This is a genomic window from Streptomyces shenzhenensis (assembly GCF_021462265.1).
Classification (GTDB): Bacteria; Actinomycetota; Actinomycetes; order Streptomycetales; family Streptomycetaceae; genus Streptomyces; species Streptomyces shenzhenensis.
Genome location: NZ_JAJONF010000005.1, coordinates 286,412 through 344,082, shown reverse-complemented (window position 1 = coordinate 344,082; position 57,671 = coordinate 286,412). Strand labels below are relative to the sequence as shown.

The window sequence follows — 57,671 nt, the reverse complement described above, 5'->3', positions numbered from 1 at the left end:
GTTGCAGTCCAGGAGCGGGGTGAACGCACGCCAGGTCGGGCTGTGGGGGTTCAGTGAGGGGGGCTGGGTGACGCCGCTGGCCGCGTCGCGCTCGAGCGACGTCGCGTTCATCCTCACCATCGGCGCATCCGGCTACGACCCGCTGCGCACCCAGGCCTGGAATCTCACCACGCATCTGCAACACCAAGGGGTGAGCCGGCCGTTCCGTCGCACCATGGCCGGCCCCGCCGCCCAATTCGTGGCCTCGACCGGTCTGTTCCCCGCGGCCGGCTACGACCCCTTGCCGGTGCTGGAGCAGCTCCACCGAACGCCGGTACTGGCGCTGTGGGGCGATCACGACACACAGGTGCCGCCCCAGGAGAGCGCACGGATCTTCCGCGAGGTCCTGGCCCGTGCGGGCAACCGACACGCCGTCATCGGCTTTGTCGACGGCGGCGCGCACAACGGGCACCGCACGTCGGACGGGTTCGACCGGATCGGCGGCCCGCTCTTCCACGGCAAGAAGCTAGGGGAGCTGTCCCCGCGCTATACACAGACCATGACCTCCTGGGTGCAGGCAGTGGCCGCCGGCCACCCACCGGCGTCGAGCGCTGCCCCCGTACCCGGGCAGGCACTCGCCTCCACCCCCGTGCCGGGACACGCCTGGTACGCCTGGCTCGCCCCAGTGCTGCTGCTCCTCGGCTTCGCCGCCTATCCGGTGAGTGCCGTCCTGCGCCGGGGCCCGGTATTGCGCCCAGTGCGGTGGTTGGCCGGGCTCGGTCTGCTGGCGGTCATGGCGACGGTGACCTGCCCGCTCGCCGTCTTCGTGGCGGGCAACGGTGCAGTGGCGCCGGTTGTAGGGGGCCGTCCGGCTTTGTGGCTGGTGGTGCAGGGGCTCGCCTTCGCCGTAGTAGTGTCCGCCTGCGCCTCGGCAGCCGCACTCCGGCGCCGACGGCTGACACCGAACGGGGCGGTCTGGCTGCGCCTGGCCCCGGTCGGACTGGCCGCTGTCGGGTTCGTGCCGTGGGCAGTGTGGTGGGGTGTTGCTACGTGACGGCCATCGTCCCTCTACGACCCAGCGCCTCCTGAACGGCCATTGATCACGACTGAAGACAGCCCCTGGACACCCCCTGGATGGCCGGGTGTGCGCCGGCCCCACGCCGGCCGGTGCACACCCGGCTGCGCTGTAGCGGCTGCAGTCGTTCGCCACCGTGCCCGCAGTGCGACAGGTGCTCATCCGACAAGGCCCCGCTGCTCGGTACCAGCGGCTGAGCAAGATCACAGTCAGGCAACACAGCCCCGCTCTTTCGCGTGTAGATGCCATGCCATCCTGTTCCTGCACTTCGCACGGCCGAGAAAGAGGGGGCCGTGCGCCGAACCACCCTTCCCATCGCCGCCGTCCTGCTGACCTCCGCATGCGGATCCGGGACCACGGACAACGCGTCGAACCCGGCGCATACGCCCACTCCACGAGCCACACACAGCGGCCGTTCCACGTCCCCGCCCAGCCACAGCGCATCCCGCACGGCCAAGCCGAAGCCGTCCCACTCGTCGAAGACATGCTCTCCCACACGGGAAGTCATCGTCTGGTACAAGACGTCCGGGGTGGCCGACGTTCAAGGCCCCCTGTGCGCTACGCCCGCCACACCCGGTGAGCGGCCGTTTCCCCTCATGGCCTGATCACCGCCCTCCGGCGCGGGTCAGGCCGGCTCGTCCGGACCCCGCCCCGGTTCGCGCACCTCGGCCGAGCCGTACACCTGGTGGAAGGGCCTGACGTGGTCGGTGGCGAGACCGTTCTCGCTCACGCTCACGGGCCCCCGGTGGTCCGCCAGGTGTCCCCGATCGCCTCTCCGACTGCCTGCGGGTAGAACTCGTGGCCGGTGGGGGCGAGTTCGCCTCCGTCCTCGGAAGGCAGCGGGCCGTCGGGGCCGATCCGGGTGCGGGTGCGGGACTGTACGCCGTCGGCGGACCGAGAGCTGGGTGCGGGCGAGCCCCTACAGGGCGATGATCTGCCACTGCTCCTGGGCAGCGCCGTTGTACGTCCACTGGTCGACATTGGCGCCGTCTGCGGTGGAGCCGCCGTCGACGTTGAGGGACAGGCCGCTGAGGCGGTTGGTGAGGTAGAAGTAGCCGTCGCCGGTGGGGGTCACGGCCCAGTGCTGCTGCGGCACGCTGTCGTCCGACCAGAGCCCGACGTTCCCGCCGTCCACGCGGGACAGCCCCGCCACCTCCATCAGTTTGCCGCTGCCGACGCCCTTGACCTTGTAGTAGCCGTCCCCCGCGTCGACGAAGGTCCACTTCTGGTTCGCCTGACCGTTCCAGGGCCACTGGAGGATGTTGGTGCCGTCGGCCGTCCCCGCGTCGCTGACGTCGACGACCTTGCCGCTGTTGCGGTTCACAAGGCGATAGACCGTGCCGTCGGCGGGCAGGATCCGGGAGACGAGGACCGGAACAGCGCTTCGGCCGCCGATGCGGACACCCCCGATGTTGGAGTAGCCGCCGGTCCCGGAGTCGATCCGGATGCGCACGAACCCGGCGCCGCGGGCCGGCCACTCGGCGACCTTGGTGGTGCGGTCTCCGGTCCAGGTGCCCGCGGCGACCTGGGTGAACGTGGTCCCGTCGGTGCTGGTGGAGATGGTGTACGCGGTGATGTCGCCGTCCGTGGAGTCGGTGCGGTTCCACTGCTTGGGGAGGTATTCGAGTGTGGAGATGTTGCTCCACACCCCGCCCAGGTCGATGGTGACGGAGTGCGGCAGAGTCAGGCCCCAGGTCGACCAGCAGGTCTCGAAGTTCTTGTCGCTCAGCCCGTCGATCGCGTTCATCGGGCCCTCGCCCGTGTGGAATCCGGTGGCGTACGCGCTGACCGGGGTCACCGGATGCTCGGCACGCGGCATTTGGGCGGGCAGGGCGGGCCGTGAGGTGTCCGGGCTCCAGGCCGCGCCGACCTCGGCGAGGCGGGTGACGATGTTGTCGTCCAGGCGGCCGCCCCGGTTGGGCGGGCAGTTGAGGATGAACGACGTGTACTTCGGTTCCAGGTCGGCGAGATGGGACAGGATCGAGGCCTTGCTCATCGGGTCGGTGGTGGGTGTGGAGGGATGCCAGAACCAGCCGTTGCTGATGGTCTGCCCCTGAAGCGAGGCATAGGTGTTGCCCGTCGGCGAGGTGACGCCGAGCGGCTCCTCGAAGTAGATCGCGTCCCCGAGGAACGGCACGGACAGACCGCCGTGGTCGATCATGACGATGTCCGGCTGCAACGACTTCACGTGCTCGCGCACGCGCTGGTAGGAGATCGACTGCTGGCCCATCTGCCAGGCGTAGCCGTCGGTGACGAACATGTCGATCGTGCCGTAGTTCGTGAGCAGTTCGGTGATCTGGTTCAGGATGTAGGTGAGGTCGCCGGGCTGGATCACCTGGTCGGCGGCGACGCCGTGCCGGGTGTCGTAGGCCTGGACGGTGTAGGTGCGGTCCCAGATCGAGAAGTAGAGACCCACCCGCAGACCCCTCGCGCGGAAGGCGTCGACGTACTGGGCGACGATGTCGTGCGGGTAGGAACTGGTGGCGACGTTGTAGTCGTTGTACGCGGTCGGCCACAGGCAGAAGCCGTCGTGGTGCTTGGTCGTCAGTACGCCGTAGCTCATCTTCGCCGCCGCGGCGGCGGCCGCCCACTGGGCACAGTCGACGGCGGTGGGTGCGAACAGCGCCGGGTCCTGGCCGGGGGTCGCCCACTCCTCGTCGGTGAAGGTGCCCATGTTGAAGTGGTTGAACATGCCGAAGCGCAGGTCGGCCAGGGCGGCGAGGCTGGACTGGCTGTCGGCTACGGCCTCGGGGACGAGCGACGACAAGGCGGGAAGCACGGGCAGAGCCGTGACCGCTGCCGCGCCGGCGGCGCCGAGGAGGGTGCGGCGGGACAGGTTTCCTGAAGGCATGATCGCACTCCCAGTTCCGTGTCGTGACGGTGCGTGTGACCTTTCCGCCGGCACCCGGCCCTCGGGTACGGCGGGGTGACGCCCGGTAGGGGCGTACGAGATGCCTGGTGCGGCGGGTGCCTTGGGCGCCGGATGTTACGCACGAAGTTCGACCATGACGCACAGGCGTGTCAACACGCGTGCAGGGATGAAAATCCACTCCCGTAAGGGGTTTTGTCCCTTGGGGCACGTTATGGGGATGCCCGATGGGTGCCAGACATGGCATGTCTGGCACCCATCGCGCATGTCTTGGCGTCTACGTCACACAACTCGGCACATCCGCCAACATTAATGGGATGAATCCAGCGGGCAAAGATCCAGCAGCGAAGCCCAGCCTACCCATCAAGCAGGTTCTTCCTCTGATTTCTGCCGCACACCTAGACAGCGCACCCCGCGATGCCTATAAATACATCCCATCTCTCCGACGACATGTCCCACTCACACTGCCCCCACCCGTCGTCCACGGCCCGGCACGAGGAAGAACCCATGAGACTCAGGACCGCTCTCTGTTCCGCCGGCTCAGCCCTGTGCGCACTCGTACTCGTCAGCGCCTGCGCGGGCGGCTCCGGTACGGCCGCCTCTTCGAGCGGCAAGCCGCTGGTCGGGGTCGACTACCCGCGCTCCGACACCGACTTCTGGAACTCCTACATCAAGTACACCCCGGAGTACGCCAAGAAGCTCGGCCTCTCCCTCAAGACCACCAACTCGCAGAACGACGTCGCCAAACTGACCGCCAACGCCCAGACGTTCATCAGTCAGGGCGTCAAGGGCATCGCCATGGCCCCGCAGGACACCGCCGCGATCGCGCCGACGCTGGCGCAGCTGGCGGCGAAGAAGATCCCGGTCGTCACCGTGGACACCCGCCCCGACACCGGTGACGTCTACATGGTGGTGCGCGCCGACAACCGCGCCTACGGCGAGAAGGCCTGCCAGTACCTCGGCACCAAACTCGGCGGCAAGGGCGCGGTGGTGATGCTGGAGGGCGGCCTGGACTCCATCAACGGCCGTGACCGCACCGAGGCGTTCAACGACTGCATGAAGAAGACCTACCCCGGGATCACGGTGTTCGGCGAGGCCACCAACTGGGACGGCGCGGTCGCCGCCCAGAAGCTGCAGACCGACCTCACCGCCCATCCGGACATCAAGGGCGTCTACATGGAGTCCAGCTTCGCCCTCTCCGGCACGCTCCAGGTGCTCAAGCAGAAGGGCCTGCTGGTCGGCCCCGAGGACAAGAAGCACGTCTTCGTCGTCTCCAACGACGGCATCCCCGAAGAACTCAAGGACATCGCGGCGGGCAAGATCGACGCCACCGTCTCCCAGCCCGCCGACCTCTACGCCAAGTACGCCCTCTACTACCTGAAGGCCGCCATCGACGGCAAGACCTTCAAGCCCGGCAAGACCGACCACGACAGCACCATCGTCAAGGTCCGTGACGGCGTGCTGGAGGACCAGCTCTCCGCACCGCTGGTCACCGCCGACGGCGGCACCTACGGCGGCATTCCCAGCCTGAAGAGCGACGACTCGTCGCTGTGGGGCAACAACCTCGGCTGACCCGCACCGGACAACCCCAACGGGACTCTAGATCAAGGCGGTTGACATGAGCGACGGGGAACGGACGACACCCCCCGCACCCGCCCCGCAGCACGGCGGGCGGTCCCCCGAGGACCCGCCCGTCGTGGAGGCGACGGGCATCGTCAAGCGGTTCGGTTCCACCGTGGCTCTGAACGGCGCGCGGATCACCGTCCGGGCCGGCGAGACCCACGCCCTCGTCGGTCGCAACGGCGCGGGCAAGTCGACCCTGGTGTCCGTGCTGACGGGTCTGCTCACCCCGGACGAGGGAACCGTGGCCTTCGGCGGCGCTCCGGCGCCGCGGCCCGCGGACCGGGACGCCTGGCGGCGGCGGGTGGCCTGCGTGTACCAGAAGTCGACGGTCATCCCGACACTCACCGTCGCCGAGAACCTCTTCCTGAACCGCTACGGTCACGCACCCGGTCGGCTGATCAGCTGGCGGGGCGTGCGCCGACGCGCGCGGGAACTGCTGGCCGCCTGGTCCGTGGAGGTCGATCCGCAGACCCCGGCCGGTGATCTCACCGTGGAGCAGCGGCAGTTCGTCGAGATCGCCCGCGCCCTGTCCTTCGGGGCCCGGTTCATCATCCTCGACGAACCGACCGCCCAGCTCGACGGCGCCGCCATCAGCCGGCTGTTCCAGCGGATCGGGGACCTCCAGCGGCAGGGCGTGACCTTCCTCTTCATCAGTCACCACCTCCAGGAGGTCTACGACCTGTGCGACACGGTGACGGTGTTCCGGGACGCCCGGCACATCGTCACCGCGCCGGTCGCCGAACTGCCCCGCGCCGACCTGGTCGCCGCCATGACCGGTGAGGCCGCCTCGGCCGGGAGCGCCGCACGCCCGAGCACGCTGGACAGGGACGCGCCGGCCGCGCTGCGAGTGGACGCGCTGGACAGTGCGGGCGCCTACCGGGACGTGTCCTTCGAGGTGGGCGCGGGAGAGATCGTCGGCCTGGCCGGGGCCGCGGCCAGCGGCCGTACCGAGGTGGCCGAGACGGTCGTGGGACTGCGCGCCGCCGACGGCGGAGAGGTCCTGATCGCCGGCCGCCGGCCGCGTCCGGGCAGCGTGCCTGCGGCTTTGGCCGCGGGCGCCGGGTTCGTCCCGCAGGACCGGCACCACCAGGGCTTCGTGCCCGACATGTCGATCGCGGACAACGCCACGCTGTCCGTGCCCCGCCGGCTCGGCGGCCACGGCTTCATCAGCGCGGGCCGCCGCGACAGGCTGGCCGAGAACATGATCGAGAACCTGGAGATCAAGACGCCCGGCCCGGAGCTGCCGGTCTCCGCGCTGTCCGGCGGCAACCAGCAGAAGGTCGTCATGGCCCGCGCCCTGGCCGACGACCCGCGGCTGCTGGTGCTGATCAACCCGACCGCGGGCGTCGACGTGCGCTCCAAGGAATTCCTGCTCGACAAGGTCGAGGAGACCGCCGCCTCGGGCACCGGCGTGCTCATCGCCTCCGACGAACTCGACGACCTGCGGATGTGCGATCGGGTCCTGGTGATGTTCCAGGGCCGGGTGACCCGTGAGATACCCCGCGGCTGGCACGACCACGATCTCGTGGCCGCGATGGAAGGAGTGGACATCCATGCCTGAAAAGACCCTCGCGGACGCGCCCGCCCTGGACGCGGCGCAGCCCGGCCGCGGCCCGCGCGTCCTGCTCGGTGGCCGGATACCGCTGGCGCGGCTGCGCGACCTGGCCCTGGTACCGGCGATCGTGATCATCGCGATCGTCGGCCAGATCGTGAACCCGGTCTTCCTGCAGCCGGACAACCTCATAAACGTCCTGCAGACCATGTCCGAGATGGCCCTGCTGGTCCTCGCCCAGACGATGATCCTGATCGTCAAGAAGATGGACCTGTCGCTGGAGTCGACGATGGGCCTCGCGCCCGGTGTCGCGGCCTGGCTGGTCGTCCCGGCGGGCGCGGGGCACGGCCTGGGTCTCCTGCCGGGGGCCTGGGCGATCCCCGTCACGCTCGCGGTCGGCGTGCTCGTCGGTCTCCTGAACTCCCTGTTGATCATCCGCTTCGGGCTGAACGGGTTCATCGTCACCCTCGGCATGCTGATCGTGCTTCGCGGTGTGCTCACCGGTATCTCCGGCGGCCAGACGTTCTTCCAGCTGCCGCCGTCGATGCTGTACCTGGGGACCGCGGAGTGGCTGGGGATGCCGGCGTCCATCTGGATCTGCCTGGCGTTGTTCGCGGTGGCCGTCGTCGTCCTCGGCTGGACCAGCTTCGGCCGTTCCCTGTACGCCGTCGGCGGCAACGTCGATGCCGCCAAGGCCGCCGGTGTCCGTACCGACCGGGTGCTCGGGATCGTCATCGTCACCGGCAGCCTGCTCGCCGCGCTGGCCGGTCTGCTGCTGTCCGGACGGCTGGCCTCGGTCGCGTCCGCCCAGGGCAACGGCTACATCTTCACCGTCTTCGCCGCCGCAGTGATCGGGGGGATCAGCCTCAACGGCGGCAAGGGCACCGTGTTCGGCGCCTTCACCGGCGTCCTGCTGCTCTTCATGATCCAGAACGTGCTCACCCTGGCGGGCGTGCCCGCCCAGTGGATCGGAGCCCTGAACGGCCTGATCATCCTCGTCGCCCTCACGATCTCCCGGATCACCGGCGGCAAGGCCCAGGACTGACACACCGGCCGCCCGGCCGTCGTTCCCACCCCGTACCAGCGGGCTCCGCTCCCGCCCGCCTCCAACAGGAGTCGCCGTCATGTCCTCCCTTGTCCCCGCGACCGCCCGCATCACCGCCCTGGACGTCCTGGATGTGCGGTTCCCGACCTCCGAGGAGCTGGACGGGTCGGACGCGATGAATCCCGAACCCGACTACTCGGCCGCCTACGTGATCCTGCGCACTGACGCCGGGGACGGACTGGAGGGCCATGCCCTCGCGTTCACCACCGGCCGTGGCAACGACGCGCAGGCCGCCGCCATCGCCACCCTCGCCCCGCACGTGGTCGGCCTGTCCGTCGCCGAGGTCTGCGCCGACCTCGGCGCCTTCGCCCGGACCCTGATCCACGATCCGCAACTGCGCTGGCTCGGACCGGAGAAGGGCGCCATCCACATGGCGACGGGCGCCGTCGTCAACGCTGCCTGGGACCTGGCGGCCAAGCGCGCCGGCAAGCCCGTGTGGCGTCTCCTCTCCGAGATGACCCCCGAGGAACTGGTCGCCCAGGTCGACTTCCGCTGGCTGAGCGACGCCCTCACTCCCGAAGAGGCCCTGGAGATCCTGCGCCGGGCAGAGCCGGGGCGCGAGGAGCGTACGGCCCGGCTGCTGGAGCGCGGATACCCCGCCTACACCACGAGCCCCGGCTGGCTCGGTTACTCCGACGAGAAGCTGGCACGCCTGGCGCGGGAGGCGGTCGCGGACGGCTTCACCCAGATCAAACTGAAGGTCGGCGCCTCGCTGGAGGACGACGTCCGCCGGCTGCGCACCGCGCGCGAGACCGTCGGCGACGGCATCCGGATCGCGGTCGACGCCAACCAGCGCTGGGACGTCCAGCCGGCCATCGACTGGATGCGCGCCCTGGCCCCCTACGACCCCTACTGGATCGAGGAGCCCACCTCCCCCGACGACATCCTCGGCCACCTGGCCGTCCGCAGGGCGCTGAGCCCCATCAAGGTCGCCACCGGGGAACACGTCGCCAACCGGGTCGTCTTCAAGCAGTTCCTCCAGGCGGGCGCGGTCGACATCGTGCAGATCGACTCCGCGCGGGTGGGCGGGGTCAACGAGAACATCGCGATCCTGCTGCTGGCCGCGAAGTTCGGTGTTCCGGTGTGCCCGCACGCGGGCGGTGTCGGCCTGTGCGAGATGGTCCAGCACCTGTCGATGTTCGACTACGTCGCCGTCTCCGGCACCCTGGAGGACCGGGTCATCGAGTACGTCGACCACCTGCACGAGCACTTCGTGGACCCCGTGCGCATCGTCGAGGGCCACTACCTCGCCCCCACCCGGCCCGGACTGGGCGCGCAGATGCACCAGGCGACCCTCAAGGAGTACGCCTACCCCGACGGCCCGGTCTGGACCGCCCGTGTCTGACGATCGGGCACTGATCGACGCCCACCACCACGTGTGGGATCTCGCCCGCCGCGCCCAGCCGTGGCTGGACGTCCCGGCCCACACGCCCATCAACCGGTCCTTCCGGCCCGGGGACCTGCGATCGGCCGCGACCCGGCCGATCGCGGGCCGCAGTCTGGCGGCGACCGTGGTCGTGCAGTGCGTGGCGTCCGTGGACGAGACCCGTGAACTCCTCGCCCTGGCGGACGGGGACCCGCTCCTCGCGGCCGTCGTCGGCTGGGCCGACCTGACCTCGCCCGCGCTCGGGGACGTCCTGGACGAACTGCGCGAAGGCGCGGGCGGCGGGCGGCTTCGCGCCCTGCGGCACCTGGTCCAGGACGAGACCGATCCCGACTGGCTCCAGCGCCCCGCCGTCGAACGCGGCCTGCGCACGCTCCAGGCACGCGGTCTCGGCTACGACATCCTGATCCGCTCCCACCAGTTCCCCGAGGCGATCCGGCTGGCCAGGCGCTTCCCGGAACTGCCGGTGGTCCTGGACCACGCGGGCAAACCGCCCCTCGCCGACGGCGAACTCTCCGACTGGGAACGGAACGTCCGCGTCCTCGCCGGCTTCCCGCACGTCCGCTGCAAGGTGTCCGGGCTGGTCACCGAGGCCGACCACGAGAAGTGGTCGGCGGCCGGCCTGCGTCCGGTGTGGGAGGTGCTGGCCGACGCCTTCGGCGCGGACCGGCTGATGTTCGGCTCGGACTGGCCGGTGTGTGTCCTGGCGGGCGGCTGGAACCGGTGGGCGTCGGCGATGGACGAATTCCTGACCGGCGCCTCGCCGGGCGAGACGGACGCGGTGCTGCGCCGTACCGCCGCCCGCTTCTACGGTCTTTCCGACACCGAGCCCCGAGAAGGGACCACCTGAGCATGCTGCTGACCGAACTGCTGCACCCCGGCGTCCTCGGGGCCCTGGCCGGCGCCGGGCACGGTGCCCGTGTGCTGCTGGCCGACGGGCACTATCCCGCCAGTACGGCCGTCGGCCCCCGGGCACAGACCGTCCACCTCAACCTCTCCCCCGGCGTGCTCGACGTCTCCACCGTGCTCGACGTACTGCTGCGGGCCGTGCCCGTGGAGGCGGCGCACGTGATGGTGCCGCCGGAGGGCGAACCGGAACCCGCCGCCGTCGCCGCACACCGCGCCCGGCTGGCGCCCGTGCCGGTGACGGCGCTCGACCGCTTCGCCTTCTACGAGGCCGCCCGCTCCCCCGACCTGGCGCTGGCCGTCGTCACCGCCGACGTCCGCACCTACGCGAACCTGCTCCTCACCATTGGCGTCCGCGCCGAAGGGACCCTGAACCCGCGATGACTCTAGCCGTCCGTTACACGGCCGCCCGCACCCTGGACACCGCGCGCGTGGAGAATCCGCCGCCGGGCCCCGGCGAGGTGGAACTGGCCCCCGCCTACGTCGGTATCTGCGGCACCGATCTGCACATCTTCCACGGTGACATGGACGCCCGGGTGACCACCCCGGCGGTCCTCGGGCACGAGATGTCCGGGCGTGTGGTCCGGGTGGGACCGGACGTCGAGGGCTGGCGGCCCGGGGACGCGGTCACCGTGATGCCGCTGCGCTGGGACGGCGACTGCCCGGCCTGCCGGGCCGGCCACCGGCATGTCTGCCAGCATCTCGACTTCATCGGCATCGACTCCCCCGGCGCGATGCAGCAGCGCTGGACCGTTCCCGCGGCGACGTTGGTACGGGTGCCCGACGGGGTTTCCCTGGACCGGGCCGCGCTGGTGGAGCCCACGGCGGTCGCGGTGCACGACGTCGCCCGTGCCGGGGTCGGCTCGGGCGAACGGGTCGTGGTGGTCGGCGGCGGCCCGGTCGGTGTCCTCATCGCGCTCGTGGCACGCGGCGCCGGTGCGCAGGTGCGCGTGGTGGAGCTGAGCCCGCACCGCAGGAAGCTGGCCGCGGAGCTGGGCCTGGACGTCTGGGATCCGGCGGCCGACGACGTGCTCGCGCTGGTGCGCGAGTGGACCGGGGACGCGGGCGCGGACGTGGCCTTCGAGGTGTCCGGTGCGGCGGCGGGTGTGGAGACGGCCGTGGAGGTGCTGGGCGTGCGGGGCCGGCTGTGCCTGGTCGCGATCCACGCGCAGCCCAGGGAGGTGAACCTGCACCGCTTCTTCTGGCGTGAACTCACCCTGGTGGGCGCCCGGTTGTACGAGCGGGCCGACTTCGAGCGGGCGGTCGCCCTGGTGGCGGACCCGGACTTCCCGGCCGGGGCTCTCATCAGCGGGGTGGTGCCGCTGACCGAGGCGCCCTCGGCGTTCGAGGCGCTGGAGGCCGGTGGCAACGTGATGAAGATCCTTGTCGACTGCGGCGCGGACACCGCGGGAGCCGCCGTATGAGCGCGGTGAACGCCTTCGACCTGAGCGGCAGGCTGGCCGTCGTCACCGGGGCGCGGCGCGGGATCGGCCGGGCCGTGGCCCGTGCCCTCGCGGAGGCGGGCGCCGACGTGATCGGCGTCAGCGCCGGCCTGGAGGAGTCCGGCAGCGACGTCGCCAAGGACGTGGCCGCCGCCGGGCGTTCCTTCGAGGCGATCCGGACGGACTTCGGCGACCCCGAGGCGGTCCGCGCTCTCGGCGAGGACCTCGCCGGACGCGAACGGCCGGTGGACATCCTGGTGAATAACGCGGGCACCATCCGGCGCGCGCCGGCCGCCGAGCACCCGGACACCGACTGGGACCTGGTCCTCCAGGTGAACCTCACCGCCCAGTTCAAGCTGACCCGGGCGGTCGGTGCGGCGATGGTCGCCCGCGGCCGGGGAAAGATCATCTTCACGGCGTCGCTGCTCAGCTTCCAGGGCGGGATCAACGTGCCCGGCTACACCGCGACCAAGCACGGCATCTCCGGTCTGACCAAGGCCCTGGCCAACGAGTGGGCCCCGCACGGCGTGAACGTCAACGCCATCGCGCCTGGCTACATCGCGACCGACAACACCGCGGCCCTGCGTGCGGACCAGGCCCGGAACGCGGCGATCCTGGACCGTATCCCGGCGGGCCGCTGGGGCGAGGCCGATGATCTCGCGGGGGCCGCCGTCTTCCTGGCCTCGGACGCCGCCGCCTACGTGCACGGCACGATCCTGCCCGTCGACGGCGGATGGCTGGGCCGGTGAGCTGCCTCGCCACCGCCCTCGCCGGTACCCGGGACATGCCGGTGCCGACGGGCGGGATCGGCCCGCGCTCCGCGGCCGGCCGCCTCGCCTGCCCGTCGGTCGCCGCCGTGGGCGGTGGCCGGCCGGCCACCGCGGACCACCTGGAGCGCGGCGGCCTCGCCCGCATCCGGTCACTGATCGCGGCAGCCGGGGGCGGGGGCGGGCGATGACTGCTCCGGGACCCGGACCGGAGGTGATCGCCCCCGGCGAGGTGACGCCGCGCTTCCGCCTCACCCACCCGTGCGCCGTCGACGTCGCCCTCGGCACGCGTGACGCGCGGCAGGCCTGCTGTGACGTCGCACTTCACCGGGAACCGGTACCGGCCGGACTCTGGGAGGATCAGAGGAACCGCGGTCTCACCAGGACGGACGTTCCGGTCGTCGCCCCCGCGGCCGGTGCCCCCCGACACGGGCCCCGACGACCGGCGCTGACGAGGGAGGGGTCCCCGTGTCTCTGACGGACAGAGCGATCGAGCAGATCCGTGAGCTCATCAGGACCGGCGCGCTCCCGCCGGGCTCGAAACTCCCGCCGGAACAGGATCTCGCCGCGCAGCTGGGTCTGTCCCGCAACCTGGCACGGGAGGCGGTGAAGTCCCTGGCCGTGGCGCGGATCCTGGAGGTCAGGCGCGGTGACGGGACGTACGTCACCAGCCTGCAGCCGAGCCTGCTGCTGGAGAGCCTCGGCGGCGCGGTGGAGTTGCTGCAGGGGGACGCCGGCGCGCTCATCGACCTGGTGGAAGTACGCAGGTTGCTCGAACCGGTGGCCACCGCACTCGCCGCGACCCGTATCTCGGCGGAGGGCCTCGCCGAGGTGAAGCGCCATCTGGACGCCATGCGGGAGGCCCGTGAGGACGTCGAACTGCTCAACGTGCACGACGCGGCGTTCCACCGGGCCGTGGTCGCCGCCACCGGCAACGAGACGCTCCTGACGATTCTGGAGGGCATCTCGGGGCGGACCCTGCGGGCCCGTGTCTGGCACGGCCTGGTGGACGCCCAGGCGGCCGGCCGCACCCTGGCCGAGCACGAGGCGATCTTCTCCGCGCTCGCGAGCCGCGACTCCGCCCGCAGCCAGGCCGCGGCACTGTTGCACGTCCACAGCACGGAGCAGTGGCTGCGCGATCACCTGGACGCGGCGACGGACCGGTTCGGCGACTGACGGGCCGGTGCCTGCTGGACCCGCCCGGGGAGGGGTGACGGCGCGCACCCCGACGAGGCGCGTGCCTGCCCGCGTCGGCCACCCGTGGGGCGCACCGGCCGGCGGGCGCCAGGCCGCGAACGTCGTCGGTGGGCAACCGGAGTTCGGTCAGGGCTTCGCTCGCGGTGGTGCGCGCTCCGGGTGCGGCCCGCGTGACCGCCGTCTCGCTGCGTGCCGGCGCTACCCTACTGACATGCCCACGCGCGGATCGTGACGGAGACCGGGAAGCCGATTCCGGAAGTGGCTGAGGATCTGGGCGTCCAGCCGGGGAGGTTGGGCCGGATGTCCCGGGGCAGCCATGGAGCACGGCCGCCCGGCCCCGGCAATTCGATCCGACCGCACCCTTCCCATCACCTGAAGGAGACACGTTCCGTGGCCAGCCCGACCGAGACGCTGGAATTCCAGGCAGAGACCCGCCAGCTGCTGCAGCTGGTGATCCACTCGATCTACTCGAACAAGGACATCTTCCTGCGCGAGCTGATCTCCAACGCCTCCGACGCCCTCGACAAGCTCCGCCTGGAATCGCTCACCCACACCGGCCTCGATGCCTCAGACCTGCACATCACCCTGGAGGTCGACAAGGACGCCCGCACCCTGACCGTGCGGGACAACGGCATCGGCATGACCCGCGACGACGTCGTCGACCTGATCGGCACCATCGCCAAGTCCGGCACCGCGAGCCTGCTCGCCAAGATCAAGGAAGCCAAGGACGCCGACGCGGCGCAGCACCTGATCGGGCAGTTCGGCGTCGGCTTCTACTCGGCTTTCATGGTCGCCGACAAGGTCACCCTGCGCACCCGTCGTGCCGGCACCGAGCAGGGCACGCTGTGGGAGTCCGACGGCGAGGGCACGTACACGATCCAGGGAGTCGACGGTCTGCCGGTGGGCACCTCGGTCACGCTGCACCTCAAGGCCGAGGACGACGAGGACGGTCTCGGCGACTACCTGGCCCGGTGGAAGATCCGCCAGATCGTCAAGCAGTACTCGGACTTCATCCGCTGGCCCATCCGCATGGCCGCCGAACCCACCGACACCGCCGACACCGCCGACGCGGACACCGGCGCCGAGGGTGAGACCGCGGGCGAGCCGGAGACGCTGAACTCGATGAAGGCGCTGTGGGCCCGTCCGCGCAGCGAGGTGTCCGAGGCCGAGTACAGCGAGTTCTACCAGCAGATCAGCCACGACTGGCAGCCCCCGGCCGAGACCGTCCACATGCGCGCCGAGGGCACCTTCGAGTACGAGGCGCTGCTGTTCCTCCCCGCCCGCGCCCCGTTCGACCTGTTCTCCCGCGACACCAAGCCCGGTGTGCAGCTGTACGTCAAGCGCGTGTTCATCATGGACGACTGCGACGCGCTGATGCCGAACTACCTGCGCTTCGTCAAGGGCGTCGTCGACGCCCACGACCTGTCCCTCAACGTCTCCCGCGAGATCCTCCAGCACGACCGCCAGATCACCGCCGTGCGCCGACGCCTCGTCAAGAAGGTCCTCGCCGCGATCAAGGACATGCAGGCCACCAGGACGGACGCCTACACCAAGCTGTGGGAGCAGTTCGGGCGAGTGATCAAGGAAGGCCTGCTCGAGGACCGCGACAACACCGACGCGATCCTCGAACTGGTCTCCACCGCCTCGACCAACGATCCGGAGAAGGCGACCACGCTGCGCGAGTACGTCACGCGGATGAAGGACGGCCAGAACGCCATCTACTACCTGACCGGCGAGAACCGCGCCATGGTGGAGAACTCCCCGCACATGGAGGCCTTCACCGCCAGGGGCTACGAGGTCCTCATCCTCACCGACCCCGTCGACGAGGTCTGGACCGACCAGGTCCCCGCGTTCGACGGCCACCGTTTCCAGTCCATCGCCAAGGGCCAGGTGGACCTCGACGACGACACCGGAACCGACGGCAGCGACGAGGCCAAGGCGGAGCGGGCGCAGCGCGAACAGGACTACGCGAGCCTCCTCACGTGGCTGCAGACCACCCTCGCCGAGCAGGTCAAGCAGGTCCGTCTCTCCACCCGGCTCACCACCTCCGCCGCGTGCCTCGTCGGCGACGCCCACGACCTCACCCCCACCCTGGAGAAGATGTACCGGGCCATGGGCCAGGACCTGCCCAGCGTGAAGCGGATCCTGGAGCTCAACCCCACCCATCCCCTCATCACCGCCCTGCGCCAGGCCCACCAGGCGAACGCGGACGATCCGGCCCTCGCGGAGATCGCCGAACTGGTCCACGGCGGCGCGCTGCTCGCCGAAGGCGGGGACCTGCCCGACCCCGCCCGCTTCACCCGGCTCCTCACCGAGCGCCTCACCAAGGCGCTGTGACCGCTGCGGGGGTGCGGCCCGCCGCACCCCCGCGCACCCAGGCTCGTCCGGCCGGCGAGTCTGCGCCTCGGCGACGGGCCGGCGCCCGCCATGCCGCGCCCCGCCGCGCCCGCCCGCCGTCGGCGCAACGGCAGGACGCGGCCTCCGCACCGGTCAGTCCAGGACGGACGCCGGAGCGGTGGCGAGCCGCGACCGCCGGCTGATCTGCAGCTTCGCGTAAGCGCGGTGCAGGTGGCCTCCGAGGCGCGGTGGGAGAGGCGCCAGCAGCGCTCCCGTATGCCGCGACAGGTCAGCACGTCGAAGCCTGACGACGAAGCGGCCTCGACGACCGCGGACACGAGTTCGCCCTTCCCGATCCCCGCTTCGCCGGAGACGAGCGCCGAGGCCCCCTGTCCCTGTCCCGCAGCTTCGACGAAGGCGGTCAGCCGCTCGGCCTCCGGTTTCCGCCCGATCACCTGTATGTACCTTTCTCAGGCGTCCAGACGTGCGGCAGTCTTTCGGCAGTCGCGACAACAGGCTTGACCATTCAATAAAGAGGTTTTCCGGCCACGGCGGCAATCCGCATTCGAACCGGTCGTCGAGGTTTCCGGTCCGCCGCCGCACGGCCGGCGACCATGGGGGCCTTCCGACGCGGACCGCCCGGCCATGACCCGGCTGCCGGGCGGTAGATTACTTGCAGACGCCGGTAAGCAGCGGGAATGAAAAACCCGCGCACGACGGTTGCCGTCGTACGCTTGTGTCCGTCGCCGGTCTTCGTCATGCCCTGCCAGTCCGGTCCGCCTACAAGGAGTTCGTATGACATCTCTCTTCACGCCCTACGCGACCAGGTCGCTGACCGTCCCCAACCGCATCTGGATGGCCGCGATGTGCCAGTACAGCGCCGAACCCGAGGGCGAGGCGGCGGGTGTCCCCACGGACTGGCACTTCGCCCACCTGGCGGCACGCGCGACCGGCGGGGCGGGGCTGATCCTCACCGAGGCCACGGCCGTCAGCCCGGAGGGCCGGATCAGCCCCTACGACCTCGGCATCTGGAACGACACCCAGGTCGCCGCGTTCCGGCGCGTCACCTCCTTCCTGAAGTCGCAGGGGAGCGTTGCCGGCATCCAGCTGGCCCACGCCGGCCGCAAGGCGTCGGCCGAACGGACCTGGGTCGACCGCGGCCGGTGGATCCGCCCGGACGAGCCCTACGGCTGGCAGCCGGTCGCCCCCAGCGCCGTACCCTTCGACGACTCCGCCACCACTCCGGCCGAGCTGTCCGCGCAACAGATCCGGCACCTCGTCCAGCGGTTCGCCGAGGCCGCCGTACGCGCGCTGGCCGCCGGCTTCGATGTCATCGAGATCCACGGAGCCCACGGCTACCTCATCCACCAGTTCCTCTCCCCGCACAGCAACCACCGCACCGACGAGTACGGGGGCTCCTTCGAGAACCGGATCCGCTTCGCCCTGGAGGTCGTGGAAGCCGTGCGGGCGGTGTGGCCGGAGGAACTGCCGGTGTTCTTCCGCGTCTCCGCCACCGACTGGCTGAGCGAGAACCCCGAGGACGACCGCGAGGGCTGGACCGCCGACGACACCGTCCGCCTCGCCAAGGAACTCCAGGCCCGCGGGGTGGACCTGATGGACGTCTCCACCGGCGGCATCGCCCCCGGCGCCCGGATCGAGACCGGCCCCGGCTACCAGGTGCCGTTCGCCGAACGGGTGCGTGAGGAGACCGAGATGCCGGTCGCGGCCGTCGGAATGATCACCGAGCCGGCCCAGGCGCAGGAGATCGTCGCCTCCGGCCGCGCCGACGCCGTCCTCCTGGCCCGTGAACTGCTCCGCGACCCCTACTGGCCGCGCCACGCCGCCGCCGCACTCGGCGGCGAGGTGCACACGCCCGTCCAGTACCACCGGGCGTGACCACACGGTGAGCGCCGCCGGCCGGGGTGGCACACCTGTGCCGTCGGCGGGCCGAGGCGGACATCGGTGGAGGGGTGGGCGGCCGCCGACCCGCGTCTTGCCGCGCCCGGCTCCGTCCGGCCCTTCGCCCCGGCCGCACCGCCCCGGCTCCACTCTCGCACCGAGTGCCGGCCAGGCAGGCCCTTGACTCGTTCAGCCAGTTCAGCGCGTCGTACAGGGGGTAGCGGGGGCTGTCAGACCGAGGCCGTGACGGGCTCGGTTTCCTGCCCGGCGTCCGCGAGGGCGGTCGTCCCGTCCGGCACGGAGCTGGCGGAACTGCAGGACAGCCATCGGTTCCTGATGAACCTGAGACGAACTCTGGACTCCTTCCTGGCGTCGCCGGCGTCGGCGAGGATGTCCACCCTCGTCTGAGAACGGGGCGGTTCGGGCCGGGCCGAAGGGTCTGCCCCCCCGGCGCGCCGCCGGGGGCTCCCCCGATCTCCTGCCGGACTGCGCAGCGGGCCGGGCACCGCGACCGCTGGAACGCCCGGCGGTTTCCCCGCGGGAGGCCGCCGGGTAGCGCGTCGGGCGGTGCCCCGCAAGCGGGTCGCGCGGTTGTGCCCGGCGGCCACGGATCCCGGCAGTCGGCCCGCGAAGAGCGGCCGGGTCACGGTCCCGGCCGACGGGCAGCACCGCCCCTGTTCCCGGCGGTGGCCCGACGGCGGGCCGGCGGCGACTCCTCCCAGGTCCGGGGCCGCACGGCCAGGGTGTCCCCCCGGTGCCGGTGGACTGATCCCCAGGACAGCCTGCGCCCGCGATCAGGCGGGGACCTCGTCGCCGACCGGCTTCGGCAGGTCGGCTGAGCAGCACATTCCGGTCAGGTACGGAACGTGGCCCGGCACCGCGGAAACGGTGCCGGCGCTCCGCGCACGCGCTCTTGAGCCGACTCGATTCCAGTCGTTCTACCGATGCACGGTACGGGCGCGCAGCCCACGATGGCTGCATACAACGCGTCCAGAGCACCGTTGAGCCGTTAATGGGGAGCGACCAGATGAGCCAGCAACAGCCGTACTCCACCGGTGGCAGCCCGGGCGAGGGTTACAGTCCCGTCCTGTCCACCCTCGCGTGCCGCCTGTTCGCACCGCTGGCCCCCCGCACGCTGAAGTGCCGGTTCCGCTACAGCGTGGGTGATCCCTTCGCCGTGAGCATCGATCTGATGCTGGCTCCGGACGCCGCCGTGACCTGGGTGGTCGCCCGGGAACTGCTGGACTCCGGCACGCACCGGCCGAGCGGCGAGGCGGACTTCCGCGTCTGGCCCGCGGTCGGGGGACGCGACGGCCGCCGCCTCTACTTCAGTCTGATCCGGCCGGACGGCCACGTGACGTTCGAGTCGGACCTGACGGAGGTACGCCGCTGGCTGGACTCGACCTACCGGCTGGTACCGGCGGGCAGCGAGGCCGAGTTGCTCAGCTGGGAGGCCCTGGAGGCGATGCTGCTGGAGGTGGACTGAGTGGGGCCACGTCCCGACGCCGGCGCTGTGGGCCTGACACTCAGGACGCGTTCCGGTTGCCGCACCTGCTCAGAGGCGCGGGTCCGGCCCCAGGGGCACACCCGCGCTGAGCGGAACCCGGCCCGTGCTCGCCGTCCGGCGACGGCCGACGGGCCTGCTGCCTTCCGACGTCAGCCCGCCTCGTGCAGCAGTCCGGCGATGGCGGAGGCAAGGTCCTTCGTGAAGTGTTCCTCGCTCATCTCGGCCAGTACACCGGCCCGGATGACGTACCGGCTGAAGGTGACGCCGATCAGCAGCGCGGCAACGAAGGGCACCCGGTGCTCCAGCGCGTACTCGCCGAGCAGACGGCGGTAGGTTTCGTCGGTACGTGCCTGCATGGCGACGTACAGTGCGGCGGCGGCGTGCTCGTCGTCCGAAGCGCTGCGGACCAGCGCGACGAAGGGGTCGGTGCCCTCCGGATGCTCCAGGCGGCGGACGAACTGCCCCGCGATGCGTGCGGCCAGCGGTTCGCCCGAGTCCTGCGCCAGGTGTTCGATGCCGCGTGTGCCGGGCACGGCGGCGAGGAACAGGTTCTCCTTGCTGCCGAAGTGACGCAGTACCAGTCCGTGGGTGACGCCCGCACGCTCGGCGATGTCCCGCAGCGTGGCCCGGGTGTAGCCGCGCTCGGCGAAGGCCCGGGCCGCCGCGTCGAGGATGGCGCGGCGGTGCAGCTCCGGGTCGCGTACGCGGCGCGGGCGTTCGGAGGGGGTCTGAGCGGCGGACATGCGTCGAACACTACCCTGCGGCCCCGCCCCGGGGACCTCAGGTGACCAGCTGGTCATCATCATGCCCCCGCTTTTTCCCGCCGCATACGTGTGGCGATCCACGTATGCCCTTGCCGGCAATCCCCCGGGAACGGTGGGGCACTCATCAAGCCGAACGGGAGCCTCCGCCCGAACCGGGAGCGGCGCGGGGCCGCCCGTGCGCGGGGCCGCCGACAGGGCAGCCCCCGCCCGCCCCAAAGCGGTTGGGAACCGGGCGGCGACGCGTACGCGCGCCGTCCGCCCCAGGCCGGGTGGCCACCACCGGCGTCCGCTGCGACGGCGGCCGTCGAGCAGGCCGTGCACCCGCCGCGCAAGGCGCTGGGTACCCCAGGGCTGACCCGCGCCGCCTCCGTGTGCGCGGCGGCCGCGCGCAAAGACGGCCCCGCACCAGCGCGCCGGCCGTTCCGGGGCACCGCGGAGCATGCCGGGTCACCGCAGAGCGCGGGCCGCGCGGCGCAGCCGGGCCGGCGTCTCGCCGGTGGTCACCCGGAAGGCCCGTCCGAACGCGGACTCCGAGGCGTAGCCGACGGCGTCGGCGACGGCGGCGACCGAGTGGTCGGTGCGCGTGAGCATGTCGGCCGCGAGGAGCATGCGCAGGCGGGTCAGGAAGTCGCCCGGGTTCATCCCGGTCTCGCGGACGAAGTGGCGGATGAAGGTCGCGCGGGACATCGCGGTGAGTCCGGCGAACTCCTCGATGCGCCAGTCGTGGGCGGGGTCGCGGAGCACCGCCTCGGTCACGGTGCGCACCACGTCCTGGGCGGAGGCCAGCCACAGCGTCCGGCCGAGCCCGGGTGTGCCGCGCAGGGCCAGCGTCAGCAGGACGTCGCACAGCGCGTCGAGGACCGCCTCCGCGCCCGGGGCGGCACGGACGGCCTCGTCCCGCATGAGACCGCTGAGCGGCGCCAATCTGCCGAGGTGTGCCGCGCCGCGATGGCCGGCGCCCCCGTCCGTATCCGCGTCGGCGTTCGTGCCGTTCGCGAGGGACACGTGGACGACGTCGGGAAGCATGTCCATCAGGACCTGGCCCGGCCCCGCCTCCCAGGTGTAGTGACCGCAGAAGAGGTCCACGGGGGCGTCCGGGCCACCGCGCTCCTGCTGGTCGCCGCCGTGGGCGGCGGCCGCGGACGTCGCGTCGGTGACCAGGGCGTACGGGCCGGCGTCGCGGCGTTCGACGTCCGTGGCCGCCCGCGGACCGCGGGCGTGCATCCGGTGGGCCACACCCCGGGGGAGCAGCACCAGGTCGCCCGCCGCCACCTCGATACGCCGTCCGGGCAGCTCGAGCACGCACGCGCCGCTGAGCAGCAGGTGGAACGGCGCCTGCCCCTTCCCGGCGTCCGGGTTGTCCAGGGTGTAGCGGCCGGCGACGAGGCAGCGCAGGTCGACGCTGCCGCGCAGACGGGCCAGGCGGACGAGGCGGCTGAGAGCGTCCATTGATATTTCCTCAACAGAATCTGCGACTTCCTCACCTTGTCATCGCGTCCACCGCGCAGCAAGCTCAGGCGCATGGAATCCCTGCATGTAGATCTCCTCGTCATCGGTTTCGGCAAGGGCGGCAAGACGCTGGCCGCGCGGATGGGCGCCGCCGGGCACCGGGTCGCCCTGGTCGAGCAGTCCGCGCAGATGTACGGCGGTACCTGCATCAACATCGGGTGTGTGCCGACCAAGGCCCTCATCCACCACGCGCAGTCGCGGCGCCCCGAGGAGCCGGCGCAGGACAGCCTGCTGGCGGCTGTCGGCGCGACCACGACGCTGACCGACGCGCTGCGGGACCGCAACTTCGCCATGCTCGACGACATCGAGTCGGTGACGGTCCTCACGGGCCGGGCGCGCTTCCTCGACGAGAAGTCGGTCGAGGTGAGCGCCGGCTCCGACCGCCTGGTCGTCACCGCGACGACCATCGTCGTCAACACCGGTGCCGAGCCCGTCGTCCCGGACATCCCCGGCCTGCGGTCCAGCGCCTACACCCGCACCAGCACCGACCTGATCCGAGCCAAGGGGCTCCCCGAGCGCATGGTCATCGTCGGCGGGGGCTACCTGGGCCTGGAGTTCGCGGGCATGTACGCGCGGTTCGGGTCGCGGGTGACGGTGCTGGAGGCCGGGCCGCGGCTGCTGCCCCGCGAGGACGCCGACGTCGCGGAGGCCACCGCCGGCACGCTCCGCGACGAGGGGGTCACCTTCGTCACGGACGCCTCGGTCGTCAGGGTCACGGACGAGGACGGGCACGCCGCGGTGCGCTACCGGGTGGCCGACGAGGAGCACGTGGCCGACGCGGAGGCGGTGCTCGTCGCCACGGGCCGCAGGCCCGCGACGGCGGGGCTGGACCTTCAGGCCGCGGGGGTGCGGACCACCGCGTGGGGCGCGATCGAGGTGGACGAACACCTGCGCACCAGCCGGCCGCACATCTTCGCGCTCGGTGACGTCAACGGCGGCCCGCAGTTCACCTACATATCCCTGGACGACAGCCGGATCGTCGCCGACCAGCTGCTCGGCTCCGGGACCCGAACGACGACCGACCGCCAGGCTGTCCCGTACACGCTGTTCACCACGCCGCCGCTGTCCCGGGTGGGCCTGACCGAGCGCGAGGCACGCGAACGCCGTCACGACGTGCGTGTCGCGTCCAAGCCGGTGGCGCAGATCGCCGCGATGCCCCGCGCGAAGATCGTCGGCGAGACCCGCGGCCTGATGAAGTTCGTGATCGACGCCGCCACCGACCGGATCCTGGGCGCCGCTCTGCTGAGTGTCGACTCGCAGGAGCTGATCAACACGGTCGCGCTGGCCATGCGGCACGGCGTCACGGCGGGCGAACTGCGCGACACCATCTACACGCACCCCAGCTCCACCGAGGCGTTCAACGAGGTGCTGGGCGCCGTCCGCCGCTAGCGGCACGGCGGCGGACCGAAAGTACCGCCCGGGGTCCGCCCCGACAGGCCACGCACGGGACACCGTGCCGGCCCGGTGACGGGCCGCCCGCACCGGAACGGCCGGCCGTGAGCGGCCGGCCGCCACCTGCCACCGGGGAGGTGTGGTGGCACACCCTGCCAGGGACACGCGACGCACCCGCACGAAGGCTCACCCGCACCTCCCTGGCACGTCGCCTCCGTGACCGTGCCTATGCTGGACCACCAGCATCGGGCCGGCCCGGGCAGAGGCCGCCCCGGCCATAGCCACGTCAAACACCACGGCACCGGATTCCGGCCGTCACGGCCGCCGGTTCGCCGGGACGCGGGGGCCGCTCTCACACCAGAGGGAGACTCATGGACGGCAGAAGTACGGACGGCGGAAGCACGGACAGCGGAAGCACGGACACCCCGCGCATCTCGCACCGCGCGCGAGCCGTCGCGCCGTTCTACGCCATGGAGTTCGGCAAGCACGCCGCCGCGCTGGAGGCCCAGGGGCACCACGTCGTCAAGCTCAGCCTCGGCGAACCGGACTTCGGCGCGCCCCCGGCGGTGCTGAAGGCCATGCGCGAGGCCATGGACGGACGGCCCCTGCCGTACACGCCCGCGCTCGGCCTGCCCGCGCTGCGGCAGGCGATCGCCCGGTTCTACCAGGACGCGCACGGCGTGGAGGTCGATCCCGGCCGGATCGTGGTGACCGCCGGCGCCTCGGCCGCCCTGGTGCTGGCGGCCGCCGCCCTCGTCGACCCCGGGGACGAGGTTCTCATCGCGGACCCCTCGTACCCGTGCAACCGCCAGATCATGGAGAGCTTCGGCGCCCGGGCCGTTCTCGTGCCCACCACCGCGGCCGGCCGCTTCCAGCTGGACACCGCCTCGGTGCGGTCGCACTGGACGGACCGCACCCGCGGCGTCATGGTCGCCACGCCGTCGAACCCGACCGGTACTTCCGTGCCGGCCGCCGAGCTGGCCGCGATCTGCGCCACGGCCCGCGAGCGCGGCGCGTGGCGCCTGGTCGACGAGATCTACCTCGGTCTGGGCGACCACGACGAGCACGGCCGCCCGCCGGCGAGCGTGCTGTCGTCCGATCCCGGCGCCGTGGTCGTCAACAGCTTCTCGAAGTACTTCGGCATGACCGGCTGGCGGCTCGGCTGGTGCGTCGTCCCCGAGGCGTACGTACCCGTGATGGAGCGCCTCGCCCAGAACTACTTCCTGTGCGCGTCGGCGCCCGCCCAGCGTGCCGCGCTGGCCTGCTTCACCCGCGAGTCGCTCGCGGTCTGCGAGGAACGTCGCCAGGAGTTCGTCCGGCGCCGCGCCCTCGCCGCCGAGGGCCTGGAACGGATCGGCCTGCCGGTGCCCGTGCGTCCCGACGGCGCGTTCTACGTGTACTTCGACGTCAGCGGTACCGGCCTCACCTCCTGGGAGTTCTGCGAACGGGCCCTGCACGAGGCACACGTCGCCCTGACCCCGGGCCGGGACTTCGGGGTCGGCACGGCGGACACCCATGTCCGGCTCTCGTGCGCCGCATCGGCGGACGAACTGCGCGAAGGGCTCGCCCGCCTCGCCACGCTGGTGGCCAAGCTCGACTGACGTCCGGAGACCGGCGGTGCCCCGTGCCCGGTGCGCGGGCCTCGGCACCCCACCGGACGTGACGGCCGGCGGAACAGGGAAACCGGGGGAACGGGGTACCACCGGGGGGCGGCCGGAAGTGACACATGTGTTTCCCAGCCCCGGTCCTCGCCTGGGCGGGCAGTCGTTCGTCTCCGTCTACGCGGGCGCGCCGCGCCCGCGCGCGGCCCCGTGTGGGAATCATGTCACCAGGGACACACATCGCCCCTGCGGACGCATACACGTGTTCCCGTCCGCAGGCGCGCCGTAACCCCCACCTCCGTAACGCATCACACGTGTTTGATTGCCCGCGGGCGCCGCGATACCCTCCTTAATGACCGTAGGGTCAGTAAGGCTCGCGCGACCGACCTCTCTCCGAGGAGCTGCATCCATGTCCGCAACCCACCGGCCCCCTTCTCAGGGCTCCCCGGAGCAGCAGGTCGTCATCGTGGGAGCCGGCCCCGTCGGCCTCTGGCTCGCCCACGAACTCGCCGTCGCGGGCGTGCCCGTCCTGGTGCTGGAGCGCGAGGAGCGGCGCAGCCCGCACTCCAAGGCGCTCGGAATCCAGCCGCGCACCGTGGAGGTGCTGGCCCTGCGCAACCGGCACAAGGATCTCCTGGCCATCGGCCGGGCCGTGCCCAACTGGCACTTCGGCATGCTGGAGTCCCGGGTCGACTTCCGTGCGCTGCCCACCGCGTTCCCCTTCCTGCTGGCCCACCCGCAGTCGGTCACCGAGGAGGTCCTGGAGCGCTACGCCACGGGGCTCGGCGTCGTCGTCCGGCGCGGCCACGAGGTGACCTCGCTGGCCCAGGACGACACCTCCGTCACCGTCCGGGTGACCGGCCCCGAGGGCCCGTACGAGGTGAGCGCGCCGTACGTGGTCGGCACCGACGGCGCCCGCTCCACCGTGCGCAGGGAGGCCGGGATCGGCTTCACCGGCCCCGACACCTCGGCCTACGGCTTCCTCGGCGAGGTGATCCTGGACGAGCCGCCGGCCAACCCCGGCTTCGCCGCCCTCTCCGAGGCGGGCCGGCTCCTCGTCGTCCCGCTGGGCGGCGGCCGGTTCCGCGTCACCGGGTACGACCCGGCCAACCAGCACCGCGAGCCACTGACGCTGGAGGAGCTGCGCGATGCCTCCGTGCGCATCGCCGGCACCGACTTCGGCATGCACGACCCGTCCTGGCTCACCCGGTTCGGCAACGCCACGAAGCTGGCGGACTCCTACCGCGCGGGCCGGGTGCTGCTCGCCGGGGACGCGGCACACATCCACTGGCCGGCCGGCGGTGTGGGCCTGAACGTCGGCCTCCAGGACGCCATGAACCTCGGCTGGAAGCTGGCCGCGGTGGTCCAGGACCGCGCCGCGGAGCCCCTGCTCGACACCTACCACGCCGAACGCCACCCGGTGGGCCGGGAGTTGGCCGAGCACACGCTGGCCCAGACGGCTCTGATCGTCGGCCTGACCCCCGAGGTCACTGCCCTGCGCGCCACGCTGAACGAGGCCGTCACCGACGCTCCCGGATTCTCCGCCCTGCTGGCGGGCAAGCTCTCCGGTCTCGACATCGTCTACCGCTCCGACGACCCCGCCGCACACCCGCTGACCGGCGTCCGGGTGTACGACCCGGAAGGCGAGGGGGTGTTCCCGCTGCTGCACGACGGCCGCGCGGTGCTGCTCGTCATGGGAGACGCGCGGGTGGACGCCGAGGTGACCGACCGGGCCGCAGCCGCCGGCATCGACGTCCACGCCAGCCGGCTCGCCGAGACCGGCGGCGAGGCCTGGGCCGGTGTGACCGCCGCGCTCGTCCGGCCTGACGGACACGTGTGGTGGGCCACCGGCACCGCACGCTCCGCGGGGTTCACGGCCGAGGTGAGCAAGGCGCTGGAGAGCATCCCGGCGGTCTTCTGACCCCACCGGCCCGGTACGGCGCACACGGGCGGTGTCCGTGCGGGCGGTGCCCGGGCCGTGCGAGGCGGTGCCCGGGCCGTGCGAGGCGGTGCCCGGGCCGTGCGAGGCGGATGCCGGCCACCACTCGCCTGCGCGACATGCAACGGCTGCTGCCGCGAACGGCGCCGCCCCCTGGCGGAGGCGGTCGGCGCCGGAACCGGTCAGCAGTCGGCGAACGGTTCCGTGGCGAGCAGTTCGCCGGTCGTGAGGACGTGGTGCGCCACCAATTCGTACCGCCGCAGCATCTCGTCGTAGGCGGTGGGGCCGCCCTCGGGAGCCGTGGCGTCCTTGACCAGCGTGACCTCGTAGCCGCGTTCCATGGCGGTGCGGGCCGTCGACTCCACGCACATCGTGCCGATCATGCCCGCGAGGACGACGTGCTCCACACCGCGCCGCTTGAGCTGGATGTCGAGGTCCGTGGTCGCGAGCACGTCCAGGTTCTTGTGCGGGGCGACGGTGACCTCGTCGGCGATGGGCGCGAGGTCGGGGTGGAACTCGGCGTTCCAACTGCCCACCTCGAACATGCGGTTGTCGAACGTCAAGTGGTGGATGCCCGACTGGCAGTCCGCGAGCGGGGACCGTCCGCGGCGGAAGCGGCTGAGAACCCGCTTCCCACATGCTCACCCCGTTGGCCGGCGCGGGCATCCGCAACATGACTGAGCCGTCGGCGGCGGGACGGGGTCCCTAGGGTGCGGGCGGGGAGAAACAGAAGTGTGTACTTTCACTGCCCACTCGAATGCCGGAGAAATAGCAGTGCGCGGCGCAGATCAGCGACGCAAGCTCGTCGTTCGCCTTCTTCCGCGTGAAGAACCCGGCCTGCGGCTTCCGCGAGCGGGCCACGGATGACGAATCCGCCTGTCGGCGGAATCACGCAGGGGATTACCGATCCGCTGTCTCACGGTTCGGTCTCCCCATGGGGTGACTCCTTCCGGCCGGAGGACGGCAGGCAGGTGGTCGCGGCGGCCGCGCACGGGCACAGCCTCGACGCGGGATCGTGAGCGCACGCAGTCATCTCGCACCGTGCCGGGTCAGCCAGGGGACGGCGCACGCCGTGAGGCATCCGTCAGTTGACGGTGCGTGTCCGACGAGGCGGGCCCGGCAGCGAGCGCGCCGGAAACTCAGGACTGGTAGTGCTCCACGACGGAGGCGGAACGTACCTGGGCGTCGTCGGGGTTCTGACCGAACTCTATCCTGGCCCGTCGCTGCCGCAGCAGGTCCCAGCACTGGTCCAGTTCCCGTTCGAGCCGACCGAGCCGGCTGTGTTCCTCGTCGCCGCCGACCCTTCCCGCGCTCAGCGCGTCCCGCAGCTCGCGCTCCTCATGGGCCATCTCCGTGATCCGGTGGAGGATCCGGTCATCCGCTTCAGCCAACGCCTCTTCCCTTCTCGAGTACCGCTCCTGGTCAGTATGGCGGTCGGATCCGGCTTTTTGATCAGTCGTTTGACTGGCGGACGACCTGTCGGGCGCCGTCGCGGACGTCCCGGCATCACGGGCGGAGGTCCGCTCGCAGGGTCTTTTGCCCGTAGGCGATCTGTCAGCTTGATCACGTGATTCCGAGGACTGCGAGGGGCCGCCTTGGGGCGCGGGCGGTGTGGCGGCAGGTGGTGGCGATGTCGGTGTGGCCGTACTGGCGGAACACGCTGATCGTGAGGTTCCGAGTGAAGGGAGGCCTGTCGGACCGACGGTCACGGATCCCTCACCGTCCCCGACAGGCGCGCGGATGCTGTGACGGCTTGGCAGGACCGATTGCGGGGCGGATGACTTGCCCCTCAGGCTCGAACTGCCATGAACCCGGCACATGGGGGAATACCTATGAAGCGAACTGCCTGGCGGACGGCCCTCCCACGGTTAGCGGCCGCTGCACTCGCCGCCCTCGCCGGCGTAGCCGTAACCGGCGCTCCTGCACACGCGACTCCCGGCGACACCGCATGCACGTCCGTCACCTTCTCCTACGACGTCAACAACCGCGTCAGCGGCGTCACCGCGGCGACCATGGAGTTCACCGTCACCAAGTGCGAGGACGCGGGCGGCCTGGCGAGCGGGACAACGACGAGCCTGAACGGCACGACCACAACTGCCGGGGACTTCCTCTTCGGGGCGAGCGTGACGCCGGGGCCGTCGGTCGCCAGCACGGCCTCCCCCGGCTGGTACGAGATCCATCAGAACGCCGATCTCAAAACCTGCCTGGCGACAAAGTGGTCCCCATTCTGCTTCCACAACGAACTCCGCTTCTCCACAGGGCTGCTGCCGCACGGAGAGATCGACGCGGCCACGTCGTCGGAGACGAGCGATTGGGAACTGGTGCGTACGCGCTGACCAATGTGCCGGCACGGGGCTGCCGCACGGATCGTGCGCCCAGCTCACGCATGCGCCGGTTCTGAAACCCGTCTGTGCGGGTGCCCAGGGGCGTTGTGTGTTCGGGGCGTTGTGTGTTCCGGGCCCGGGCAGGCTCGGCCCGCGATGTCCGGGGTCGTCGGTGCAGGAGGCGGACGCAGGTACGGGCACGGCTTCGATGATCACGCAGGTGTCGAATCCGCATGACCACGACCGGACCGTGCCTGCGTCCTCGACCTCTCCCATGCTCCAGGGGCTGGAGCATCTGGCCCGTACCGTCTCGCCGCAGCCGCTGTCCGGCGCGGTCTGCTGCCGGGGCGCCGGCCGGAACCGGATCCGTGGTTTGACTGACGGCCGCTTGGCGACACCCGCCGGCTCCGGGCGCCGGCGAGCAGGCCGGCCACACGGTGTGCCTGCGCGGCCGCCGGAGGGCGCGTGACACCCTGTCGCAGGTACTGGACCGGGGTGGTGAGTTCCGCGGCGGGGCCGTGGTGCTGGCAGGTGGAGTGGGTGCGGGGAAGTCCGCGTTGCTCCAGTGGGCGTGCGAACGGGCCGGCGCACGGGGGTGGAGGGTGTTGCGTGCGGGGGGCGGGCGGGGCGGGGTCCTGGGCCAGCTGGCAGGTGCGCTGCCGGAGAGCGGGACGGCGGTGCCGACGGGTCTGGTGACGTCCTCGACGCGCGGGGTGCAGGGGATTGCGCGGCCTGAGGAACTGGTGCTGGCCTGTGAGCGGTTGCGCCTGGCACTGGTGCGGCTCGCGCGGCAGCTCCCGCTGGTGGTGGCGGTCGACGACTGCGAGTGGCTGGACGCGGTGTCGCTACGGGCGCTGACGTTCGTGGCGAACCGGCTGGCGGGGACGCGGGTGGTGCTGCTGGCCGCCGTGCGCGCGGAGGACCAGGGGCGGCTGGCGGGGTGGGAGGCCACGCGCGTGGAGGTGGAGCCGCTGGATGAGGAGGCGGCCCGGCTGCTGCTCGCCGATCACCACCCGCGGTTGGCACCGGGGGTCCGGTCCGAGGTGGCGCGGGTGGCGGAGGGCTGTCCGCTCGCGTTGATCGATCTGCCTCGGGCGCTGACCGAGGCGCAGCGGGCCGGGACGGCGGCGCTGCCGGATCCGCTGCCGGCGGGTCCAGGACTGGACGCCGCGTGGGGAGCGCGGTTCACCGCCCTGCCTCCGGCCACGCGCGCTGCTGGCGGTGCTGGCCACGGTCGGCGACGAGCCGGCGCCCGGAGACTTGCAGTGGGCCGCGGACCTGGTGGGTGCGAGTCCGGAGGCGATGGCGACGGAGGAGGCGGGGCTGGTCACGGGAGAGCGGGTGCCGCGTTTCTCTGCGGGCGGCGCGGGCCGTCCGGGCGTCCTGACCGCCCCCGGACGAGCTTCGTCCGGAGCCGAACGGGTGCGAAGGGCCTCGGAGGACCGCTCAGTCGTCTGACTGATGCCCCGAGCATCCGATCCCAGCACTCACACCTGAGACTGCGTGACGGAGACCGTACACCGAACCCCGTGACGTTCCCCCTTCCCCCGGTGATCAGGGCGTCCAAGGAACGCAACGGGTACCAGACGCGACCTGATCGTGCGTCCGGCGCACGATGTCGGCGGACTGCCGGCCGGCCGGTCGCCCAGTCGGGCCACGAGCCTCCTGGATCGGCTCCTTCCTCTACTGGAAGGTCTCCGGCGCGCCGGAAGAAACCCACACGGCCGCGGTCCGCGATCCCCTCATGACGGTGATGCGGTCCGTCGCCACACCGGCCGACCCCAAAGGGCTGAGGGCCCGGCCCTGCGCGGCGTCCGCTGCGGCCCTGGGCCGGGCGGCCCCAGGAGAAGTCGTCGACCAGGCGGTCCCGGGCGTTGCGTTCGTAGCCGTGCCGGAGATGGCCGCCGCGTCCTGGACGCGGTCCGTCCCGGGCCGGCCGACGACGCCGTCGCAGTGACCGCCGTCAAGCTCCGCGATGTCGTCGAATGTCTCAATGCCGGACGACTGGATCGCACTCCGGGGTGACGGTATTCGACTGCCGGCCTTTGATGCCCTGCCCCTTCGCTCAGCTCCCCTGGCCGCGGCGCCGAGCGGGGCGTGCAGTGCGGCGTGGGCGGCGCGGCTGGCGGGTCTGGCCCTCGGTGGGCTGGGCGGTGGGTGAGGAGAAGCCACCGGGGACGGCCGACCGTGCGGGTACCGACACCTGGGGCGCCGGCGCCTGCCCGTCTCGCCGCTGGTTCGCGGGTGAGGACCGGGGAACGCGGGCCAGGACCCGGGCGTTGGGGATCAACGGGGCACATGCCTCGCAGACCTCTTCGAGCGTCCAGACGCGTCCTACGAGGGGATCGTGCTGGAGAACGAGTGCCACGCCGCCCGCGCAGTGGGCAGCCGCGTCGGGGTGGGCGGCGCACTGTGAAGAACCACAGTGGCACCAGGCGTTGGCATGGACGGTGGCCACCCGCGCATGGGCGGCCGCGTGCTGAGCGGCGAACGCCCGCAGCCCGGCCACGTCCTTGGAGCGGGGCGGCATCCGGCATGCCGCGGTGCTGCAGGTGACCGTGACGGTCCGGTCGGCGTGCCCGGTCAAGCGGATCGTCCAGACCCGGCCGGGGACACGCTCGGTGGAGGGTTCGCTGGCAGCGGTCGTCACAGGCGTCCATTTCTACGGAGATCAATGGCATGAAGCAGTCCACTTTGAGCTACCCGCCATCGGCGCCGCATCACCTTTGCCCCGGCGCTCAGGGGCACATTCAGCGTCGTGGGACCGCCGGGCACCACCACGCGAGCCGCGGCCGGCCGGGCCGTGGACGCACAAGTGGCCCCGGCCTGAGGGGCCGGGGCCACAGGGGTGCTCGTGGCCGTGAAGGGCGGTCGCCTACGCGGCGAAAGGCTCCATGAGGCTTCAGCCGAACGATCGTCCTCATGGGCAATGGGTGAGGCCCGGGGACACTGTCCCCTTCACAACCACGCTCTCTGCAACGCGAGCAGACAGCCGGCCATTCCCGCAGGCGCCTGCCCCTGATCTGCTGGGAGGCGAGACGATCCGGCAGCTTCAGTGCCGGCAGTGCGGGCCGCCGCGGACGGGCGGCCGTCGCGGACTCGTGCGACAACGCGATGGCCGAGGTCCTGAACGGCACCTGGCCCGCGCATACCGCTGGCCGTGTACTCCGTGTCGTTCCCCGCTCTGCGTGCCGGCCGGACAGCACAGTCGCCACACGCTCTGCGCGTGCTCCTGTGCGTGGATCCGGCCCTCAGCGGGACATACGACGTGAGGATCACCCGAAAGGCGGCGCCAGGATTCGCCCGTGCTGACGGACGGGCTCGTTCGTCAGCACCGCCACGAGTTGTGGACCGGGGAGCCGGTCACGCGACGGGGGCGGATCGCTGTGCGAGATCCAGCGCGATGTCCGTGATCATGTCCTCCTGGCCGCCGACCATCTTGCGCCGGCCGACCTCCACGAGAATCGAGCGGGTGTCGAGTCCGTACCGCTCGGCGGCGATCTCGGCGTGGCGCAGGAAACTGGAGTACACGCCCGCGTAGCCAAGGGTGAGAGTCTCGCGGTCGACGCGCACTTCGCGGTCCTGCAGCGGACGGACCAGGTCGTCGGCGGCGTCCATCAGCGGGAACAGTTCGCAGCCGTGCTTCCATCCGTGGATGTCCGCGACCGCGATGAACGCCTCGAGCGGGCAGTTCCCGGCGCCCGCGCCCTGCCCGGCGAGGGACGCGTCGACGCGTATCGCGCCGCTATCCACGGCCACCACGCTGTTCGCGACGCCGAGGGCGAGGTTGTGATGGGCGTGGATGCCCATCTCCGTCGCGGGGTCGAGGACGTCGCGGTAGGCCCGGAAGCGTGCGCGGACGTCCTCCATGGTCAGGCGCCCGCCCGAGTCGGTGACGTACACGCAGGTGGCACCGTAGGACTCCATCAGCGCGGCCTGGCGGGCCAGTTCGGCGGGTTCGGCCATGTGGGACATCATCAGGAACCCGGCGACGTCCATCCCCAGCTCTCGCGCGGCGGCGATGTGCTGGGCCGAGATGTCGGCCTCGGTGCAGTGGGTGGCGATCCGCACCGAGCGGATACCGAGCCGGTGTGCCTGCTTGAGGTCGTGGACCGTCCCGATGCCGGGCAGCAGCAGCGTGGTGGGGATCGCCCGCCGCGCGGCGTCGGTGACGGCCTCGATCCATTCCCAGTCGGTGTGGGCGCCGACGCCGTAGGTGAGGGAGGAGCCGGACAGGCCGTCGCCGTGTGCGATCTCGATCGCGGCGACACCCGCCGAGTCCAGTGCGGAGGCGATGGAGCGGGCCTGTTCGACGGAGTAGCGGTGCCGCACCGCGTGCATACCGTCCCGCAGGGTCACGTCCTGGATGTAGAGATTGCTGGTCACTTGGCCTGCACCTCCTGCTTGTGGTGGGCCGCGATGCGCTCCGCGGTGCGCAGCGCGGCGGAGGTCATGATGTCGAGGTTGCCTGCGTAGGCGGGCAGGTAGTGAGCGGCCCCCTCCACTTCCAGGAAGACGGAGACCTTCCAGGCCGTGGCGTCGCGCTCGCTCTCCGGGAGCAGGCCGCGCTGGGGGTCGTCGGCCGGCACCTGGTCGAACTGCACATCCTGCTTGAGCCGGTAGCCCGGCACGTACTCCCGGACCGTGCGTTCCATGGCGAGAACGGCCTCGCGCACCTTGGCCGTGTCGCAGTCGGAGACGAGGCAGTAGACCGTGTCCCGCATGATCAGCGGAGGCTCGGCCGGGTTGAGGACGATGATGGCCTTGCCGCGGGCCGCGCCGCCGACCTTCTCGATGGCGGCCGAGGTGGTCTCGGTGAACTCGTCGATGTTGGCGCGGGTGCCGGGGCCCGCCGACCGGGAGGAGATCGACGCGACGATCTCGCCGTAGTGGACCGGGGTGACCGAGCTGACGGCGGCGACGATCGGAATGGTGGCCTGGCCTCCGCAGGTGACCATGTTGACGTTGGGTGCGGAGAGGTGTTCGGTGCCGTTGACCGGGGGGACCACATAGGGACCGACGGCCGCCGGGGTGAGGTCGATCAGGGTGCGGCCCAGCGGGCGGAGGACCTCCTCGTGGCGCCGGTGGGCACCGGCGGAGGTCGCGTCGAAGACGATCTCCACATCCTCGAACTCGGGCATCCTGACGAGCCCGTCGATCCCCTCGTGCGTAGTGGCGATCTTGAGGCGCCGGGCGCGCGCCAGGCCGTCCGACGCCGGGTCGATGCCGGCCATGGCGACGATCTGCAGGGTCTCCGACAGCCGCAGCACCTTGATCATGAGGTCGGTGCCGATGTTGCCGGAGCCGATGACGGCGACTTTGGTGGTCACTGGGCAGCTCCTTCGGGGGCGAAACGGACGCGGACGGAGCCGAGTCCTGAGATGTGGGCCTCGAACCGGTCCCCGGGAGCGGCCGGGACCATCGGCCCGAGCGCCCCGGTGAGGATCACGTCGCCCGCCTTGAGCGCGTCGCCCATCTCGGCCAGCGTCGCGGCCAGCCACACCGCGGCGTTGAGGGGGCCGTCCAGGCAGTCGGCGCCGGTGCCCGAGGAGACGTTCTCCTCGCCGCGCAGCAGCGTCATGGTCACCTGCCGCAGGTCGACGGCGGTCAGCGGCACGGGGGTGGTGCCGAGGACGAAGAGTCCGCTGGAGGCGTTGTCGGCGACGGTGTCGGTGAAGGTGATGTCCCAGTCGGCGATCCGGCTGTCGACGATCTCCAGGGCGGGCAGGGCGAATTCGGTGGCACGGATGATGTCCGCGACGTTGGGCTCCGTGAGGTCCAGGTCGGTGCCGAGCACCAGCGCGACCTCCGCCTCCACCTTCGGCTGGAGCAGCCGGCCGGCGGGGACGCTGCCGTTGTCCGGTACGGCCATGTCCGACAGCAGGGCGCCGAAGTCGGGCTGGTCCACGCCCAGTTGTGCCTGGACGGCGGGAGAGGTCAGGCCGATCTTGCGTCCGACGATCCGGCGGCCGGCGGCCAGCTTCCGCTGCACGTTGCGTCGCTGCACCGCGTACGCCGCGTCGACGTCGTGGACGGGAAGCCGGTCGCGCACCGGCGGTACCGGCGTGCCGGACCGCTCGGCCTCGGCCAGCAGGTCGGCGGCCTCGCGGACCGCGGGGGTGTTCATGGCGGACAACCTCCGGGGGGATGGGGGCTGGGGTCGGGGAAGGAGGGGGTGGTTCGATGAGGCAGGTATAGACGGTGGGCCACCGCAGGCCAAGAAACGTTCCGCCACATGGAACATACGGGCCTGGACCAGCCCTTCCGTGTCAGGCTGGGGACGTGACAAGGAACGACTCGGTGCAGGGCAGCATGCTCGACAGGGCCGTGGGGCTGTTGGACTGCTTCCGCCCCGAGGGCGGCAGGCGACGTCTGTCCGAGCTGGCCGCCGGCACCGGACTGGCCAAGAGCACCGTGCACCGGCTCGCCGCCGACCTGGTGCGCCTGGGGCTGCTGGAGCGTGTCGGGCAGGAGTACCAGCTCGGCGGTCTGCTCTTCGATCTCGGCGGTCTGGTGCCGCGCCGCCGGGATCTGCGGGAGGTCGCGCTGCCGTTCCTGCAGGACCTGTACGAGGCGACCCGGGAGACAGTCCACCTGGGCGTCCGCGAGGACCGGTCCGTGGTCTACCTGGAACGCATCCACGGCCACGAGAAGCTCCCCCTGCCCTCCCGGGTGGGTGGCTCCCTGCCCCTGAGCTGCACCGGTGTGGGGAAGGCGCTGCTCGCGTTCTCCCCGCGCGCGGCGACCGAGGACCTGCTGGCCGGCCCGCTGCCCCGTCTCACTCCGCACTCGGTGACCGATCCCGTCCGGCTGCGCGTGCTGCTGGACCAGGCCCGGCTGGCGGGCCTGGCCTACGAGGAGCAGGAAGCGGTGGTCGGCGTGAACTGCGTGGCGTCCCCCGTCTTCGCCGCGGACGGCACGGTGGTCGCCGCCGTCTCGGTGGCCGTTCCGGTGGCTCGCTGGTACCCGGCACAGCTCGGCACCGCGGTGCGCACCGCGGCGCTGGGTCTGACCCGGGCACTTCGCTGACGGTGCCTCGGCGCGACCCGCCCCGCGGGCCCGGCGCCGCGGCCTGCTCGGTGCTGTCGGGTCAGGATGACGAGCGCGCCGTCATCACACCGAATCCGGCGATGTACTCCTTGATCGGACGGTAGAAGGAGTACGTCACGTCGTAGGGGCCCGCGGCGCCGAGAGCCGCGAAGGCGGCGACCCAGGTGCGTACCTCGTGCGCGGAGTTGCCGGCCTCCTCGGCCATCCGCGCGGGGGTCATGGCGTCGATCGGGGACAGGTCGCCGGAGGCGAGGACGGCCATCAGCGCCCGGTCCCACGCGGGGTTGAGGTCCTGGATCGTGGCGGTGCCCGCCGCGAAGGCCTTCGCGGTGTCGATGACGCGCTGCTGGCGCAGATCGCGGGCCGCGGCCGTGGGGTGCCTGCCGTTGAGGAGCATCGCGCGGGCGGTGTCGTCGGCGGTGGCCCACTGGGGCACCGGCGGATCGTGGGAGAGGCCACCGGAGCCGACGACGAGGACCCGCTCGTCGGGCAGACCCGCCAGGAACGCGCCGATCGCCTCACCGAGCCGGCGGACGCGGCGCATGGGCACGAACGGCTGAGCGACACCGTTGACGAAGACGGGAATGGTGGGAACGGCGTCGATGCCTCCGAAGAGGATCTCCAGCGGCTGGACCGCCCCGTGGTCCACCTCCATGCGGCGCGAGACGGCGACGTCCAGGTCGTGATCGGCCAGCCACCGAGCCAGGTCCTCCGCCCGTTCGGCCGGCACGTCGAGGGGGCCTTCGGCGGTGCCGTAGTCGCCGACTCCGACCGCCGCACAGCCGACGCAGAACGGTGGCATCAGATCGTGGAAGAACCCGTTGTAGTGGTCGGGGGCGAACGACACCACGAGGGTCGGCTCGTAGTCGCGTACGAACGCCCGCGCCTGGTCGAACGCGGCCTCGACAGCGTCGGCCACCTCCGCGGGCGGATCGGCGAAATCGAGCAGCGGGCTGTGCGACATGGTGACGAGGGAGAGACTCATCCTCGGTCTCCTTCCCGGGTGAGGGATGCCGCGGTGGCGACTGCGGCAAGGGCTCGTGGGGCCTGGGCGGCGAGGGACGCGGCCGCCACGAAACGGTCGGGGCGCAGGATGACCAGGCCACAGGCGCGCAGGTCGAACCAGTCCTTGAGGGCCCCGGTGAGGTCTCCCACCACGGTGACCGGCGCCGGGGAATCGGCGTGGCGTTTCTCCGCCCAGGCACGCTGCGGCTCGGGCATGAAGGAGACGAGCCTGACGCGATGGCGGCGGACCAGGTCGAGGTCGGCCGCGGAGAGGTACGCCGTCGGGTCGGTGCCCCAGGTCGCGAGCGTCCACCAGTCGCCGATGACCTCGTCGAGCAGGATGTCCGCCGCGTCCGCGGTGGAGACCCGCGGCTGGATGAACTGCAGCCCGACCGGCGAGGTGCCGCCCGCGGAGTCGGTGAAGGGTGCCAGTCGGCCACGCCTGAATCCGGCGTCCGCTCTGCCGGCTGTCAGCGTCACCTGATCGACCACCACGCCCGTGGCGTAGCGCGGCATGGGCTTGAAGCGCAGTTCGGTGAAGTACGACTTCCACTTCGGTACGAGGTTGAGCGCGGCGGCGGACACGTCCCGGAGCCGGCCTCCGAGGTGGCCCATCTTCATCACGGTACCGGCCGCCATGTTCACGTCGATCATGTCGGAGGCGTGCTTGCGACGCTCCGCGGTGTAGGTGTCGAGGAGGGACTCGCCGGCTTCGCCCCGCAGGACGGCGGTGAGCTTCCAGGCCAGGTTGGTCGCGTCACGGATACCGGAGTTCCAGCCCTGGCCGAGCCAGACCGGCATCAGGTGGGCGGCGTCTCCCGCGATGAAGACGCGGCCCTTGCGGAAGTCGGTGGCCACCCGGCCGTGATGAGTGAAGGTCCGCTGGTTGATGATGTTCAGCGCGGCCGGGTCGGGCACATGCCGGGCGAGCAGGGAACGCATGAACGCGGGGTCGTCGGCCAGTTCGGTGGGCTCGTCGTCGTGGAGCATGAACTCCCAGCGCCGGACGCCCTGGGGAAGACCGATCGACACGTACGGCCGGCGCGGGTCGGCGCCGAGGTAGACGGACGGGGTGCCGACGGGGTCGTTCTCGACGTCGATGACCACCCAGCGGGTGGAGGGCGATCTGCCCTCGAACCCCACGCCCATCCACTTGCGGGTGAAGGAACCGCCGCCCTCGCATCCGACGGCATAACGGGCGGTGAAAGAGACGGTCTCGACGGCGTTGCCGTCCGGGTCCAGCCGTTCGGCGCCGACCACGACACGGTCACCGTGGTCCTCGATGCCGACGACCCGGTGCCCGTAGTGGAGCGCGGTCTTCGGGAAGCGGGCGAGTCCGGTGGCGAGTTCCCTGTCGACGAGCGGCTGGATGAAGCCGTGCTTTCGAGGGTGGCCGAATTCCTGCGTGTGCGGGTCGTTGGTGGCCAGCACTTGTCCCCGGCCGTTCACGAGGCGCACCACGTGGTGGGGGACGGTGAAGGGCCGCACCTTCTCCCACAGCCCCGCTGTGACCAGTGTGCGGATCGACTCGTCGTCGAGCCCCACGCCCCGAGGGTAGTCGATGAGTTCGTGGCGGGCCTCCAGCACGGTGGCCGCCTGGCCGCGTGCCCCGAGCAGGTTCGCGAGCGTGAGGCCGACCGGCCCCGCTCCGATGACGACGACGTCGGTGTCGTAAGTGTTCATGGCGGTGCCCGGATCAGTTGTGCGTCAGGAAGTCGACGACAAGCCGGTTGAACTCCTCGGCGTGCTCGATCATCGCCCAGTGACCGCAGCGGTTGAGCAGCACCAGCCGGGAGTTGGGGATGTTGGCCAGCAGCCAGAGACTGATCTCGTAGTGCAGGACCCGGTCGTCCTTGCCGTGGATCAGCAGGGTCGGCGTCTGGATGCCAGGGATGGCGTCACGGTCCACCCGGACCGGGATCGGGGCCCCGTGGGCGAGGCCCTCGACGTAGTTGCGCAGGTGGTCGGGGCGGGCCAGCGCGGCCTCGGAACGGGCCCGGGTCAGCTCCGGTGTCGCGAACCGCTCCTTGTCGAAGGTCATGATCTCTACGAGCGCCTTCATGTTCTCCGGACTCGCATCCTTGTACGCCTTGACGAGGACCTTCAGTCCCTCGCTCGGGCCGTCGCCCGCTCCGAAGAGGGAAGCGGGACCGCGCCCGAGCGACGCCCCCATCGTCACGAGATGGGTGAGGCGCGCGGGGTGCAGCGTGGCGAATCGGATGGCGGTGTGCGCACCCATCGAGTTGCCGACCAGGGCCGCCGTCGGGAGCCCCAGCGCGTCCAGGAACTCCACGAGGGTCGCGTCGTGGTCCATGTCCCTGGTCGCCTGAGCGTCGGAGTCGCCCCAGCCGGGCATGTCCGGGGCAAGAACGTGGAAGCCGGCGCCGGCGATCGCGTCGATGTTGCCCGCGAAGTTCGACCAGCCCGTGGCGCCGGGGCCCGAGCCGTGCAGGAGCACGACCGGCGTGGCGCCGGTCCGGCCGGCCTCGTAGTAGCGCATCCGAAGGCCGGACGGGAGGGCGATGTCGCGGGATGCGGCTTCTTTGCTGAGGGACATGACCTGCACACCTTCTTGTGCACTATATGCACGCTAACGCTTGATAATTGCACGGAGAACTTCATGGAACGCTCAGACAGGGGGGTATGTCAACAGTCGGCCGAGGCCGGCCGGAGCCGTCGCGAGCCGGACGGGCCTCAGCCGAGGAAGTGGGCGCGCACCCGTGCGGCCGCCGCCAGGAGCGCCGGCCCGGCCCCCTCGGCGATCTCGGGGCGGTACGTGATGAGATTCAGGCAGGCGGGCGGAAGGCCCTCGACCGAGATCGGGGCTGCCACCCCGTACGCCCCGGGTTCGACCTCGCCGAAGGTCGACGCGAAGCCCCGTTCACGCGCCTCGGTGACGTTCGCGGCCTCCCCGGGCGAGGCCGACTGGGCGGCCAGCAGCGCGACACCGGCGGAGCCCCGGGCGAGGGGATGGCGGCTGCCGGTCTTGAAGCTCAACACGTACGCCGCACCGGGCGGCTCGACCACTGACAGCGCGACCGCCTGGCTGCCCTCGATCACCAACAGCGATACGGTGGCGCCGAGTTCGGCCGCCAGGTCGTGCATGACAGGTTCCGCGGCCGAACGCAGCGTGGCCTGGATTCCCGTGGCGAGGGCGGCGAGCCCGGCACCGGTGCGATAGCGGCCGTCGCCGCCGCGGGTGACGAGGTGGAACTCCGCGAGCGTGGACAGCAGGCGCGAGGCGATGGACCGGTGGACATCCAGCCGGGCGGCGACTTCCTGGATGCTGAGGCCGTCCGCGGCCATGCTGACGAGTTGCAGAACGCGCAGGCCACGAGCGAGCGTCTGCGTTCCGGCGGCGCGAGGTGAATCCGTCACGCTGCGAAGCCTAAAGCCGCGGGCGCGGGCCCGCCGCGCCGGTCGCACCTCCAGCACCTGCCCCGACGCCCGGGACGGGGCCGGCGGCCTCGCGATGTCCCACAGGCCGTCCGGCACGATCCGGCGCCATGTTTCCCCGCTCTGCACCGGGTCGGAGTCCGCCTCACCACGCAGGCTGTTCGATCGACGGCCGCCGCCGTACGGCGCCAAGAGCCGACATCGTGCTGCCCGCCCACAAGATCACCACGGCCGAGATCCGCGAGGCCGTCCGCACCCGGCATCGGCACCACCGCGACTGGCGGTGATCCTTCGGGTCATCGACGGATGCGGCGTGGCGGAGCGCCACTTCCCCCGGTCCTTCGCCGAGGCCGTGGCGGCAACGGGGGTGTGACGCCGCATGGACGCCGCCTTCCGTGACGCCTCCCCCATGGCCGCCGACGCAGCCCGTCGCACCCTGGAAAACGGCGGACTCACCGCGGCGGACATGGACGTCGTGATTCTCCGAGTCGCTGCGGAAGAACGGCAACCTCGGCGGGAACGCGGTGCCGGACGCCCGCGCCGCACCCACGCCCTGCCGCCTGCCCCGGGCACCGAGGGCCTGCCGGTCGCCTTCGGCCCCGGCTTCGCCGTGGCCGGCGTACGCGGACGCCGGCACCACCGACGCGGAACCGGCCGGGCCCCGGCTCCGCGAGCAGCCCTCCGCGCCAGCCGCCCGTCGCGGCCTGGTGCCTGCGCCCTGAGCGGCTCAGGCACGCGGTCGATCCGGCCGCCGCCGCACGCCGGGCGCGTTGGCTTCCCGGGATCCGCCCCGCAAGAACAGTCCGACTCGCCACACTGGCAGCCATGCCGTGGGACAAGCGGTTCCATGGCGGATCGGGGGGTAGCGCCCGCATGTCCAGGCAACAGGTGCTGATCCTCGACTGCTGCTACAGCGGCGCCTTCCCGGCCGGCCGGCTCGCCAGTCAGCCCACCACAGGGCTTCCTCGCCGCGTGCCTCGGTGAGATCGCCCGCGCCCGGCCAGCGGGGACCGAGGCACGCTGGACCACGGAGAGCTCGACGTCTCACCGCCTACCGTGCAGCAAGTCGTTGGTTGAGCTGTCAGCACCGTGGACCGCGTCCATATCCCGTCACACGACGCTCCAAGAGCCAACTTTGAGCATAGTCAACAGCGTCAACGAAACTCAGCAGCCTGCACGACGCCGAGCCGACCCGGCCTTTTCGCACGGCTCCACTCGCTGACACTCGTTCAAAATCTTCTCCGATACGGCCGAAGTCACTGTCGTCCAAGGCTACGTCCTCATATTCCCACCATTGCCGCATTCCGTCCTTGCGGATGACACACCTGTATGTGCGACGAGGCGGATCCGTAACGCGATACTCGCCGAGATGGAATGCCGTACAGCGATCGAAACCGACACCGAGCAGAAGCACCTGCGCCCGCATGTCGTACAACCGTGCAAGAGGAGAGTGCTTACCGAGGTGACAGTCGAGGTGGTGACCTTGGATGATCTTTGCGGCCTGGGCGCCCAGCGCAGCGAATGACGTCTGCGGATGGGCGCTGCGGATGGAGTTCGCGTGGCATCGGACCGTCTCGGCCAGCACACCCATGCCGGTGGATGGGGTGGTCGCCGGATCGAAGGGTGGCATGTTTTCGCGAAATGTGACGCGAGCCTCGTCACTCAGGCCACGAATCTGTTCCTGGTGAGCTGATGAGGTATCCGAGTTGTCTGAAGTGAAAGCCGGAACCACGAGCGTGCCGTCCGGACCCAGTAAGCGCCTGAGTGCATTCATAACTGAGATCGCACCGCCTTTGACCCCTCCGACAGACCTCATCGAAGCATGCACCATCAGAGTGCCGCCGGACTCGATTCCCAGTCGAGCCAGCTGTTCGGTGATTTCGGACTCGGTGAGCTCTTCCATGACAGAGGCAGCGAGCACAGCTCTCCATCCCCGTCGCCCCACCGGCAAGAGGAGCGACGACGTAGTCGGCGATGGCTCATCGTAGGGCTCCAGGAAGGTCGGTTCCGCCCAATGAGAAAATGACGACGTCCGAACATAGTTGTCACGTCCTTTCCCGGACCGTCGGTAACCTCATACTCCAGCCGAATTTTTGCATTTCCCCTGTTTAACGGCCTGGCAGTGAGGAGGGTAGCGGGGTTGGGCATGCGCGGGACGATCTTGAGCAGACCGTCCCGCCAACGGGCGCCCGCGCCGCATGCAATGCCGGCGCGGTGAGCAGTCCGCTGTCGTGATTGACGAGGTGGTGGACAGGGTTCGCAGTTGACCGCTGACCACCAGGGCGATTTCAAAGCCGGTGCAGGCCCCCACCGTCACCAACCTCAGCGTGGACTTCCCGTACGCCGTCCAGGCCACGAAGATCGTACGGCACCGCACCAGCGTCACCACCGGCAAGCGCAGCCGCGAGACGGTCTACGTCATCACCGATCCGACCAGCAGGCAAGCCTCCCCACACCAGTCCGAGCGGGAGGTCCCGTACCGTGACGTCCAGCCGGCGCCACACCTGGCCGACCTGCTCAGTGGTCATCACTGACCGGTTGTAGCCAGGACGTCGAGGCGCTCGTCACGCCGTCGGGGCACCAGGTTGCCGCGCCGGCGGGCCGGCCGCAGGAAGACGATCGTCGCCAGCACGGCGAACGACATCGAGTACAGACCGGCCTCCGGGCCGAACTCGCCGCCCGTGATCAGGGCCGCGCCCGACGTCGAGGCGTCCAGCAGCCCGTGCGTGGCGCCGTTGCCGGAGACTTCGGTGCCGAGGATGCCGGACTCCTCGAAGTTCCAGCCGAAGTGCAGGCCGACGCCCGACACAGCACCCGTGTCTCGCGGCTCTCTTCACGCCCCGAGGCCGGGCGTGCAACTGTTCGGGGTCGACAGGAGTCTATTGAGCGCAGCGATGTTCCCCGGAGGACACCGTCCGTTCACCCAGCACTCCCACAGAGGTTCGCCATGCCGATGCTCCGACCCGACCGCCGCGCCTCCCGTACCTCGCGCGCTTCCCGTGCGGCCGCCGCGGCCCTCGGTGCCGCGGGACTGATCGCGCTGGCCGCGGCCCCCGCCGCCTTCGCCGACGACGCCGAGCCCGAGCTGGTCGTCGGAGGCATCAAGCCGGTCGACGGGCTGAAGCCGGGGAGCACCTTCGACGTGCCGGTCACCGTGGCGAACAAGGGCACCGCCACCGCCGCGAAGGTGTGGGTCACCTACGCCGTCACCCGGGGCCTCGACTTCGCGGAGGTCCCCTCCAACTGCTGGACCCAGCACGTCAGGTCGTACGACGAGATGCCCGAGCGGTGGACCGCGGTCTGCGAGTACGACCGGCCGGCGCAGCCGGGGGTCCTCTACACCCCCGAGACTCCGCTCCGCGTCAAGGCACTGGACCGCGCGCTCGACGACGAACTGCGCGTGAAGGTCGACTGGAACGCCCCATGGCCGGACGAGAACGGCGATGACCCGGTCGCGGGAACCGCACCGGCGGTGAAACTGGCCGAGACACAGACCGGGGTCGCGGGGTCCAAGCGGGTCGTCGACGTGCCGGTCACTTCCGTCAACACAGCAGACTTCCAGGTCACGGGCGCCGCGTTGAAGGGGAGCGTCGGCGAAACGGTGCCGATGAAGCTGGAGTTCACCAACGCCGGGCCCGCCTGGGTGAGGTCCACCACCGTGAGAGTCGTGGTCACACCGCCCGCCGGAACGTCGGTCGTCAAGGTCGCCGCGTTCTGCAGGGCCGATAGGCACGTCTACTACTGCGGCATGCGTCAGCCGGCCTACAACGAGGGCGGCCACGAGAACTACACCTTCCAGTTGAGGATCGACAAGCGGGTGCCGCATGCCAAGGGCTCGGTGGCGCTGAGCCCCGAGGCGCGGCCGTTCGACCCCGACAAGACCAACGACAAGGCCGACATCACGCTGGACGTCACGGGTGGAGACCCGACCGGCACACCGGGCGGCCCGGGCGGCCCGGGCGGCTCGGGCACCCCGACGAGCAGCCCGACCGACGGCTCGACAAGTGGCTCGGGCGGATCGAGTGGATCGGCCGGGGGCGGATCGTCGTCGCCCGCCGACGACGGTACGACGCCGCCTGACGGCAACCTGGCAGCGACCGGTTCCCCGGCGCTGCCGATCGCGGGCGCGGCGGCCGCGGCGATGGTCGCGGGCACGGGGACGCTCGTCCTCGTGCGCCGCCGCCGCAACCAGAACCCCGGCTGACGGACGACCGCCCGCTGATGCCACTCATTCTTCCGGCCACAGAGGCGGTTGGCTTGAACGGCATCGGCGACCAGACCTGATGGAGCAGGACCAATCGGTCGTCACCCACGAACACGCCCGTTGCCGCTGTCGCGCTTGCCGCTGAACGCCTCGTTGCGGATGAGGTCGAGGAAGCTCGGGCTGTCCCTTCCCGGTGCTGGTGTAGACGAAGAAGCGTCCGGTGAAGGCGCCGGCGACCAGCAGGCGGTTCCCGGTGATCTTGATGCCGGCGGCTTGGGTACGGCCGTCCTGGCCGCCCGGCAGGAACGGGGCGAGTGCCTTCGCCCCCAGGCGCCCGCGGTAGACGGTGCCGTCGTCGATGCTCGCGGTGTAGACGTGATGATTGTCGGCGGCAATGCTTTCGGGGAAGGCGTTGGCGCCGTCGACCGTGATCGTGCAGGCGCTGTCCGCGCGGTCGTGGATCGTTGCGGCGGTGGCGGGGACGGCGAGCGGGGCCAGGGCGGCGAACGTCGTGGTGAGAGTGAGGAGAGTACGTCGCGCGGTGCTGCGGCTGGAGATGATGACGGCCTTTTCCGGTCGGTTCACAGCGGTGTGGTTTTCTTCGGTGCTCACGGGCGGGGCGATGTCAGCGCAGGGCGGCGGTGATCGCGTCGGCGAGGGTGGTGGTGGGCCGTCCGGTCAGGCGGCGCAGGTCGCCGGAGTCGGTGAACAGTTCGCCGCGGCCCAGTCCGAGGTCGGAGTCGGCGAGGATCTGGGCCAGTTCGGCGGGCACGCCTGAGTCGGTCAGTGCCTGGGCGAACTCGCCTGCGGGGAGGTCGGTGTAGGTGAGGGACGTGCCGGTCGCGGCGGAGGCGGTGGCGGCGAGTTCGGCCAGGGTGAACGCCTGGTCGCCACCCAGCTCGTAAACGGCGCCGGTGTGGCCCTCGGCGGTCAGGACGACCGCGGCGGCCTCGGCGTAGTCGGTGCGGGTCGCGGCACTGACCCTGCCCTTGCCGGCCGCTCCGAGGAAGGTGCCGTGCCGGCGGGCCAGGGGCAGCTGGTCGGTGTAGTTCTCCAGGTACCAGCTGTTGCGCAGCACAACGGCTGGGGCGTCACGCTCACGCAGGTACTCCTCCGTGGCACGGTGGGTGCCGGCGAGGATCGTGCGGGCTGTGTCGGCCCGCGTCATGCTCGTGTACGCGATCAGGGACACCCCGGCGGTCAGTGCCGCGTCGATGGCGCGGCGGTGATTGGCCAGGCGCTCGGCCACGGGGATCGAGGCCGAGATCAGCAGTAGCTTCTCCGCTCCCGCGAAGGCCACCGCAAGGCTGTCGGGGTCGGCGAAGTCCGCCCGGCGCGTCACGACACCACGGTCGGCCAGGTCCTTGATCCTGGCGGTGTCCCGGCCCGTGGCGACGATGCCCGCGGCCGGCACTCCGTGCCGCAGCAGCGCCTCGACGGTGAGTCGGCCCAGCTGGCCGGTGGCTCCGGTGACGACGATGGACATGTGAGGCTCCCATTTCCGCCGCGGCTTTCGCGGCAGCCACCACTCTGACCTGGCAGCTCTCCATCAGTAAGTAGCCACCTTTTGGTAAGGTAGCCACCCGGATGAAAGAAATGAGGTGGGGGCTGTGGGGACTGTCGAGACTGTGACCGGCGCGACATCGTCGTGGGATCCGTACGAGCAGGGCTGCCCGTCGCGGGACCTGCTCGACCGGATCGGCGACAAATGGTCGATCCTCGTTCTCGGCGAACTCGGGGAGCACGGGACAGCCCGGTTCACCGAGCTGCGCAAGCGCCTGTCGGGGGTCAGCGAGAAGATGCTCACCCAGACGCTGCGCGCCCTCGAACGCGACGGCCTGGTCCTGCGAACGGTCCACCCGGAAGTGCCGGTGCGCGTCGAGTACGAGCTGACCCCGCTCGGGCGCACTCTGCGCGGCCCCCTCAGGGGGCTCACGGAATGGTCCCTGCAGCACATGGCCGAGGTCCTCGCAGCCCGCGAGGCGTACAACACCCGCGCCGAGCAGACCGACTGAACCACTCCTCGCCCGGGGCAGCGCCCGGCCCAGCCCTCCAGACCGACTCCGCTCAGTTCTGTGAGCACTGAGTTCGGCCCCGTTGAGCAGGAACTCCGCATCGGCCCGCATCACGCCGCTCTCGTACCGGGGACGGGAGCCGGCGGCCATGGAGTACCCGAGCGCCCGCTCGGGCCGCATGCCGTACGCGGAGCCCACCCGGCACGCCGGCTGCTCCCACGGGCCAGCAGGCAGGTGAGACCGTGGGCAGCCCTCAAGCAACTCAAGCTTGCTCGATCGACACAACAGGCCCAGGCGGGGCAGCGGTTTGGCTGCTTCGTCCCGGTGCCGGCACTCGCAGGCCAGGATCAAGATAAGAACATCCGTTCCTAAGTAGTGTACGTTTGTTCTTATGGCTGGGAAGGAAGCACCCTCAGACCGACGAACAGCGGACGGCGAGGGGCAACGCACACGCCGCCACGATCCGCGGCGCAGGGAGCGCGTGCTCGACGCCGCGCTGCAGGTGCTCGTCGACGACGGGATCGCCGGAATCACGCACCGCAAGGTCGCCGCCCGTGCGGACGTACCGCTGGGCTCCGTCACCTATCACTTCGCGAGCCTGACCGAACTGTGCGCGCAGGCCTTCGGCAGGTACGTCGAACAACGGACCGCCGAGTACGAGGCGCTCTTCACCGAAGTGACCTCGCGCGAGGACCTGATCGACATCCTGGTGGAGCTGGTCCGGGGAGGACCGTCCCGGCACCGCAGCGCGGTCCTCGGCTTCGAACTGCACCTGGCCGCGTTGCGCGATCCCGCGCTGCGCGCCCTGACCCAGGAGTGGACCAGGTCCAGCCGGGCGGTGCTGGCCCGCTTCACCGGGCCGGAGACCGCCGCCCGTCTCGACGCCCTGCTGGAAGGAATGATCATGCACGCCCTGCTCTCCACGGACCAGGAGCCGCGTGAGGAGACCCGGGCAGCCATCGTGCAGGTGCTCGGCCCGGTCGCCGGATCGCCTGCGTGAACACCCGCGGCCCGGGAGACCCGTGGGCGCGCGAGACCAGGAGCGCCGTACGGTCGACCTACCTGGTCGACCGCACCCGCGGCACCGTCATCGCGGGCGGAGGCACGTGGGTCCGGGCCGCACGCCTGGCGCGACGCGCGCACGGTCGCCCTCGGCCTCGTCGCCTTGGCCTTCGCATGGGCGAAAGGAGCGGGGAGCAACTGGGTCAGCCTCACCGTCATCGACCGCCACCACACCACGGCGGCCATCGGCACGCTCGCCTATGCCGCCTTCCTCACGGCCGTCACCCTGGGCCCCTGGCTCGGACCGCTGATCGTCGACCGGCTGGGCAGCCCGGCGTACTGCGTGCGGCGGCCTGTGCCGCCTGTCTGGGGGTGGCCCTGTTCGCGACCGGGCCCCGTCTCTGGACGGACTTCGCCGGCGCGGTGCTGTGGGGAGCGGGTGCCGCACCCGGCTTCCGCCTCGGCCTGAGCGCCGGTTCGGACGACCCCGCCCACGCGGTCGCCCGGGTCGGAGTGGTCACCTCGATCGGGTACTGCGGCCTCGTCGGCGGCCCGCCCCCGATCGGAGCCCCCGCCGAACGGACCGGCCTCGCACCGGCCCTGCTGGTGGTCGCCGCTGTTACGGCCTCATCGCTCGTCCTCGCCGGCGCCCTTCGTGCCGCCCCACGGACCACATACGAGGAGGCGGCCGACGCCGCCCCTGCCACGCCCGCCCCCTGAGTACGGACACCAAGGAGCACGCCGTGCCGACTGCCGCCCCCCTCATCGAGGTCAGTGACGCCGACCTGGAGGACCTCCGCGCCCGGCTGCGTGCCACCCGGTGGCCCGAGCCCTGGCCGGTCGACGGCTGGGAGGCGGGCACCGACGCCGCCGAGCTCCGCCGCCTCGTCACGTACTGGGCCACCGACTACGCGTGGCGAACCCATGAAGCCGCCGTCAACGCCCTGCCGTCCCACTTCGCCGGCATCGACGGAACACCTGTGCACTACCTCCGTTACGACGCCGAGCACCCGGAGGCCCTGCCGATCGTGCTCACCCACGGCTGGCCGAGCACCGTCCTGGAACTCACGACCCTCGCCGAACGACTGGCCGCCCCGTCCCGCCACGGCGGTGATGCCCGGGACGCCTTCACCGTCATCGTCCCCTCACTGCCCGGCTTCGCCTTCTCCCCTCAGCGGCCCACTCTCACCGGCGCCGAGCAGACCCACGACCTCTGGCACCGGCTGATGCACGACCATCTCGGCTTCCGGCACTACGCGGCCCACGGCGGAGATCTGGGCGCCGGCATCACCTCACGACTCGCCGAAGCGCACCCCGAGTCCGTCGTCGGCATCCACCTGCTCGCCGCCGCGGCCCCAGCCGACGACGACCCGACCTCGTTGACGCCCGAGGAGCAGAAGTACCTCTCCTCCGTCGCGGCGTGGCAGGCGGAGGAGGGCGGCTACCTGTGCCAGCAGAGCACCCGCCCCCTCACCCTCGCCCCCGCCCTGGCCGACTCACCCGCCGGGCTGCTCTCCTGGATCCTGGAGAAGTGCCGCGCGTGGAGCGACTGCGGAGGCGCCCCCTCCACATGCTTCAGCGACGATTTTCTCCTCACCCAGGCATCTCTCTACTGGTTCACCGGCACCATCTCCACGTCCTTCCGCCCGTACTACGAGTACGCACACCACCTGACCCGACGGGTGCAACGGGTGGACGTACCCACCGCCCTCGCCCTGTTCCCGGCAGACCTCTCCCAACCACCACGAAGCTGGGCCGAACGGACGTATCACCTCACGCGCTACACCCGCATGCCCCGCGGCGGACACTTCGCCGCCCACGAGCAACCCGCCCTGCTCGCCGACGACATCACCGCGTTCTTCCGCGACCTCCGCTCCCGCCACCCGCGGGCCGCACGGCAGGACCTGTGATCCACCAGCATCATGGCAGCGCCCCATGAATACCCGGACGAGTTCCGCGAGCGCGCGATCCGTGAGGTCCGGGCCACCGATTCGGTACACCGACCGGCTCGCCGCCTACGAAAGGACGCTGCCGACGTGCCTGACATGAAGGATGTGCGCCATGTCCTCTTCGCGAGCAGTGCGTCATCCGGCATCACAGGGAGATGCCGCCGGCAGCCAGGGCAGGGGGCATGGCTCCGACGGTGACCGGATCGGTCCGCACCCGGACCCGATGAGGCCTGTCCCCGCTTCGGTCTCGCCGGTCAGGCTTGGGGCATGACCCGAGCACTGATCGTCATCGACGTCCAGGAATCCTTCCGCGCCCGCCCGCTGTGGCAGACCATCTCCAATCCGGAGATCGCCGACCGAGTGGACCGGCTGGTCCGGCTCGCCCGCCAGGCAGGCGACCTGGTGGTGTGGGTACTGCATTCCGAACCCGGCAGCGGTGACGTCTTCGACCCCGCCCTCGGACATGTCCGGCTGCTGGAGGAGTTGCAGCGCCGGGACACGGAACCGCTGATCCACAAGACCTCGCACAACGCCTTCACCACCACCAACTTGCAGCAGCTCCTCACCGAGCGCGGCATCCACGAGCTCACCGTCTGCGGCATCCGGACCGAGCAGTGCGTGGAGACCACCACCCGCGTCGCGAGCGACTTCGGCTACCAGGTCACCTTCGTCATCGACGCCACCGCGACCAACCCCATCCCGCACCGTGACGCTCCCCCTGGCCAGAGCGTCGACGAACTGCTGTCGGATCCTCGCACCCTGAGCGCCGAGGAGATCATCAGGCGTACCGAGTACGCCCTTGCCGGACGCTTCGCCACCATCACCACGGTCGCGGAACTGGAAGCCGCGGCCGCATCTCGGGCATGATGACCGGATCGTGAGCCACATCGCCTTTCTCCTGGTGCCCGGACTCCACCTGCTGGACCTGGCGGGCCCCGCGCAGGTCTTTTCCACGGCCGCCGGCTTCGGGCATTCCTACACACTCAGCTACGTCGCCGAGCAGCCGCTGGTCCCCACCGCTCAGGGGCTGCCACTGGTGGCCCAGTCCGACTGGCCCGAACTGGGCCCCGAGGACCTGATCGTGGTGCCCGGCTGGCGGGCGCCCACCCTGGCCGGCAGCCCGGCCATCGGTGCGGCCTTCCAGCAGTCCCTCCGGGACCACCACGCCCGGGGCGGCACCGTTGCCAGCGTCTGCGCCGGAGCCGACGCGCTCGGCAGAGCCGGCCTGCTCGACGGCCGCCGCTGTACCACTCACCACGATGTGCAGGACGAGCTCGCACGCCGCTACCCCAGGGCGTCAGTCATTCGCGATGTCCTGTACACCGCCGACGACCGGGTGATCACCTCGGCCGGCATCGCCAGCGGCATCGACCTGGCCCTGTACCTGGTCGCCGCCCGGCACGGCCCCGCCGTCGCCGCACAGGTCGCCCGGGACATGGTCGTCTACGCACGACGCAACGGCCATGAACCGCAGGCCAGCGCCATGCTCAGGTACCGGTCGCACCTCGACGACACCGTGCACCATGCCCAGGACCTGCTCGACGCCCGCTTTGACCAACCGTTGCCCCTGTCCGCCCTGGCCACGACCGTGGGCGTGAGCGAACGCACCCTCACCCGCCGCTTCACCCGCGCCACCGGCGGCGTCACCCCACTGCGCTACCAGCAGACCCTGCGTCTCGAACGCGCCGAACACCTCATCAGTCACGGCGCCACCGTCGATGCCGCCGCCCGCGCGGTCGGCTTCGAGGACCCCCGCATGCTGCGCCGCCTACGAACCCGCGAGCACTGACCTGGAGCAACGCACACCAGATCCGTGAGCGGGATCGGGTACGCAGTCCTGCCCAGCAGTGCGTTCCGCTTGTCACCGCAACTGGTGCAGGCCCACCTGGAGCAGTTGCTGCCACTGGACGACGAGCGCCGGCTGGAATCCGAGGCCTGGTTCGCGTTGGCGTTCGAAGGGACCGATCCGGCGACGCCGCGCTGGCGGCCAGATGCCCAACGCGATCCGCCTGCTTGCCGCGGCCGCCCGTCCCGGGGGACCTACAGCTTCCAGCCGCGCAGCTGGTCAGCGACGTCCTGAACGCTGATACGGGTGTCGCGGACCTTGCGGACCAGATCGGGCAACGCGCCGTAAGGGGGATCGATGCCCTCGCCCGCCTGCGCCATGTACTGAGCGGCGAGGAACGCCGCGTACAGGCTGTTGCGGTGCGGAAGCGGTTCCAGGCGCACGATCGTGTGCAGCAGGGCCGCCGCGCGCCAGGCCGTGTCCGGGTCGGCTGTCGCGAGGGTGGGCAGCCGGGTCTTGTGGCGGGCGACGGCGGCGACCAGTGCCGAGTAGTCGGAGACGGTCAGGTCGTCTTGGCCGAGCGCGTTCTCCTGGACGTCCAGCAGCCAGGAGACGTCGATGTAGAGGGGCGGCATCAGGCGGCAGCGGCCCCGTTGCCGCGCTCGGCGGGCGGCACTTCGTCGGGGAAGGCTTCGTCGAACTCGCCGCGCAGCCGCTCGGCCCATTCGGTCGCGCCGGCGACGAACTGCTTGCGCTGCATCTCGCGGATTCCGAGGTCGTGCAGGTACTGCTTCAGGCTCTTGCCCTCGGCGGCGGCGGCGGCCCGGACGCCTTCGAGTTCCTCGTCGGTGAAGGACACGTTCAGAGATGGCATACCTGCGATGGTACCTAATAGGTGCCGGGCGGTGAAGCGGGATGCCGGACCGGCCGATCGCCGTCCGCCTCCTCCCCGCTCGCCGTCGAGTGCAAGGGATCGAGGGCCGGACCCGGCTCACCGGGAGCGCACCCGATCAGCCGGCCCCACCACGAGTCGCACCACATGACGAACGAGCGCAACGGTCGGTCAGGTGTGCGGCGTTCGGTCCTCGGTACGGCTGTGCCGCCCCTGCGGAGCAGGGAATCGGATGCGGTCCACGTGTCCGGGGCACCTGCCGGCGGGCCGAACTCTTCGCGGGCGACACCTGCCCAATGCCATACGCCCGTATACGCAAGGGAAAATTCAGTTCATCGGTCCGCAAATCGGTCGCTGGATCGGTGTAATCGGCACGCACGCCGCACCGCGGGGCGATCTAGCGTCAGGAGCGTACGGGGGCCACACGGACCAGAAAGCACCGAGGCACACATGCCCATCCCGGATACCGACGTCATCTCCGCGACCGCACTCGACACCCTCACCCCGCCCGCCGCCGCCGATCCGCTCCCGCCTCTCGACGAACTGCCGCGGTCGGCATCCTCACCGGACGTGGTACTGCGACGGGTACGCGACGAGCTCACGCTCGACGGCGACGCACAGCGCAACCTCGCCACCTTCGTGACCACCTGGATGGAACCGCAGGCACGGCAGTTGATGGCCGACACCGCCGAGAAGAACCTCGCGGACCGCGCCGAGTACCCGCAGATCACCGCCATGGAGGAACGCTGTGTGCGGATGCTCGCCCGGCTGTGGCACGCACCCGACCCGCAGCGGGTCCGCGGCTGCTCCACCACCGGCTCCAGCGAGGCGGCGATGCTCGGCGGGCTCGCGCTCAAGCGCCGCTGGCAGCAGCGCCGGCGCGGGCAGGGCAAGGACACCGGCCGTCCCAACCTGGTGATGGGCGCCAACGTCCAGGTCTGCTGGAAGAAGTTCGCCAACTACTTCGAGGTCGAGCCGCGTTACGTCCCGATGGAGCCCGGCCGCTACCACCTCACGCCAGACACCCTCACCGCCTACTGCGACGACAACACGATCGGTGTCGTCACCGTCCTCGGCTCCACCTACGACGGCTCCTACGAACCCGTCGCCGACGTCTGCATGGCCCTGGACGGCTACCAGGCCGCCACCGGCACCGACATTCCCGTGCACGTCGACGGCGCCTCCGGCGCGCTGGTGGCGCCGTTCCTCGACCCGGGTCTGATGTGGGACTTCCAGCTCGAAAGGGTCGCCTCCATCAACACCTCGGGGCACAAGTACGGGCACGTCTTCCCCGGCCTCGGCTGGGCCCTGTGGCGCACCCCCGAGGCCCTGCCGGACGAGCTGGTCTTCGAGGTCGACTACCTCGGCGGCCGCTCCCCCAGCTTCACCCTCAACTTCTCCCGTCCCGGCGCCCACGTCGTCGCGCAGTACTACAGCTTCCTGCGGTACGGCTTCGAGGGACTGCACGACCTCGCGGTCCAGAACCGTACGACGGCCCGTGCCCTGGCCGACCGCATCCAGGGCATCTCGCCCTACGAACTGGTCACCGACGGTTCCGAACTCCCCGTCGTCGCCTTCCGGCTCGCGCCCGGCGCTCAGGGGTTCACCGTCTTCGACGTCTCGCACGCGATGCGCGCACGCGGCTGGCATCTGCCGGCCTACACCTTCCCCGCCCCCTGCGAGGACGTCTCCGTCCTACGCCTCGTCGTCCGCACCGGATTCACCACCGACCTCGCGGGCCGGTTCATCGCCGACCTGACAGAGGTCACCCGGCAGTTCCGTCCCGGCCTCTCCATGCCCACTCCCCTGCCTCCCCTGCGGCGAGGGTGACGGTGACGGATCGATGACAGGACGGGGCCGACCCTGTCGAGGCCGACCCCGTACCCCTCATCGACGTTCGGCTACTCGACGTTGATCTTGAATGTGCTCGTCGTGTTCCGGATGTCCTGGGCGTTGCCGCTCATACGCAGGCCGCGGAAGGTGGCTTCGCCGACCGCGGGGCCCTGGCCCGGTTCCGGGAGTTCGTTCGCCCAGATACCGAAGCCGGACTTGGCGTCGAAGGTGTCTCCGCTCTTCTTGCTGTTGGTGATGGAGATGTCGGTGAAGACGGTGTCCTTGACCGGGAACTGGGGCTGCCCGCCGACGTAGTTGGTCTGGAACATGACGCCTCCGTACGTGGAGTCGTCGATGTCGACGTCGTTGACCCGGATGCCCTGGAAGACCTTCGAGGCGGAGAACGCCCAGATGGCGGGGAAGACCTGGGAGCCCCAGAAGTGGCCGCCGGTCCGGTCCAGGGAGACGTTCTCGATCGTCGTGGGATCGGTGCCGAAGCCGTTCATCGGGTAGCCGAAGTCCAGCGAGGAGATCGTGACGCCGGAGTAGACGAGGGTGTCGGCGACGCGGATGTTGCGGAAGGTGTTGTCGTAGCCGCCGTAGACGGCGATGCCGGCGGCTCGCCAGGTGAGGGTGGACGTCAGGTTCTCGTAGAGGTTGTTCTTCTCGTCGGCGCCGCCGGCGTCGATGGCGGAGAAGAGGGCGAAGCTGTCGTCGCCCGTGGCGCGGGCGTCGTTGTTGACGACGTGGTTGTCCGTGGAGCCGTTCGTCATGTTGATGCCGTCGGCGAAGGTGTCACGGATCCGGGAGTTCTCGATGGTCATGTGGTCGGTGTTGGCGCCCCAGTAGAGGCACACCATGTGCTCGGCCCAGATGTCGTCGATGGTGATGTCCGAGACGTTGGAGAAGTCGAACACCTTGCCCGGACCGTCGATCCGTGAGGTGTAGTTGCCGAAGTAGGCGAAGCCGGCGAACGTCGAGCCGTTGGCGGTGGCGTCGGCACGGAAGCCGATGTCGGTGTTCTCCTGGGATGCGGGGGCGTGGAAGCGGGTGAACCAGGGGCCCGCTCCGACGACCTTGACCGCCTTGCCGTAGACCTGGAACTTGCTGGAGGTGTCGTAGTCACCGGCGGGCAGGTAGACGCCGACGAGCTTGCCCGTGGTGTCCATGCGGACCTTGTCGAGCGCGTTCTGCACGTCCTGCTGGGTGAAGCCGGCCGGGACCGTGTAGGCGGCCGGGTCGGGGGCCGCCGTCGCCTGTTCGGTGTTGATGAAGTCGATGGCGTAGTAGCCGGCGGTGTTGGCCGAGTCCTTCTGGAGGCGGATCTTCGAGCCGGCGGGGACGGTCTTGCCGAGCAGGAGGTTCGCCTCGTCGTAGATGTGGCGCGGGGCGCCGGAGCCGGGCGAGTTGCCGGGTGCGGTCTCGCTGCCGTACAGCCAGGCGTACTTCGAGGTGAGGTCGATCGCCTTGAGGAACTGGCCGTCCACGTAGACGTCGAGGGTGGAGTCGGTGCCGTCCGGGATGGCGAAGCGGGTGACCAGGGTGTTGGTCGCGGCGCGGGTGGTCCACTCGACGTACTGGCCGGTGGCGTCGAGGGTCACCGCCTTGCGGCCGCTCGCCTCGCCGGCGATGTCGCCGACGGTGCGGTTCGGGCCGACGACCTTGGCGCCGCCGCCGACCGTGCCGTTCTCGGCCTCGTACATGTCGTACGGCATGTCGGCGCCCCGGCCGACGAACAGCGGCTGTGTGGTGGTGTTGTTGGCGCGCTTGACCGGCAGTTCGTTGGTGTCGTCGGCGATGACCGTCTTCACGGTGTACTTGCCGTTGACGGCCGTCCACGAGCCGAGGCTGACCGGTGCGGTCGTCACGCCGGAGCCGATGGTGCCGTTGTAGGAGCCGGTGAGGGTCTTGACGGTGGCGCCGTTCGCGTCCTGGATCGTCAGCGTGACGCCGTGGGCGCCGGAGGCGGAGTCCACCGTTCCCTGGTTCTTGAGGGCGACGGTGAAGGCGACGTCGTCACCGGCCGAGGCGCTGGAGGGCGTCCAGGCGACGGGTGCGGCGACCAGGTCGGAGCTGGAGACGGGTTTGACCACGAGGGCGTCGGAGCGGGCGAAGGTGTTGTTGCCCTCGTTCTGCTCGATGACCTTGTTGGACGGGTCCACCTCGGCGCCGACCGGGTAGCTGCCCGCGTCCCGCGTGCCGATGCTCGCGGTGACGGTCGTCGAGTCGCCGGCCGCGAGGGCCGGCACGTCGGCCGTGCCCGCCTTGGTGCCGCCGAGGGTGAAGTTCAGGTCGGTGGCCTTGGCCGCCCTGCTGCCGCTGTTGGTGACGGTCGCCGAGAGACTGATGGCGTCCGACTCGACGGGCGCGGCAGGAGTGCTGGTGATACCGGTGACCTTGAGGTCCGGGTTGGCCGCCGGGGTGCCGATCACCTGGAGCTCGGCGACCTGGCCGCCCGGGGCGCCGGTGTTGGAGGCGAACTTGAGCTGGATGTCGGCGGCGGCGCCGGAGACCGGGATGGTCACGGTGTTGCCGGTGGCCGGGTCGAACGTGTAGTCCTTCGCCGCGACGAGGCTGGTGAAGGACGTCGCGTCCTGGTCACGGCCGAGTACCTGGATGTTCTGGGTGCGGGTCGACCAGGCCGGGTCCGGGTTGAGTTTGACGACGACCTGGCTGAGGTCGGCGTTGGCTCCCAGCTTGGTGGTGAGGGTGGCCGGCCAGGCGCCGCCCGCGCTCTCCCAATAGGTGCCGACCTGGCCGTCGTTGGCGTTCGCTGCGACGTAGGTGAAGGTGTACGAGGAGGCCTCGACGGGCTTGCCCTGGGCGAGGTCGGAGCCGGCACCGGAGCCGGGCCGGGTGACGCTGTTGCTGGCCACCGACACGTTCCCGGCGGCGTCCTTGGCCTTCACGTAGTAGGTGACCGTGGCCGTCGCCGACGGGGTGTCGGTGTACGTCGTCACGTCGCCCGCCACGGTCTTGACGAGCCGGCCGTCGGCGTAGATGTCGTACCCGGTGACCTGCACGTTGTCGCTCGACGCCTGCCAGGTGAGTTTCACGTCGCTGCCGGACTGGGTGTAGGCGAGGCCGCCGGGCGCGGTGGGGGCCTGGGTGTCTCCGCTCGTCCCCTTGCGGGTGACGCTGTTGCTGTCGGCGGAGACGTTGCCCGCGGCGTCCTTGGCCCGTACGAAGTAGGTGATGTCGGTGCCGGCCGGCTGGGTGTCGGTGTACGTCAGGACGTTCCCGGCGACGCTCGCCCGCAACTGGCCGCCCGCGTAGACGTCGTAGCCGGTCACGGCTGTGTCGTCGGTGGCCGCGTTCCAGGTCAGCCTGATCTGCCCGGTGGCCGGTTCGGTGTAGCTCAGGCCGGA

At 70.9% G+C, this 57,671-nt stretch carries 48 protein-coding genes and 2 pseudogenes (2 of these 50 running past the window's edge); 29 read left to right on the top strand and 21 right to left on the bottom strand.

Annotated elements, in window-relative coordinates; genetic code table 11:
• Nucleotides 1-1,033, top strand: partial view of an alpha/beta hydrolase family protein gene (locus LQ326_RS09920; protein ID WP_234534745.1) — the 3' portion only. Its footprint begins 329 nt before the window's first position; 1,033 of the gene's 1,362 nt are visible here — the last part of the coding sequence; its start codon lies off the left edge, out of view; the stop codon is at nucleotides 1,031-1,033.
• Between the two features lie 940 nt (nucleotides 1,034-1,973).
• Here the strand turns inward: LQ326_RS09920 and LQ326_RS09915 are convergent.
• On the bottom strand, nucleotides 1,974-3,905 hold the full coding sequence (locus LQ326_RS09915) for an alpha-L-fucosidase (protein ID WP_234534744.1): 1,932 nt from the start codon (nucleotides 3,903-3,905) through the stop codon (nucleotides 1,974-1,976).
• Nucleotides 3,906-4,430: 525 nt separating this feature from the next.
• Between LQ326_RS09915 and LQ326_RS09910 the strand changes: the two genes are divergently transcribed.
• The 11 genes from LQ326_RS09910 (at nucleotide 4,431) to htpG (ending at nucleotide 16,236) form a co-directional block, all read left to right on the top strand.
• On the top strand, nucleotides 4,431-5,495 hold the full coding sequence (locus LQ326_RS09910; protein ID WP_234534742.1) for a sugar ABC transporter substrate-binding protein: 1,065 nt from the start codon (nucleotides 4,431-4,433) through the stop codon (nucleotides 5,493-5,495).
• A gap of 46 nt (nucleotides 5,496-5,541) precedes the next feature.
• Nucleotides 5,542-7,107, top strand: coding sequence for a sugar ABC transporter ATP-binding protein (locus tag LQ326_RS09905; RefSeq protein WP_234534739.1), 1,566 nt, complete (start codon nucleotides 5,542-5,544; stop codon nucleotides 7,105-7,107).
• A complete protein-coding gene (locus tag LQ326_RS09900) occupies nucleotides 7,100-8,143 on the top strand; it encodes an ABC transporter permease (protein ID WP_234534737.1) in 1,044 nt (347 codons plus the stop codon). The genes LQ326_RS09905 and LQ326_RS09900 overlap by 8 nt, the downstream gene beginning before the upstream one ends.
• Nucleotides 8,144-8,222: 79 nt before the next feature.
• Complete coding sequence (locus LQ326_RS09895; RefSeq protein ID WP_234534735.1) at nucleotides 8,223-9,548, top strand: L-fuconate dehydratase; 1,326 nt, start codon at nucleotides 8,223-8,225, stop codon at nucleotides 9,546-9,548.
• The gene (locus LQ326_RS09890; protein ID WP_234534733.1) at nucleotides 9,541-10,437 is read left to right on the top strand and encodes an amidohydrolase family protein; all 897 of its coding nucleotides are present in this window, start codon (nucleotides 9,541-9,543) and stop codon (nucleotides 10,435-10,437) included. Before LQ326_RS09895 ends, LQ326_RS09890 begins: the two co-directional genes overlap by 8 nt.
• A gap of 2 nt (nucleotides 10,438-10,439) precedes the next feature.
• A complete protein-coding gene (locus LQ326_RS09885) occupies nucleotides 10,440-10,877 on the top strand; it encodes an RbsD/FucU domain-containing protein (RefSeq protein ID WP_234534731.1) in 438 nt (145 codons plus the stop codon).
• Complete coding sequence (locus LQ326_RS09880; protein ID WP_234534729.1) at nucleotides 10,874-11,917, top strand: zinc-dependent alcohol dehydrogenase; 1,044 nt, start codon at nucleotides 10,874-10,876, stop codon at nucleotides 11,915-11,917. Before LQ326_RS09885 ends, LQ326_RS09880 begins: the two co-directional genes overlap by 4 nt.
• 5 nt (nucleotides 11,918-11,922) lie before the next feature.
• Complete coding sequence (locus LQ326_RS09875) at nucleotides 11,923-12,684, top strand: SDR family oxidoreductase (protein ID WP_308401887.1); 762 nt, start codon at nucleotides 11,923-11,925, stop codon at nucleotides 12,682-12,684.
• The gene (locus tag LQ326_RS09870) at nucleotides 12,681-12,893 is read left to right on the top strand and encodes a beta/alpha barrel domain-containing protein (protein WP_234534725.1); all 213 of its coding nucleotides are present in this window, start codon (nucleotides 12,681-12,683) and stop codon (nucleotides 12,891-12,893) included. Before LQ326_RS09875 ends, LQ326_RS09870 begins: the two co-directional genes overlap by 4 nt.
• A gap of 277 nt (nucleotides 12,894-13,170) precedes the next feature.
• Entirely contained in the window at nucleotides 13,171-13,878 is a 708-nt protein-coding gene (locus LQ326_RS09865; RefSeq protein ID WP_234534724.1) for a FadR/GntR family transcriptional regulator, read from the top strand.
• Nucleotides 13,879-14,289: 411 nt separating this feature from the next.
• Nucleotides 14,290-16,236 (top strand): molecular chaperone HtpG, encoded by a 1,947-nt coding sequence (gene htpG / locus LQ326_RS09860; protein ID WP_234534722.1) that lies wholly within the window; start codon nucleotides 14,290-14,292, stop codon nucleotides 16,234-16,236.
• Between the two features lie 113 nt (nucleotides 16,237-16,349).
• Here htpG and LQ326_RS48630 read toward each other — a convergent pair.
• Nucleotides 16,350-16,691, bottom strand: a pseudogene (locus tag LQ326_RS48630) (ATP-binding protein); the annotation flags it as partial.
• A gap of 340 nt (nucleotides 16,692-17,031) precedes the next feature.
• On the opposite strand from LQ326_RS48630, the gene LQ326_RS09855 reads away from it, so the two are divergent.
• Together LQ326_RS09855 and LQ326_RS09850 are read left to right on the top strand one after the other, a co-directional pair.
• Nucleotides 17,032-18,132, top strand: a complete 1,101-nt coding sequence (locus tag LQ326_RS09855) for an NADH:flavin oxidoreductase/NADH oxidase (protein ID WP_234534719.1) — start codon at nucleotides 17,032-17,034, stop codon at nucleotides 18,130-18,132.
• Nucleotides 18,133-19,162: 1,030 nt separating this feature from the next.
• The gene (locus tag LQ326_RS09850; protein ID WP_234534717.1) at nucleotides 19,163-19,621 is read left to right on the top strand and encodes an SsgA family sporulation/cell division regulator; all 459 of its coding nucleotides are present in this window, start codon (nucleotides 19,163-19,165) and stop codon (nucleotides 19,619-19,621) included.
• 170 nt (nucleotides 19,622-19,791) lie between these two features.
• On the opposite strand, the gene LQ326_RS09845 is transcribed toward LQ326_RS09850, so the two are convergent.
• Together LQ326_RS09845 and LQ326_RS09840 are read right to left on the bottom strand one after the other, a co-directional pair.
• Nucleotides 19,792-20,385 (bottom strand): TetR/AcrR family transcriptional regulator, encoded by a 594-nt coding sequence (locus LQ326_RS09845; protein ID WP_234534716.1) that lies wholly within the window; start codon nucleotides 20,383-20,385, stop codon nucleotides 19,792-19,794.
• A gap of 468 nt (nucleotides 20,386-20,853) precedes the next feature.
• On the bottom strand, nucleotides 20,854-21,855 hold the full coding sequence (locus LQ326_RS09840; protein WP_234534713.1) for an AraC family transcriptional regulator: 1,002 nt from the start codon (nucleotides 21,853-21,855) through the stop codon (nucleotides 20,854-20,856).
• Nucleotides 21,856-21,927: 72 nt separating this feature from the next.
• Here LQ326_RS09840 and LQ326_RS09835 point away from each other — a divergent pair, with 72 nt between their 5' ends.
• The 3 genes from LQ326_RS09835 to LQ326_RS09825 all read left to right on the top strand — a co-directional run bounded on the left by LQ326_RS09835 (nucleotide 21,928) and on the right by LQ326_RS09825 (nucleotide 26,829).
• Entirely contained in the window at nucleotides 21,928-23,304 is a 1,377-nt protein-coding gene (locus LQ326_RS09835) for an FAD-dependent oxidoreductase (RefSeq protein WP_234534711.1), read from the top strand.
• Nucleotides 23,305-23,678: 374 nt separating this feature from the next.
• On the top strand, nucleotides 23,679-24,908 hold the full coding sequence (locus LQ326_RS09830) for a pyridoxal phosphate-dependent aminotransferase (protein WP_234534709.1): 1,230 nt from the start codon (nucleotides 23,679-23,681) through the stop codon (nucleotides 24,906-24,908).
• Between the two features lie 409 nt (nucleotides 24,909-25,317).
• A complete protein-coding gene (locus LQ326_RS09825; protein WP_234534706.1) occupies nucleotides 25,318-26,829 on the top strand; it encodes an FAD-dependent monooxygenase in 1,512 nt (503 codons plus the stop codon).
• 200 nt (nucleotides 26,830-27,029) lie between these two features.
• Here the strand turns inward: LQ326_RS09825 and LQ326_RS09820 are convergent, their stop codons facing one another.
• Nucleotides 27,030-27,410 (bottom strand): cysteine hydrolase family protein, encoded by a 381-nt coding sequence (locus LQ326_RS09820; RefSeq protein WP_234534704.1) that lies wholly within the window; start codon nucleotides 27,408-27,410, stop codon nucleotides 27,030-27,032.
• A 576-nt stretch (nucleotides 27,411-27,986) separates the two neighbouring features.
• Nucleotides 27,987-28,238, bottom strand: coding sequence for a DUF2630 family protein (locus tag LQ326_RS09815; protein WP_268206841.1), 252 nt, complete (start codon nucleotides 28,236-28,238; stop codon nucleotides 27,987-27,989).
• A 441-nt stretch (nucleotides 28,239-28,679) separates the two neighbouring features.
• On the opposite strand from LQ326_RS09815, the gene LQ326_RS09810 reads away from it, so the two are divergent.
• Nucleotides 28,680-29,183, top strand: coding sequence for a hypothetical protein (locus LQ326_RS09810; protein WP_234534702.1), 504 nt, complete (start codon nucleotides 28,680-28,682; stop codon nucleotides 29,181-29,183).
• A gap of 425 nt (nucleotides 29,184-29,608) precedes the next feature.
• Nucleotides 29,609-30,919, top strand: coding sequence for an AAA family ATPase (locus tag LQ326_RS48625; protein ID WP_372496792.1), 1,311 nt, complete (start codon nucleotides 29,609-29,611; stop codon nucleotides 30,917-30,919).
• 317 nt (nucleotides 30,920-31,236) lie between these two features.
• Here the strand turns inward: LQ326_RS48625 and LQ326_RS09805 are convergent, their stop codons facing one another.
• The 4 genes from LQ326_RS09805 to mhpD all read right to left on the bottom strand — a co-directional run bounded on the left by LQ326_RS09805 (nucleotide 31,237) and on the right by mhpD (nucleotide 35,298).
• On the bottom strand, nucleotides 31,237-31,821 hold the full coding sequence (locus LQ326_RS09805; RefSeq protein WP_234534700.1) for a hypothetical protein: 585 nt from the start codon (nucleotides 31,819-31,821) through the stop codon (nucleotides 31,237-31,239).
• Nucleotides 31,822-32,534: 713 nt separating this feature from the next.
• Complete coding sequence (gene dmpG, locus LQ326_RS09800; RefSeq protein WP_234534887.1) at nucleotides 32,535-33,512, bottom strand: 4-hydroxy-2-oxovalerate aldolase; 978 nt, start codon at nucleotides 33,510-33,512, stop codon at nucleotides 32,535-32,537.
• A 41-nt stretch (nucleotides 33,513-33,553) separates the two neighbouring features.
• On the bottom strand, nucleotides 33,554-34,501 hold the full coding sequence (locus tag LQ326_RS09795; protein WP_308401879.1) for an acetaldehyde dehydrogenase (acetylating): 948 nt from the start codon (nucleotides 34,499-34,501) through the stop codon (nucleotides 33,554-33,556).
• Nucleotides 34,498-35,298 (bottom strand): 2-keto-4-pentenoate hydratase, encoded by an 801-nt coding sequence (gene mhpD / locus LQ326_RS09790; protein WP_234534698.1) that lies wholly within the window; start codon nucleotides 35,296-35,298, stop codon nucleotides 34,498-34,500. The genes LQ326_RS09795 and mhpD overlap by 4 nt, the downstream gene beginning before the upstream one ends.
• A gap of 185 nt (nucleotides 35,299-35,483) precedes the next feature.
• Between mhpD and LQ326_RS09785 the strand changes: the two genes are divergently transcribed.
• The gene (locus tag LQ326_RS09785) at nucleotides 35,484-36,200 is read left to right on the top strand and encodes an IclR family transcriptional regulator (RefSeq protein WP_234534883.1); all 717 of its coding nucleotides are present in this window, start codon (nucleotides 35,484-35,486) and stop codon (nucleotides 36,198-36,200) included.
• A 61-nt stretch (nucleotides 36,201-36,261) separates the two neighbouring features.
• Here the strand turns inward: LQ326_RS09785 and LQ326_RS09780 are convergent, their stop codons facing one another.
• From LQ326_RS09780 to LQ326_RS09760, 5 genes are all read right to left on the bottom strand, one after another.
• On the bottom strand, nucleotides 36,262-37,206 hold the full coding sequence (locus LQ326_RS09780; RefSeq protein ID WP_234534697.1) for a 3-carboxyethylcatechol 2,3-dioxygenase: 945 nt from the start codon (nucleotides 37,204-37,206) through the stop codon (nucleotides 36,262-36,264).
• Complete coding sequence (gene mhpA, locus LQ326_RS09775; protein WP_234534696.1) at nucleotides 37,203-38,909, bottom strand: bifunctional 3-(3-hydroxy-phenyl)propionate/3-hydroxycinnamic acid hydroxylase MhpA; 1,707 nt, start codon at nucleotides 38,907-38,909, stop codon at nucleotides 37,203-37,205. The genes LQ326_RS09780 and mhpA overlap by 4 nt, the downstream gene beginning before the upstream one ends.
• Before the next feature lie 13 nt (nucleotides 38,910-38,922).
• Nucleotides 38,923-39,783 carry an alpha/beta fold hydrolase gene (locus LQ326_RS09770; protein ID WP_234534694.1) on the bottom strand — a complete coding sequence of 287 codons (861 nt, stop codon included), beginning with the start codon at nucleotides 39,781-39,783 and terminating at the stop codon, nucleotides 38,923-38,925.
• A 137-nt stretch (nucleotides 39,784-39,920) separates the two neighbouring features.
• On the bottom strand, nucleotides 39,921-40,604 hold the full coding sequence (locus LQ326_RS09765) for an IclR family transcriptional regulator (RefSeq protein WP_234534692.1): 684 nt from the start codon (nucleotides 40,602-40,604) through the stop codon (nucleotides 39,921-39,923).
• Nucleotides 40,605-41,703: 1,099 nt separating this feature from the next.
• The gene (locus LQ326_RS09760; RefSeq protein WP_234534690.1) at nucleotides 41,704-42,525 is read right to left on the bottom strand and encodes an AAC(3) family N-acetyltransferase; all 822 of its coding nucleotides are present in this window, start codon (nucleotides 42,523-42,525) and stop codon (nucleotides 41,704-41,706) included.
• A gap of 394 nt (nucleotides 42,526-42,919) precedes the next feature.
• Here LQ326_RS09760 and LQ326_RS09755 point away from each other — a divergent pair, with 394 nt between their 5' ends.
• On the top strand, nucleotides 42,920-43,156 hold the full coding sequence (locus tag LQ326_RS09755) for a hypothetical protein (RefSeq protein WP_234534689.1): 237 nt from the start codon (nucleotides 42,920-42,922) through the stop codon (nucleotides 43,154-43,156).
• Here LQ326_RS09755 and LQ326_RS09750 read toward each other — a convergent pair.
• A pseudogene (locus tag LQ326_RS09750) lies at nucleotides 43,150-43,422 on the bottom strand (CPBP family intramembrane glutamate endopeptidase); the annotation flags it as partial. The gene LQ326_RS09755 and the pseudogene LQ326_RS09750 sit on opposite strands and share 7 nt — an antisense overlap.
• Nucleotides 43,423-43,569: 147 nt before the next feature.
• Here LQ326_RS09750 and LQ326_RS09745 point away from each other — a divergent pair.
• On the top strand, nucleotides 43,570-44,826 hold the full coding sequence (locus tag LQ326_RS09745) for a COG1361 family protein (protein ID WP_234534687.1): 1,257 nt from the start codon (nucleotides 43,570-43,572) through the stop codon (nucleotides 44,824-44,826).
• Between the two features lie 24 nt (nucleotides 44,827-44,850).
• On the opposite strand, the gene LQ326_RS09740 is transcribed toward LQ326_RS09745, so the two are convergent.
• Together LQ326_RS09740 and LQ326_RS09735 are read right to left on the bottom strand one after the other, a co-directional pair.
• On the bottom strand, nucleotides 44,851-45,438 hold the full coding sequence (locus LQ326_RS09740) for a hypothetical protein (protein WP_234534685.1): 588 nt from the start codon (nucleotides 45,436-45,438) through the stop codon (nucleotides 44,851-44,853).
• Between the two features lie 13 nt (nucleotides 45,439-45,451).
• Nucleotides 45,452-46,312: an SDR family oxidoreductase gene (locus tag LQ326_RS09735; protein WP_234534682.1), complete on the bottom strand. Its 861-nt coding sequence runs from the start codon at nucleotides 46,310-46,312 to the stop codon at nucleotides 45,452-45,454.
• A 124-nt stretch (nucleotides 46,313-46,436) separates the two neighbouring features.
• Between LQ326_RS09735 and LQ326_RS09730 the strand changes: the two genes are divergently transcribed.
• From LQ326_RS09730 to LQ326_RS09705, 6 genes are all read left to right on the top strand, one after another.
• Nucleotides 46,437-46,841, top strand: a complete 405-nt coding sequence (locus LQ326_RS09730; RefSeq protein WP_234534680.1) for a winged helix-turn-helix transcriptional regulator — start codon at nucleotides 46,437-46,439, stop codon at nucleotides 46,839-46,841.
• Between the two features lie 481 nt (nucleotides 46,842-47,322).
• Complete coding sequence (locus tag LQ326_RS09725) at nucleotides 47,323-47,841, top strand: TetR/AcrR family transcriptional regulator (RefSeq protein WP_234534678.1); 519 nt, start codon at nucleotides 47,323-47,325, stop codon at nucleotides 47,839-47,841.
• Nucleotides 47,842-48,215: 374 nt separating this feature from the next.
• Entirely contained in the window at nucleotides 48,216-48,563 is a 348-nt protein-coding gene (locus LQ326_RS09720) for a hypothetical protein (RefSeq protein WP_234534676.1), read from the top strand.
• Nucleotides 48,564-48,586: 23 nt separating this feature from the next.
• Nucleotides 48,587-49,753 carry an epoxide hydrolase family protein gene (locus tag LQ326_RS09715; RefSeq protein ID WP_234534674.1) on the top strand — a complete coding sequence of 389 codons (1,167 nt, stop codon included), beginning with the start codon at nucleotides 48,587-48,589 and terminating at the stop codon, nucleotides 49,751-49,753.
• 306 nt (nucleotides 49,754-50,059) lie between these two features.
• Nucleotides 50,060-50,659 carry an isochorismatase family protein gene (locus LQ326_RS09710; RefSeq protein ID WP_234534672.1) on the top strand — a complete coding sequence of 200 codons (600 nt, stop codon included), beginning with the start codon at nucleotides 50,060-50,062 and terminating at the stop codon, nucleotides 50,657-50,659.
• A 10-nt stretch (nucleotides 50,660-50,669) separates the two neighbouring features.
• Complete coding sequence (locus LQ326_RS09705) at nucleotides 50,670-51,581, top strand: GlxA family transcriptional regulator (RefSeq protein WP_234534670.1); 912 nt, start codon at nucleotides 50,670-50,672, stop codon at nucleotides 51,579-51,581.
• A gap of 251 nt (nucleotides 51,582-51,832) precedes the next feature.
• Here the strand turns inward: LQ326_RS09705 and LQ326_RS09700 are convergent, their stop codons facing one another.
• Together LQ326_RS09700 and LQ326_RS09695 are read right to left on the bottom strand one after the other, a co-directional pair.
• A complete protein-coding gene (locus LQ326_RS09700) occupies nucleotides 51,833-52,213 on the bottom strand; it encodes a toxin Doc (protein WP_234534668.1) in 381 nt (126 codons plus the stop codon).
• Nucleotides 52,213-52,452 (bottom strand): hypothetical protein, encoded by a 240-nt coding sequence (locus tag LQ326_RS09695; protein WP_181803443.1) that lies wholly within the window; start codon nucleotides 52,450-52,452, stop codon nucleotides 52,213-52,215. The genes LQ326_RS09700 and LQ326_RS09695 overlap by 1 nt, the downstream gene beginning before the upstream one ends.
• A gap of 468 nt (nucleotides 52,453-52,920) precedes the next feature.
• On the opposite strand from LQ326_RS09695, the gene gad reads away from it, so the two are divergent.
• Nucleotides 52,921-54,300, top strand: coding sequence for a glutamate decarboxylase (gene gad / locus LQ326_RS09690; RefSeq protein WP_234534667.1), 1,380 nt, complete (start codon nucleotides 52,921-52,923; stop codon nucleotides 54,298-54,300).
• A gap of 71 nt (nucleotides 54,301-54,371) precedes the next feature.
• Here the strand turns inward: gad and LQ326_RS09685 are convergent, their stop codons facing one another.
• Nucleotides 54,372-57,671, bottom strand: partial view of a galactose-binding domain-containing protein gene (locus LQ326_RS09685; RefSeq protein WP_234534665.1) — the 3' portion only. The gene runs 972 nt beyond the window's last position; only the last 3,300 of its 4,272 coding nucleotides appear in the window; the start codon falls outside the window, past its right edge; the stop codon is at nucleotides 54,372-54,374.

Bases quoted from the DNA above. Each gene is read 5' to 3' on its own strand.
- LQ326_RS09850 (WP_234534717.1), top strand. From the start codon at position 19,163: ATGAGCCAGCAACAGCCGTACTCCACCGGTGGCAGCCCGGGCGAGGGT.
- LQ326_RS09785 (WP_234534883.1), top strand. From the start codon at position 35,484: ATGCTCGACAGGGCCGTGGGGCTGTTGGACTGCTTCCGCCCCGAGGGC.
- LQ326_RS09830 (WP_234534709.1), top strand. From the start codon at position 23,679: ATGGACGGCAGAAGTACGGACGGCGGAAGCACGGACAGCGGAAGCACG.
- LQ326_RS09700 (WP_234534668.1), bottom strand. From the start codon at position 52,213: ATGCCGCCCCTCTACATCGACGTCTCCTGGCTGCTGGACGTCCAGGAG.
- LQ326_RS09845 (WP_234534716.1), bottom strand. From the start codon at position 20,385: ATGTCCGCCGCTCAGACCCCCTCCGAACGCCCGCGCCGCGTACGCGAC.
- LQ326_RS09840 (WP_234534713.1), bottom strand. From the start codon at position 21,855: ATGGACGCTCTCAGCCGCCTCGTCCGCCTGGCCCGTCTGCGCGGCAGC.
- LQ326_RS09835 (WP_234534711.1), top strand. From the start codon at position 21,928: ATGGAATCCCTGCATGTAGATCTCCTCGTCATCGGTTTCGGCAAGGGC.
- LQ326_RS09810 (WP_234534702.1), top strand. From the start codon at position 28,680: ATGAAGCGAACTGCCTGGCGGACGGCCCTCCCACGGTTAGCGGCCGCT.
- dmpG (WP_234534887.1), bottom strand. From the start codon at position 33,512: ATGCACGCGGTGCGGCACCGCTACTCCGTCGAACAGGCCCGCTCCATC.
- LQ326_RS09885 (WP_234534731.1), top strand. From the start codon at position 10,440: ATGCTGCTGACCGAACTGCTGCACCCCGGCGTCCTCGGGGCCCTGGCC.
- LQ326_RS09735 (WP_234534682.1), bottom strand. From the start codon at position 46,312: ATGTCCATCGTCGTCACCGGAGCCACCGGCCAGCTGGGCCGACTCACC.
- LQ326_RS09825 (WP_234534706.1), top strand. From the start codon at position 25,318: ATGTCCGCAACCCACCGGCCCCCTTCTCAGGGCTCCCCGGAGCAGCAG.
- LQ326_RS09855 (WP_234534719.1), top strand. From the start codon at position 17,032: ATGACATCTCTCTTCACGCCCTACGCGACCAGGTCGCTGACCGTCCCC.
- LQ326_RS09900 (WP_234534737.1), top strand. From the start codon at position 7,100: ATGCCTGAAAAGACCCTCGCGGACGCGCCCGCCCTGGACGCGGCGCAG.
- LQ326_RS09760 (WP_234534690.1), bottom strand. From the start codon at position 42,525: ATGGAAGAGCTCACCGAGTCCGAAATCACCGAACAGCTGGCTCGACTG.
- LQ326_RS09695 (WP_181803443.1), bottom strand. From the start codon at position 52,452: ATGCCATCTCTGAACGTGTCCTTCACCGACGAGGAACTCGAAGGCGTC.
- LQ326_RS09745 (WP_234534687.1), top strand. From the start codon at position 43,570: ATGCCGATGCTCCGACCCGACCGCCGCGCCTCCCGTACCTCGCGCGCT.
- gad (WP_234534667.1), top strand. From the start codon at position 52,921: ATGCCCATCCCGGATACCGACGTCATCTCCGCGACCGCACTCGACACC.
- LQ326_RS09895 (WP_234534735.1), top strand. From the start codon at position 8,223: ATGTCCTCCCTTGTCCCCGCGACCGCCCGCATCACCGCCCTGGACGTC.
- LQ326_RS09880 (WP_234534729.1), top strand. From the start codon at position 10,874: ATGACTCTAGCCGTCCGTTACACGGCCGCCCGCACCCTGGACACCGCG.
- LQ326_RS09780 (WP_234534697.1), bottom strand. From the start codon at position 37,206: ATGAGTCTCTCCCTCGTCACCATGTCGCACAGCCCGCTGCTCGATTTC.
- LQ326_RS09915 (WP_234534744.1), bottom strand. From the start codon at position 3,905: ATGCCTTCAGGAAACCTGTCCCGCCGCACCCTCCTCGGCGCCGCCGGC.
- LQ326_RS09905 (WP_234534739.1), top strand. From the start codon at position 5,542: ATGAGCGACGGGGAACGGACGACACCCCCCGCACCCGCCCCGCAGCAC.
- mhpD (WP_234534698.1), bottom strand. From the start codon at position 35,298: ATGAACACCCCCGCGGTCCGCGAGGCCGCCGACCTGCTGGCCGAGGCC.
- LQ326_RS09710 (WP_234534672.1), top strand. From the start codon at position 50,060: ATGACCCGAGCACTGATCGTCATCGACGTCCAGGAATCCTTCCGCGCC.
- mhpA (WP_234534696.1), bottom strand. From the start codon at position 38,909: ATGAACACTTACGACACCGACGTCGTCGTCATCGGAGCGGGGCCGGTC.
- LQ326_RS09770 (WP_234534694.1), bottom strand. From the start codon at position 39,783: ATGTCCCTCAGCAAAGAAGCCGCATCCCGCGACATCGCCCTCCCGTCC.
- LQ326_RS09910 (WP_234534742.1), top strand. From the start codon at position 4,431: ATGAGACTCAGGACCGCTCTCTGTTCCGCCGGCTCAGCCCTGTGCGCA.